The organism is Rhodopirellula bahusiensis (assembly GCF_002727185.1).
Lineage (GTDB): Bacteria > Planctomycetota > Planctomycetia > Pirellulales > Pirellulaceae > Rhodopirellula > Rhodopirellula bahusiensis.
Window position 1 is genome coordinate 230,687 of record NZ_NIZW01000009.1, and the last position, 57,671, is coordinate 288,357.

Consider the following 57,671-nt stretch of genomic DNA (forward strand, 5'->3'; position numbering starts at 1 on the left):
TTCTTACTCGCTAGTCGCGGTCGAATTCGTCGCCACCGCTGACATCAACGATTCGATGCAGCGGTTGCGTTCCAAGATCAATGACGCTGAAGCCGAACTGCCACGCGACGCGGAGAAGCCGACTGTCAACCAGATCTCCGTCGACGACCGACCGATGCTGACGCTGGTCCTGTACGGCGATGTCGATTCGGCCATTTTGAGCCGAACCGCGACGGACCTGGAAGACCGACTCGAAAAAGTCGCCGGCGTCAATGAAGTCAAGATCGGTGGCCTTCGCAAGGAAGCGATCCGAATTCAATTGCTGCCCGAACGCTTGATCGCTCTGGGGATCTCGCCAACGCGAGTCCGCGACCGCATCCAATCCGCCAATCGAGACATGCCCTGGGGCGAAATCGAAAGTGATCAACTTGGCGGTGCATTGCGAATGGTCGGACGCTTTCGCGACATCAATGAACTCCGCAAGCTACCCATCGACCGACTCGGTCAGTCGGGGCGTGTGATCCGGCTGTCTGAGATTGCCGACGTTCGTCGCGACCTGGAACGTGAGGAGACGCGAGCCTTCCTAAGCAACGAAGGCGAACCGTTCCGCCGCAGCATCGAAATCTCGCTGACGAAAGTCCCTGCTGCTGACGCGTTGATTGCCATCGAAAACGCCAAGGCAGCAATCGAAGAAGCCCAATCCGCAACTGATTGGCCGTTCGGCCTTGGCGTCCGGATCACGACCGATCAATCCGAACAGATTTGGGAATCGCTGCTGCGAGTGTTCAATAACGGTTGGCAAGCGATGCTGTGCGTCTTCTTCGTGCTACTGCTGATGCTGTCGTGGCGAGAAGCGCTGATCGCCGGACTGTCCATTCCGGTCGCGTTCATGGGCGCACTGACGCTCGTTTGGATGTTCGGCTACACGCTCAACGAGATGGTCTTAATCGGCATGGTGCTGGCACTTGGCCTGCTCGTCGACGTGTTCATCCTAATGATGGAAGGCATGCATGAAGGTGTCTATGTCGAGAAACTCTCGTTCTCGCGTTCAGCGATGTGGACGATTCGCCGGTTCGCACTGCCAGCCTTCGCGGGCCAGATGACAACCATTCTGGCGCTCGCTCCGCTAATCATGATCTCAGGCACGTCGGGAAAATTCATTCGCATTCTGCCAATCACCACGATTGCGTGTTTGATTTGCAGTTTCATCGTGGCGATTGCGATTGATGTTCCGCTGTCGCGATACCTACTCAAACGAAAAGCCAAACAAGACGACCAGCACAGCTTCGTCGATCGCCTGTCAATTCGGGTATCAAATTGGCTCGCCAGTTGGAGCAAACGCTACACGATCCGCAATCACTGGACGGCAGCCACCAGCACCGCATGCGGCATGGGACTGTTCCTTGTTGGTGGTATCGCTTTCTCGACGCTTCCCTCCACGATGTACTCCAAACGCGACGGACGCAATCTCGGTGTGACGGTCGAATTGCCCGCTGGCACAACGCTCGATAAATCGCAACGTGCCGCCGATCTCGTTGGCGAAATCCTCCGCGACAAACCGTACCTCGAAAATGTCGTCAAACTCGTCGGCAGCAAAAGCCCGATGGTGCAGGGTTCACTCGGTGAGGCACTCGCACCGACTACAGCCGACTACCTCGTCGGATTCTCTTGCCGGTTCTTGCCGCGCGAAGAGCGTGACTTACCTGCCTACGAGTACGTCGACGGATTGCGTGCCGAGATCACCCGAGCGGTCGACAAGAAATTCGCTGGTGCCAACGTCATCCTGCAGGCTGAAACGGGCGAACCATCGGCGGGCGATCCCATTCAAATTGAAATCGTCGGCGATTCGATGGAAACACTTCGCGAGCTTTCCAAACAGGTTCAAAACACGCTGCGAGAAACTCCTGGTGCAGTCGATGTTCGTGACAATCTCGGCAACGTACAAGTCGACATTCAGCTCGAGCCCAAACGTGAAGCTCTCGATTTTTACAACATTTCCCACGAAGAACTCGCCTCCCAAGTCCGATACGCGATGGGTGATCAAGAGATTGGCAAGTTCGTCGTCGGCAACAATGACGACGATTTGGAAATCCGGATGGGACTGGCATGGCCAAGTCGCGAAGGATCGCTCGGTGGACCAACTCGATTGAGCGAACTCGTTTCGGTTCGCGTGTTCCAACAAGACGGCGGCACCGTGCCAGCGATGGCGGTACTGGAACCCAACGTCGGCACGAGTCCGATTTCAATCACGCGACAAGACGGATCGCGAAGCATCATCGTTTCGGCAAAGAACCAAGACCGCTTGCCGTCTGAAATCATCGCTGATGTCACACCTAAGCTCGATTCACTCGCCGATTCTTGGCCGAGCGGTTTTCGATACAAGTTCGGCGGCGACGCGGAGGAATCGGCCGAAGCGTTCGGCAGTGCGGGCTACGCAATGATCGTCGCGTTGTTTTTGGTCTTCGCTCTTCTGGTGATGTTGTTTGGCTCGTTCGCTCAACCATTCATCATCTTATTGACCATCCCACTGGCCCTCACTGGAACCTTTGTCGGATTCTATCTGTTAAAGATGCCTTTCTCGTTCACGGCCGTGATCGGAGTCGTGTCGTTGATCGGGATCGTCGTCAACGACGCGATCGTGATGGTGGAAACGATGAACGATTACCTGCGCCGCGGTTACGATGTTGTCGACGCGGCGGCCCGAGGTGGAGCCGATCGATTGCGACCGATTCTCAGCACAAGCATCACGACAATCATCGGTCTCATCCCACTCGCGTTGTCCGACGCGATGTGGGAACCGCTGTGCTTCGCGATCATCTTCGGCCTGATCGCCAGCACGGTTCTATCACTCGCCATCATTCCCGCCATGTACGTGCTGTTAACGCGACCGCATCGGGACGTTATCGCGGAACTGTAGGCGTGCATGAAATCTCGACTTCGACCCTGCAAAGTTCGATCCATCTAAGGGCTGACCGGAAGTGAGACTGCTTCAACCTAAAACAGATACTATTCTTGGTTTGCTTCAAGGCAATAGAGGTATTTCGCGCCGCGAAGAAAGAGCTGATTGCCGGCGAGCGCTGGCGAGGCATCGAAGCGGTCGTCAAGGTGATTGGTGGCGAGTTCGGTGTACTCGGTGGAACGTTCGAGGACGAGTGTTTCTCCGTCGCGACCGGTGATGTAGACGCGGCCTGCGGCTCCCACGGGTGACGCGTAAATGTTGGACAACTGACCGATCCGCTCGGGGCCGAAAACCCTCTCGCCCGATTTGGCGTTGACGCAGGTGAGGATCGATTGGTTGGATTGGTTGTAGTAGAGCAGGCCATCGTACAGCAGCGGCGATGGGATGTAGGGCGTGCCGCGGTCTCGCTTCCAAAGGATCTTTTCGCTTCCGGTGATGTCTCCCGTTTCGGTCAACGGAATCGCCATCGCGGCGTATCCTTCGTAACCGCTCATGCAAATCACGTAGTCGCCCTCGATGACTGGACACGGAGTGACATTGCCGGTCAGCCCACTGCACTGCCAGATGATCTCGCCTGAATCGAGGTCATAACTGCGGACAGCGCCCGAGGCCGCGGTGATGACTTGGGTTTTCCCGCTATGCCGGATTACCCTGGGTGTTGCCCAGGCGTTGTCTTCATCTCGCTCGCGTTGCCACAGCGTGTCTCCGGTCTTGGCATCCAGCACTTCGATTGAGCTTTGTCCTGCGTGATCACGAACGATCACCAGCTTGCCGTCGTGCAGCACCGGAGAACAACCCTCGCCAAGGCTGGAACCGACCTTGGCTTCGCCGAGATCTCGCTCCCAACGTTTGTTGCCGTCGAGGTCGTAGCAATAAAGCCCGGCCGATCCGAACCAGGAATACAAGAGCTTGCCGTCCGTCGTAGGCGATGCCGATGCAAAATCGTTGTCGTTATGAGCGCCATCGTGGGGGATCTTCGTGATCGCCGTCCGCCGCCACAGTTCCTTTCCGCTTTCACGATCAAGGCACAGCACCACGAACGCGTGCTGCGTATTGGGTCGTTTGATGTTGAAGAAGTTGGTCTTGGGTTGGTCCTTTGGATCGGGAATCGAGGTGTCTTTTACACCCGTGTCAATCGCCGACAAAAGGAAGACCTTGTCGTTCCAAACGATCGGAGTCGAAGTGCCTTTACCATCGATATCGACTTTCCATTTGACATTCTTGTCTTCGCTCCACTGGACCGGTGGATCGGCCGTTCGAGATACACCCGTTGCTTCGGGACCTCGCCACTGGTGCCAGTTTCCATCGGGTGAATCACCGAAAGTGAGAGACTGCGAGAGTGATAGAAGTAACGATGTGATTGTGATGATATATGTTTTCATGGCAAGTTTGGGGTTGTAGCGAAACTCGTCAAGAGTTTCGGTCTGTTAAGGGGGCGGGTCGAAAGTCTTGACGACTTCCGCTACGAAAGGTCGATCATTCCCGTGCTGGTTCCGAATCGCTCGGTCTCGACACCAATATGCCGCAGCAGAGTCACAAACAAATTACAGAGCGGCGTATTCCGGTCTTGGTCATGTGCGACGTAGCGTCCGTGTTTGTAGCCGCCACCGGCAAGAATGATGGGAAGATTCGCCGGGTCGTGGGCGTTCGCGTTGCCCAGATTGCTGCCGAAAAGAACGGCAGTGTGATCCAAAAGTCGTTCCCAATGTTCCGATCGTTGCCCAAGTTGTGACAACAAGTTCGAGAACGTTGAGAGTATTCCGGACTCGATGATTTTCAGTTGGGCGATCTTCAAAGGATCCTGGCCATGATGAGATAAAGGGTGATGCTCCCCCTGAACACCGGAGATGTTGGGAACCGCGCCGTGATCCTGAATCATCAGGCTGACCACGCGCGTCGAATCGGTCTGGAGCATCAGCGGAATCAGATTCATCAGCTCTCGAATTTTGCGAATCAATTCCGACGGTTCCGTGACGTCCTTCGGTACTTTCGCATTTACCTTTGGCTTGGGTCGATCAAGCCACGCATCGGACGCGGCGAGTTCCCTTTCAGCCGTGCGTATGGAAGCGTAGTATTCATCCAACTGCTTCCGGTCACCTCCACTGACTCGTCGGTTGAGAGATTTTGTCTGATCACCAACGGCATCGAGGATGCTGCGACCTTCCGCAAGTCTTTGCTTCTGTCGCCGCTGTTCTTGCGGAGTTCCGGCAAGGAACAATTTCGCAAACAAGCGCGATGGCCGACAATCCGCCGGCAACATGACGCCGTTGCTGTTGTAGGACTGACTTTCTTGAGTGTTGCTTCCCAGCGTGATCGACGGAAACCGCGTCGCGTGACCGAGATGCATCGCCGCCGCCTGGTCCACAGAAATTGTGTTCTTGAAACCACTGAGTCCGGGATTGATCGCCGCAGTCAGAAAGGTCATTTCAGTGTCGTGCGGCTCCTTCCCATTTTGGTCCGGATGGGACAGCCCGGAAAATAGCGTAAAGTCAGTTCGGTGTTCCTCAAGTAGTTCGAGGTAATCAGTGCTCGCGTAGTTGGTTCCGGTTGTTTTCGGAAATAGTGATTGAGGCAACAAACCGAGCGAGTTGCAAATCAGCACCATGCGTTTGGGTTGCTCCCCGCGTTCAAACCCGAACGCCGGATTCATTGCATCCAGCAGAGGCAATGCTAGCGCGACGCCGGATGCTTGGAGCGCGGTGCGTCGTGAAATGGGCGTGTGCATGATTTCTCTCTCGTAGCGAAAGTCGTCAACGGCTGGTTGATTTAGTGAGCGGCAAGGCGCTAGCCGCCAGTGTCAGTGCGCATACCGGCGGCTAGCGCCTTGCCGCTCACCCTTGCCAGTTCGGATTGTTGTTTTGGGTCGTCTTCAGTAGCGAGGAGTTGGTGGAGGCCGAAAGTCTTGACGACTTCCGCTACCTGCATTGGAACATCCGGCTGCTAACAATCTCATGAATCAGTCCGCGCAGCGGGTAGTCGGCCTTCTCATGCCGGTCCAGAATTGCTTCCACCTCTTCCCTGTCAGCGAACTGGATTTCTGCCCCCGTGGCAAACGTGATCAACTGTGACACCAGATTTCGCGCTACTTGCTCCTTGGACTTCATGAGGTGCTGTTTGAATTCGCGAATGTCGCTGAACGTGAAACCGTCCTCGGTCTGTCCGGTGCAGTCAACTGGCTGGCCAAGGTTGTAATCTTTGTGCAGGAAACGCAGTCCGGCGTCGGCGGTTCGTTTGACGCCTTTGCTAACGCGGTATTGAGTGCGAAAATTACCGACCGGATCAAAACATTCCAACGCGAATCCGGGAGGATCAATCCGGCGGTGACAAACGGCACAAGCCTGGACCGTCTGATGTTTTGCAAGTGTTTCGCGAATGGTTGTTGCTCCTCGCGTATCAGGCTCGATGGAACCGACACCGGGCGGTGGTGGACCCGGCGGCAAGCCCAGTAGATTCGTCAGCACAAACCTGCCGCGCCGGACGGGCGTCGTTACGGTTCCGCCCGCCGTCACCTTGGCAATACTGGCGTGAGTGAGAATGCCGCCTCGAACGCTACGCGGTGGCAGCATGACTTTGCGCATTTCTTCGCCTTCGACGTTAGGAATGCCGTAGTGTTCGGCGAGTTTCCGGTTAAGGAACGTGAAGTCAGAATCGATGAGATTGGCGATGCTGAGGTCTTCGTCGATGAGGTGTCGAAAGACGAGGCGCGTTTCGGCCAGCATCGCTCGACGGAGCACATCGTCGTACTCTGGGTACATGTACTTGTCAGGCGTGGTGGCATCGATCAGCCCCAGATCCAACCATTGATCTAAGAATTCGTTGATGAACCGCTCGCTGCGTCCGTCGGACAACATGCGGCGAACCTGAGCATCCAATGTTTTTGAATCGGAGAGCTTTCCGTCATTGGCAAGCCCGTGCAGTTCCTGATCGGGAGGACTGCGCCAGAGGAAGTAGGACAACCGACTGGCGAGTGCGTGTTGTGTGAGGGTTGAAACTCCGTAGCGGAAATCGTCATGACTCTCGTCCGATTTAGAGTGTGGCTGCCGAAAGTCTTGACGACTTCCGCTACCGACGGTTTCGTTCATCAGGAACAACGTCTCAGGGGAGATCAGGATCGCTCGCAACGGAACTCGAGCACTGGCGATAAAGCCCCGTTGGGCTTTGAGACTCGACGCGGCGAGATTGGTGAGGTCTTCGATCTCCTTGTCAGTTACCGGACGCCTGAAGGCTCTCGGTGCGAGCGCTGCGACGGCATCGCGAATATGCTCGTAATGGGACTTTGTTGTGACGGGACGGTAGCGGAAGTCGTCAAGACTTTCGGTTCGAGCGTCATTGCCCTGCCGAAAGTCTTGACGACTTCCGCTACGATTTACGGCTTCCCACTGGACTCCCGGGAACAGATCTCGCGTTCGCTCGGGAGGCCAGGTGGACTCAAGCGGCCCTTCGACAAGCACCTTGCGAACCCGCACGCCTTCACCCTTGAATTCGCTCGCGGGTTGCGAGTTGTAAATGACTTTTCCGTCGGGTGCCGGTTCGAGTTCGTCACCGCTTACGTAAAAGAAGTCGTCGGGGCGCATGTATTTAATCGTCGAAACCGTGCGTAGTTTCGCATCGACGTCCCAGGCGGCAAAGAGTTCGCTGTCACCCTGAATGTCGTTTTGGCGTTTCAGGCTCATCGTCACCGAGGACCTCGACTGATACGCCGAACCGATGACGGTGATACGGTATCGACCGGTGACAGGAAACCGCAGGCCATTGTGGTCAGAGCGAAGGTTGTAGTTCTCGCCGCGGAACATGATGAGATCATCTTCGTCCAGGAAGACCGTGCCACCACCTCGGCGCACGGAACGCTGGAACCACATTTTCATGTATTGCGAATTCGCGTAGTCAAGTTCGCGCACCCTCGTCGGGTTGGCACCCTGTTGAATCGCCTCATCGAGGGCAACATCGGCAGCTTTGAGGATCCCTTTGACATGAACACTCGACATGTCCTGCTTGGCGGTAACCACATCGAACACGTCCGATTTTGTTTCCGGAGGAAGGTACCGCGCGATGTCGCCACCGATACCAAGTAGATCGTGCAGCGTGTGTTCGTATTCAAGCCGGCTGAGTCGCCGCGACGGGACTCGACCGTTGTTTTGTTGTTGTTGGCGGTTGACGTCAATGAGATTCGTATTGAGGAACGTCAGTGCGGCGGTTTGCGTTGGTGTGTCCGGGCGAGGTTCTGATTCCGGGGGCATCTCTCCGCTGGAAATGCGGTCCACGATATTGACCCACGCACGAAACGTACTGGCGTCTTCGAAATTCCGGTCGAGCTTCGTGAAGTCGAGGCGTGTTTCCGTATTCTCGTCGTGACAGGCGATGCAGGAGGATTCGATCAGTGGTTGCAGATCATCCGCATGGGATGGTTGAATGAAAATGAGTGCGAGTAGAACGGAGAGCACGTAGCGGAAGTCGTCAAGACTTTCGGCCCATCCAGAGTGTGCCTGCCGAAAGTCTTGGCGACTTCCGCTACGACGGGCTGCGGAACTCGTCAAGGCTTACTCACCGACTGAATGTAGGCGAGCAGATCGTAAATTTCAGCTTCCGAATACGTATCCAGCAGTCCCGTCGGCATCGTTGAGATATCCGCTGTCTTTCTTGCTTCAATCGAAGCCTTCGGCATCACTTCAATCTTCTCCGGCTTCAAAAGGTTCGGAATGAATTGAACTTCTTGATCATTTTCCTTGATCACCAGGCCTGTCCTCATTTGACCATCGTCGCCGAGGATCATCTGAGTTTGAAACTCTTTGTTGATCTCCGCCGAAGGCCGCACGATCTGAGTCAGCAACTTGGATCCCCGAAATTGCTTGGTAACCTCGGACAGACCGGGACCAAGCTTCTTTTCCCCCGGACCGATGTTATGGCAACGGCTACACGTCGCCTGTTCAAAAACGAGTTTTCCTCGTTCCAGGTTGCGCTGGCCCAGGTTGTCTGGAGCGTTACCAAAGCCGTGGTGTTGCCACTTTTTCACGAAGCGACGCTTCACCGGCAAATCGTGGTTGATGACGTGGTCGATGATCTTGACAAAGAACTGTCCATCGCCGCGTCGGTCCGGATGTGTCTGCCGGAATTCATGCCATAGGGAACCGGCAAGATCGCGTTCGTGTTTCTCAAATGCGGCCATGCGCTTGTCGACGTATTCCTGGTGAGGCGTCTTTTTGTACGCTTCGGGCAGCGGTGCCGCGTCGATCTTGGCGAACAATTCAGCGTGGCCCAGGCTCGTCGACGGTTTGACCTTGGGTGCATCCGCGAGTTTGCCCACATCGTGATTGCCGTCATAGTGCTTCGGCGCGAGCTTGATCCCGCCGCCTTCGGGAAGCACCTTCGGCAGGGAAATGCGGATCACGGCACCAACGCCGCGCTCCATGTGCCGGGCCGGCCCCGAAGTGCTCGTCCAAACATTACCGTCATCATCAAACTCGATTTCACGCGTGTAGGAAACTCGCGTGGGCAGACGGTATTCGACCAGCGTTTCCGTCTTTGGATCGAAGCGATTGATGGTGTCGTTACCGGTGCCGCAGACCCAGACGATGCCGTTCTTGTCGACATTCAACGCGTACGGAATCTGATTCTCGGCATCGGGCAACTCGTAGACGGTCCACTTCTCGTCGGTCGGATCGAACTTGCCAAAGACGCCTGAGCCGAACCCGGGCACCCAAACCATACCATCGGGAGCGACGTGCAAACGACGAGGGCCTCGGAAGGGCGGATTCCATTCTTTGATGTCGCCGTCCGGGGCGGTCGGATCAATGCGACCGATGCGGTTGCCATTCAGCTTGGAATACCAAATCTTTCCATCGATGGGTGAGTAGTCGATTCCATACGGCGTGATGCCTCGCGATTCGCCTCGACCTGCGCCCATGGCCTGTCCGGCGTTGAGCAGCTTGTATTCTTTGACTTCATGTGTTTCCGGATGAATCCAGAAGCATGAATTCGAACCGGCGTCGGTGTACCAGATCAGGCCTTCTGGATCTTCCGGGTTGATTCGCAACGTATGTGGATAACCGCCACGCCGTTTGGGCGCCTCCGCGCTGCTGTAGGTTTCGAACTCCCGAGTTGTAACGTCATACCGCACCATTTGGCCCGTCGCGCACATGGTGGTCCACATGCTGTCGTCGTTGGCAGTTTCGATCGAGTGCGGACCATACGTGCCGCGCGGGTATTGCTGAGCTCGCTGTTCTCCCGTTTTCGGATTGAGGACGAGCAATCGATGCTGACTGATGTTGACGGCGTAGACGTTGCCGTCTGGGCCGATTTCCAGGTCGTGAAAGGAACCTTTCAGCGGCTCATCCAGCTCCCACATGGTGATTGTGGCAGCAGCGGCCGCACCGGTTGACGGCGGCGGTGGTTGGAATTCAGGCCAATTTTTGACGGCATCGTCTTTGTAAGTCTCCATCAGACGCTGAACAATGCTGTCCTGCGTGTGCGGATAAAGACCACCAAAACCATCCATGCGGCGAATCATGGTTTCCCAGTCGACCGGCTTTTCGGGTGTGCGAAACCCCAGGGAACCAATCTGGTGACAATAGGAGCACATCATCTTGAAGTTCATGCGGTCCCGCGGGTCGTCGAACTTGAGCATGCTGAACGCACTGCTGGCCGGACGTTGCAGTTCGAGTTCTTCGCCTTCGGCTCCGCGCGTTTTGATCGTAAGATCGTCAGTTCCCGCCGCGATCTTGCTGTTCCACTGGTCGGCGAGCCCCATCAGCCGCGTTCGAATGTTGTGATCAACATTCCGCAGACCTGTGATCTCGAACGAACCATCCTTTTGCGAGAATACGGAGGTCCACTTGCGATGCGCATCGTCGATTGCGGACACCATGACGCCTTCGATCGCCTTTCCGGATGCATCGACGATCGTGCCGCGAATGGATTCTGCCTGCGACTGGCCGATCATGAACAGACTCACGGCAGTCATAGCGAACAATGATATCCAGCTTCTCATCAATCAGTTCTCCAGCAGGGCCAGCAATTCACGGACGTTGACGCATTCCAGTCGGTGGTCGCCGACCGCTACATATAACAGAACCACGAAAACGTCCGAATCGTGGACGAAATTCTCTCCAAAAACCATCACTCAGAGTCTGACGACGTATCGAGCACCGTGGCTTTCAGAATCAGCTCCCGAAAACGCTCATCAGAGACGTCATCAAGAAGCTTCAAAAATGCGATCAGGTTCGACTTGTCTTCTGCGCTCAGTTGCATGACGGAATACTCGTCGCTGATCTCATCCGCGTCTCCGGATTGCTTTCGATGCAACGCGTCGAGTTTCAACTTCATTGCCTTCTGCAGGTCAACTCCGCGACTGACAGAGTCTCGCAACGACGGCGTGAGCATCGCTTCCTCTGCTTTGGTGACGATGTGCGATCTACCGTCACGGAAATCGGGCAGCGTATGACAGGCGGCACAATTGCCGACACTGGCCGCTCCTTCGTACCTGAGAAACGTCTTGAAGCCTTCGTAGGCAGGCCGATCCATGCCGGGCGGTGCCTTCAGCAGGATTCGTCCTTCCTGATTCGCCAGACGACTGAAAATCCGTGCGGCGAAATCTTCCGGCGTTTCTTCGTCGTACGATTGATCTGGAATGCGGTTCACGTAGGAGAACGCATCGAAGACAGAACGCTTTGTTGTGGCGAGACGATGAATGCGAGTCTTCGTTTCGATACCATTCGTTTCAGGCGTAGCGAAAGTCGTCGAAACTTTCGAATCACCACCCTCGTCCGATCGAAACTCGTGACGAGTTTCGCTTTGAGTCGGAGGCGTAGCGGCCTTGGCAAAACCGGGGCAAGCCGGCAACAGAAAGCAAAAGAATTTGAGGATCGTTTTCATCTTATTAATTCAGTCGCTTAAATCGTGGCAACTGAACATATTCAAGAAATAGCTGGTATAGCATTATCACTCATTTGACTTTTTGAGATACTTGTCGAACCAGTTGAGTTCCATTTTCAGGATTGCATCCTGATGTTCGCCGTAGATACCGTAGTGAGTCATGCCCTCGATGACATGGTATTCAACGGGTGAGCTGTTCTCCTTTACGATCTGCGCCACAAGCCCACCTTGCTGGGTAATGTCCATCAACTCCTCGTTGCCAGCATCGATGATCATCAGTGGGGTCTTGAGCTTTTCCACCGCTCGGAAAACATCGTAGACGACGTTTTTCGAAGGGTTGTAGCGAATGTGCTTATAAGCGGCCATCGTTCCGCCTGGAGCTCCGGTCTTGAAGGGAACCGGTTCGACCTCGCCGCGAGCCTGTTGAGCCATCAGGGTGTACGCATGCTGGTAGTAAGGTAGACCGCGCTGCCCTCCCATGCCCGGCACTTGCGCGACGGCACATTTGACACGCGGGTCATTCGCGGCCATCCAGGTTGCCAGTCCACCGCCGTAGCTGGTGCCAAAAACTCCGATGCGTTCAAAGTCGACGTTCGGTTCACCGGCGATGAAGCCGATGGCGTTGCGGATATCGGTGATTTGGTCACCAAAGTCCATCTGCCAGCGGATCGCGCGTGCCTTGACGGCGACCTTGCCCTCGGCATCCGGTTCCGGCATTTCCTCCAGCATCATCAATCGGCTGTCGCTCTCGCCCCAACCGCGGTAGTCGAAGTTGAGGAAGGCGTAGCCGCGCCGGGCACTCTCGACGCCTAGCTTGATCGACCACGGCATCTTCTTTACTCCGCCCGTACCATGAACGAAGACGATGGCGGGTAGCTTGACATCTGCGGCAACATTCTTTGGCAGGTACACGTCGCCAGCCATGCGCGTTCCATCGCTCCAGATCACCACCTGCTTCCGCATCACGTCGTCAGGCAGCGGAGGGTAGGGCTTGGCCTTCCAGGCGGCTCGCGACACGTCTTCCTGCGCAAAGGTAGGAAGGTTGAAAGGCAGTGCCAGCAGACACAAGCCAACGGCAAGGATTTGATTTCGACTCATTATCATTATACTTCTCTGCTCGATTTTCGCGTTACTCAGTTCCCGCTCCCATGCGATCGATTTCATCCTCTCCGGGGAGGCCAAAGGAGATCAGGGAACCCTCTAATTGTTGTTTCAGAAAAAGCATGCTCCCGGTCCCGACATAGATTCGGCCCCGAGAGATCGACGGCCCGCTCCACACTGTGCCGACGTGCAAGTCCTTGACCGTCCTTCCGGTCATTGCATCGACGACGATCAAGCGCTCGCTGACCGTGCTCGTGAAGCAGGCGATGCCGCCAGCGTTCAAGGCGATGCCCGAAGCGATTGGGTCACCGCCGTCGTAACCGGGCACCCGAATGCGTGGCCGCTCGTGTCGCCAATGCTCGTCTGCAAGGTTGGCCGACAGACAAACAACGCGACCGGCTTCCGGCCAGTCCGGCGTGATCGTTGTGCTGGTGAGCCAGTCGATACCATTGGTGAAGACGCGTTTGCCGTCGGTGGCGCAACCTGTCTGGATACCGCCAATCGTACTGGGTAACGCGATCATCCGAGGATGGCGTTTCGGATCCAGCGGGTACTTCGGCTTGCCCGTGTAAACTGGCGTGTTCCCAAAAATGCGCCCGTCTGCCGAGTCAAGCAGGTAGAAGCCTCCGTTCTTGCAGCCGACGCCGAGCACTGTGGCGGGTGACCCATCGGGCGTGGGCAGCGTATAGATCTTGGGCGTGTCACCAACGGAACAGTCTTTGTAGACCCCAGCCGCCGGATCATACCCGGCCATTGCATGGTTGAAGACGTCATTCTTGTTCAACTGGGTGACCCATTTCTCGGCGCCGTTCTTGACGTCCACCGCGATCACGGCGGCAGAGTACTCGGTGTAGAGCCGAGCGTCGTCCTCCGTTGGTTCGCGCGGTGAATTGTGCACGTCTGTTCCGAAGAAGATCGTGCCCGTGGCGGCATCGAAGGACGGCGTGCACCAGACCGAACTCGTCGATGGTCCATAGTGGTAGGTACGCGTTCCCTTGACGTCCTCGATCGTGATCGGCTTGCTGAACAGACGTGGCTTCTCACCGACCTCGTACTTCCAAACCACCTCACCGTCGTCCGGGTTGAAAGCGACGACGAAACCACGCCCCTGGCAGCAGGGATAGTTCGGATCGATGGGCTGCGAATGCTCGTAACCGCCCCCGCCCACGATGACTTTTCCGTCCGCGAGGATAGCCGAAGCATTGAAAAGATTGGCGTCGTGATGACCGGGAAAACCTAGCGTTCGGGTGTCAACCTTCCACAACTCCCTGCCGGTCAGCCGGTCGAGTGCATAAAAAACGCCAGCATTATTGCCGATGTATACCGCTTTGTCCGTGACCAGTGGGGACGCCAGGAAACCGGCACCAGCATCGATCCGATTGAAGCCGCCCTTGGGCAACTCGACCGTCGCTCCCTCGCCAGGACGGAACACCCAGGCCACCTGGCCGTTTGGCTTGAGTTTGTAGAAGGCCGGAAACGATCCTGTGCCGAAGTAGACGTAGCCGTTAACCACCGCCGGTGTCCCGTGGATCACACCGATCTCCGCTGTCGAACCATCCGGCGGAAACCGCCATTTTTCGACTAGCTGCGGAGCCGTCTGCGGCGTCAGAGTTTTCTCGTCAGCGTTGTATCTCCAACCGCTCACCCCGTTGTTGTAGCTCTCCCAGTCGGCGTCGACCACGGGCGGAACGCTCTGCTCCGCAGCCTTTGCCGCCAGGCCTACGACGAGCAAGGAGATGACTGCGACAAGCACACTCGATCGATAGATCAGCCGTGATTGCAGATGGTCTGGTTCTTTCATTTCCAATGTCAATGGTGGGGTTTCGCGTGATTTGTGAACGTCATGTTGAGACGTACAGGCGATGTCTTCGTAGCGGAAGTCGTCAAGACTTTCGAAGATGGACGCGAACCATTGCGAGGCTACCGAAACTCTTGACGAGTTCCGCTACGGATTGGTGGCTTTTCGCTGTCTCCCTTGCTTCCGGCAACGTGGGTGAGGATTTTGACGAAAGACGCTCCCGGATTGGGCATGTCAGGATCGAGACGGCGTTTTTCTTTCCAGAGTTGGCCGACCTGGGAACGCTGTTCGGGTTTGAGACCGGCCATGACGCGGTCGACGTAAGACTGATGGTTGTTTCCGTCGTAGCCTTGGGGAAGAGGATTCTTGTCGATGCGAGCGAGGAGCTTCGCGGTATCGGATGTGCCGGCGGCGGGCCAATCACGTGTATTCTCTTGAGACTTCTTCGCAGCGGCCAGTTCTTCGGGGGCGGGCCACTCTGGCGCGTCCGCCATCACACTTCGGTGGATGGCAGCGGCTTGCTCTTTCAACCGGGCGGCGAGTTCGGGATGCTTTTCCGCAATATTTTCTTGCTGACCGAGATCCTTGGAGAGGTCATACAGCTCGACACGACCAAGTCCGCTCTTTTTGAGTTCCGGGATCCAGGACTCTTGGAAGTAATACAATTTCCGGTGTTGCGCCCTCAGTCGATTGGCTTCGGGATTGGCGAAGTTCCCGTTGAACATTCGGGAGCGAAGATCCATTCCGCCTAACTCTTTCTCAAGATCATCGCCAAGGACTTCTTTGACTTCCTGCATGAGTCGATCGGCGCTCTTGAAGTCGATTGGCGATTTCGCAGTACTGGTAGCGAAGAGTGTATGGTCACCCACTCTCATGACCATGTTTGCCTCAGCCATCCAAAACAGGGGTTGATGCCTATTGAATGAATCGGAGCCAGTGAGCAACGGTGCGAGGTCGGAGCCGTCGAGATGCACGCCCCCGGGTTTGTCGATGCCGATCAGACCACACAGAGTGGGGAGAAGATCAACGACTCCAGCCGGTTCCTTCTCGACTCGTCCGCCGGCGATCCCGTCTTTCCAGTAGAAGATGCCCGGGACGCGATGCCCGCCTTCGAAAAGCGCCCCCTTCTTTCCACGCAGCTCACCGTTTCGCTTTTGCAGGTAACTGCCGTTGTCGGAGGAGTAGATGATGATGGTGTTGTTCAGCTCACCTAGTTTTTCAAGCTTAGCGACGAGTCGCCCGATGGCCCGATCTGTATTGTCGATAGTGCCACTGTAGATTGCTTCCCGTTCGTTGAGCCCGCCATACTGTGAAACGATCTCGTCGGGTGCCGCGATCGGGTCGTGCGGTTCATTGAACCAGAGATTGAGGAAGAAGGGTTCGTCGGCGTCACGCTTTTGATCGAGCCAGGTAAGAGCCTCGTCGACGACGATCTGACAGGAATAGCCTTTGATGGTTCCAACTCGCTTTCCATTGCGCACGAAGTTGGTTGGGTCCTTGTGGCTGGGGCCAGGACCGTTGACGACACCGAACCAGTAGTCGAAGCCATGATCGGTGGGAGTGGGATTTTTGCGATTCTGGACAGGCATGCCGAGGTGCCACTTGCCAAAGTGGGCGGTGGCATAGCCGTTTTCTTGAAGCACTTCGGCGATCGTCGTTTCGCTCTCCAGGAGGTGCATCCGGTGAAAACGCTCGTCGAGGACCGAGTAGACTCCTGTGCGGCAGTGCTGACGGCCTGTTAGAAACGTGGCGCGCGACGGGGAGCAGGTAGGGGCGCCCGAGTGGAAATCGGTGAAACGCACCCCACCGGCGGCCAACTTGTCGAGAACGGGCGTCTTGACGGGACCGCCGTAGCAGCCGATGTCGCGGTAACCAAGATCGTCGGCGTAGAGGGTGACGACATTCGGACGCTGCTTGGGCGTAGCGGAAGTCGTCAAGACTTTCGGCCCCGTAGCCCGTTGATCGCCGAAAGTCTCGACGACTTTCGCTACGGGGGCGTAGATAATCAACGGTGTCCGGGTCGTCTGTTCCCAGAGCGCCGACTTCGCGATCTTCTTTTCGCCGACGTCGTAGCCGTGATCGCCCCAAAGGACAACAATCGTGTTGTCTCGATAACGACTGTTTTCCAATGCGTCGAGGACATGCCCGACGCAGGCATCCGCGAACGAATCCGCTGCGAGGCAACCCTGGACGGCTTCCTTCCATTTGCCGCTCTCGCGAATGTGTCTGATGTGACGTTCGCCCATCCGCCGGCCAATGGCGGGGATGTCGTCGAAATCGTCCGGCTCGTACGGTGGGAGTTTGATGTCTTCGATTGGATGAATGTCGAAGAATTTCTTCGGGGCATACCAGGGAAGATGTGGCAGGTAGATGCCACAACCGAGGAAGAAGGGTTTGTCATGATCTCGCTGTAGAAACTGAGCGGCACCTTCCGCAGTTTTCCAATCGGGATTGGCTTCGATCGCGTGATCGGTTGGTCCCCAGTCGATGAGACGCGCGAGAATCGGGTTGGATTCGAATTTCGGCCGCAAACCATGCTTGTAGCGTTCGTGTTTCGGCGGCGGGAGAGTGCCGGTGCTAGTGGAATAGACATGACCCCAGGCCGCAGCGTCGGAGAATTTGCCGTGAGCCTGATGGTAAAGTTTGCCGCCTCCCCAAGCGACGTAGCCGTGCCTGCGGAAATACTGCGGGAGCGACACCCAATCCTTGTACTGCGGCATGTCGCGAAACCAGTTCAGATTGCCATAGATGCCGGTCGTTGAAGGACGAAGCCCCATCATGATCGCGGTACGCGACGGGCTGCAAAGTGGAGCGGCGCAGTGGGCTTGCTCGAAGAGAACGCCTTTTCTCGCAAGCCGGTCGATGTTGGGAGTCTTCGCCTGAGAATGTCCGCCAAGACATCCAACCCAGTCGTTTATATCGTCGACGGCAATGAATAGGACGTTGGGCCGGTCGATCGAGTCGACGGCGTAGGCATGCCCATACGATGACGCGAGAGCGACGAAGAGTACAATCGCCGAGAGGCACGTAGCGGAACGCGTCAAGAGTTTCGGCATCCGACTTGGCCGAAAGCCCTGACGACGTGAATCGCAGCTCGACCGCAAGTCTTGACGACTTCCGCTACGACGGGTTGTGCGTGCAATACGGAATTTCATTTCTCTCCATCGGCCTTCGTGATCAGGTTGGATTGCTACTCATTCCGCTCGTCGGACTCGATCAGGCCGTCACGCAATCGAATCACTCGTTTCGCTCGTTCAGCGACTTCGTCCTCGTGCGTGATCATGACGATCGTCTTGCCGCTTTCATTCAGCTTCTGAAAAAGGTCAAGGACTTCGTCCGTGGTTTTGGAATCCAGGTTTCCGGTCGCTTCGTCCGCCAGAACAAAGTAGGGGTCGTTCACGAGACTTCTAGCGATCGCCACTCGTTGTTGCTGACCTCCGGACAATTCAGTTGGTTTGTGATACAAGCGGTCACCCAGACCAACCTGCTGAGCAAGTTCGCGGCATTTTTCGTTCGCGTCCTTGCCGATCAAACCCTGGTACTGCAGCGGCACCTTGATGTTTTCCATCACATTGAGTTGCAGCAGCAGATTGTACGATTGAAAGACGAACCCAATTCGACGACCACGGATTCGCGACAACTGATAGTCACTAATTGTCGAAACATCATCGCCGGCCAGGAGGTACTTGCCGCTCGTCGGTCGATCGAGGCAACCAAGCACATTGAGCAGCGTGCTTTTCCCCGATCCCGATGGTCCCATGATCGCGATGTATTCACCTTGCAGCACATCAAACGAAACACCTCGCAAGGCGTGAACAGTTTCTCCTTTGAGAAAATACGTTCGATAGATGTCCTCGACTCGAAACGCATAGTCGCTTGCCGGGAGGCGATCGGCCTGGTCGGTGTTTGGTTCAGCGATGCTTGTCATGAGCCTTCATGCCGCCACGTGACGCATTGCGCGATTAAGTTCTGAGGTAGCGGAACTCGTCAAGAGTTTCGGTTTCGCCTGACCGAAAGTCTTGACGACTTCCGCTACCTGTTGATCGTGCGATGCTGAAATGAAAATGTCGAGTGCCGTTTGTCAGTCCTAAGCTTTGGAGAAACCAGGCCATCATCAACGACACCCGACCAGTTAGACCCGACAGTGCCGGTGATCGTGGACAATCGATTTTTCAAATACAGCGAAATTTCATCATTCATGGCGCAGCGCCTCAATCGGATCTAGGTAGGCCGCTTTCCTAGCCGGATAGACGCCAAACAGGACGCCGACTCCTAGAGAAATGCCAAGCGACAGAACGACGGACCACATCGCAATCCGAGGCTCAAGTGAATTGACGATTGGCGGCAATGACTCGGGAGAAATCGTTGAGATGACACGTTTGACCAGCCGAAACACTGGGCCAACAGACAACCCGAACAAGACTCCCGCGATTCCTACACTGGCCGTTAGCACAACGGTCTCGATCAAGAATTGACCGATGATGTCGCTTCGTGTTGCACCGAGTGCGCGGCGAACACCAATTTCGCGAGTTCGTTCGGTGACGGTGGCATCCGCGTCCGATCCACGGCGATCGCATCAAATATCGGAAGAAGTATTCGATTGCCGGTTGTCTTGGTGAAGACCTGTTGCGAAAGATTGCGTGAACTCGTTTGAATCATGCCCTGCTATGGAGACGGCAATGCTTTCGCAAATTGATGTGTTTCATGACTGCTTTGATCAAATCGAAGGCCCACGCGTTCCAGGACGAACCACGCATCCGTTGAACTCCATTTTGTTCCTAGTGGTTGCTGCGACGATCGCCGATGCCGACGGTCCCGAAGAGATCGAGTGCTTTGGAAATGAACGACTCGATTGGCTCAGTCGCTTTGCAGATTTCCCTCACGGGACCCCCTCACGGGACCCCCTCGCACGACACCATCGGTCGAGTCCTGTCCCCACCCCAACCGAACCTGTCGATGAAAGGGCGAACTCCAGAGTCGCTTCTACGGCGTGTTGACGAATGGCATCGAAAGCTGGCCACTGATAACACGCAACAGATGCGTCAGTGGCAACCAAGCGGGATCGAGAGCTTCGAACTCAAAGAAGGCTCATTGGATAAACCCAACTACAGGTGCTGGACGATCCGAGAATTGCTCAGTAGCAAGGCACTGGTTGCAGAAGGTCGTCAACTGAAACACTGCGTGGCGACGTACGCTTCGTCCTGTGCCCGTGGCCGCTGTTCGATCTGGACAGTGGAGATCGAGTCGTATGATGGGATCGTGAAGTCACTCACCGTGGAAGTTCAAAATGGGTCGCGACTGATTACACAGGCAAGGGGCAAGGCAAATCGACTGCCGACCGACAAAGAAAAGCATGTTCTTTGCCGCTGGGCCTCGAAGGCAGGGTTGAAGCTGGCAAACTATGTTTGAATCTCGAGCCGTGCGTGAGTGGACTTGAAGAGATTCAATCGTCAAATTCTTCAGACGCTGAACGTCATGACCAACGCTGAATTGAGTCCAGTCGATGAACGATTTCGGGAACAGTGAGGCGGTGACCCGACTTCGTGCAAGTATCGGCGACGAGACCTTTTGATTTGAGTTTGCGTGCAAAACATCCAATAAGATAGGCGGGAACTGTTTGGTTTCGTCCTGTGAGCCGCTTGGGCGTTTGCGCCGGTTGTGCGTGGGAACTGTGGCTAACGCAATGCGGCTCACATCCCGATGTAGCTTGCGCACCGGCTTCGCAAATTGGTGCTACGGCACGGTGCGACTGAGTTGGTTGAATGGCGGGTGATTTGATGTTGGGTTGGGATCGATTTAGAATCGGCTTCGCCCGTCTCCCACACTGATCGAACTTGCATGCCGTCATCGCCGATTGCTTCCCGCTGGATGCACCGAATCCTCGTTTTCACGCTCGCTTCACTTTCCTTCATTGCGTCAGCGCAGGGGCAGGATGCAAGGGTCGATGTGCCCGCCAAAGAAGATCAAGCTCGCGTCGCGAAGTTGGTCCAGGACATCTACCGCGACGAATATCGGTCCGCAAAGACAACACTGCAACAGTCCGAAGTCGCTCAAAAAGTCTTGGCTGCCGGGATGGAAACGGTGGACGATTCCGCAGGCCGGTTCGTGATGCTGAAATTGGCGAAGGACATCGCGGTTCGTGCGGGTGACGCCGAAACGGCAATCAAGTCAGTCGAGGCGCTCGTGGAGTCATTTCACGTCGACGAATTCCAATTGCGCGCCGAAACCCTGATCGCCGTGACCGGTCGCCTCTCGTCAAATCATTACGGGGCGACCAAGCATCAGCTATTGGAGTTGGCTGATACCGCGATCGCAATGGACGACTACGATGCGGCGCGGCAACTCATCGCTGCCGCGAGTAGCGATGCCAAGCGAGGTCGCGACTGGGAAACCAGCACCCGAGCTGACAAGCTGGCGAAGCAGATTGTTGTGATGGAATCCCAGTTCAACGAGATCGCGGACGAACTGCGTCAGTTTCAAGACGATGTCACAAAACTCGGACCAGCGGAGTCTCTCGCCGTTGGAAAGTTCTACGGGTTCTTGAAGAACGAGTGGCAGATCGCTTTGGACTTGATAGCGGCCGGCAACGACGAAACGCTTGCCGTGGCTGCCGAAGCGGAAAGAATTCTTTTGAAAAGTCTCGCGAATAGGAAACCAGACAAGGATACGGCGGCAGCCTGTTTGAACGTTGCGGACTTGTGGTGGAAATCCGCTGAATCGTTGAGTGATGCCGAACAAAAAGCCGCGACCTTGCACGCGGGGTACTATTATCAAATCGCACTGCCTGGCATCCAGGGACTACAAAAGGCGAAAGCAGAATCACGCATTCGCGACGCACTCGCGGTTGGCGAGATCGTTCCTTCGCAACATACAAATGGCGAAGAACACGCCGCCGATTCGAACCCCGACACCAATTTCGATGTGATCCCCATGGAGCGTCGACGAGCGACTATCAAGTTGCCTGCGACGTTTGACGACTACGCAATCGGCAACAACGGACGCTACGTCATTTTCCGGCTCAGCTCGTTGAAGAAACTCGCATTCTTTGACATCGGAAAAAGAGAGATCACGCAGTACGTTCCTCTCGAAGACTCGGACGTCCGCATCGCTGGTGGAGGAAAATTCTTCTACGTCGCGCTTCGCCGCGAGAACGTCCTTCAACGATGGAACTACACCGAATTTAAGAAAGAGGGTTCGGCGAAACTACCGTTCGCTCAACCGGTTGACGTGATCGCGACGGGACATGAGGTCAGCGGTCCGGTGTTCGCGGGCGCAAAGGACAGTGACGGGTTGCTGCTGCACCCTCAAACAATGCAACCCATTCCCTACTTGGTCCGCGACGAAGTTTACCAACGCGAGGGGAAAATCCCCGGAGCAGGTCCCGACAACCGCGTCCGCGTGAGTGCCAACGGTCGGGCGTTCAGCTTCTGGGGAACCCGTGGATCGCCAGGAGGATTCAGGACGCTACTGTTGAGCGACCGAACTGCCTCCATGTTCTACGAACACAAAACGATGGGCTATATCCAACCCAATCCGGCCGGCGATTTGATGTACACGGGCTTAGGTATTTTCACGTCCCAAACCAAACCTTTTGCACACAACGACGAGCTTCGCAACAACAGCTTTTTCGTTCCGGCTATAAGCGGGGACTACTGCATCAACATCCCTCGAGATGACGCCAAAGCTGGGAAGAATGCCAAACAAAGTCATGTCCATCTGCACGTTGCTGGCGCCACAACGCCGTTGCTTACGTTCCAGGACATTCAGATTGGTCCGGGCAGTTACAGTGATTTCCATGGGCGAGAGAAGATGACGCTAGACCGCCAGTTGATCTTTGCACCACGAGCGAACCTGCTTGTCACTTTGCCCGACTCGAACAACCTGTTGGAGCTCCACGAAATCGACGTGGAAAAAGAGCTCAACGAATCCGAGGTTGACTATCTCTACGTCGCGTCACGACCACCGACAACAGTCCGAGTTGGCAGTCTCTATCGATATCAGATCGATGCCCACACTCGGACTGGCGACGTGTCGTTCGAATTGGTCTCGGCTCCAAAGGCGATGAGGGTTTCTTCCAAAGGAATGATCACATGGAAAACGCCCCGTCGCGTCACGGGTACCCAGGATGTTTTGGTGATGATCCGAAGCGAGTCCGGCCAAGAGTTCACACACGCTTTCAAAATCACAACGCAGTGAACGGGCGCGACACGAATCGCGTTAATAGTTGGGCGAAACACGTTGTCGCAACCGACTGCAACAACGGGGCCATCTCAAGGGCAACGAACGCAACCACGGTTGGCAGTATCGCGGCAGCTCGCTCGACGGTTAAACCAGCAGTTCGAACAGCATTCGTTGTTCGTTGACGACTTGGTACTCGAAGTTGCTGGCCGCCATTCGGTCAAGCAAACCTTGGTAGTCGTCACGGTGAGCCACTTGCAAACCAACGAGCGCCGGTCCTGTTTCGCGATTGTGCTTTCGGGTGTATTCGAAGTGCGTGATGTCGTCGGTAGGGCCGAGGACATTGTTCAAGAACTCTCGCAGCGCTCCGGCTCGCTGAGGGAACTTGATGATGAAGTAGTGCTGCAGGCCTTCGTACAACATCGCTCGGTCGCGAATTTCTTCGGTGCGAGTGATGTCGTTGTTGCTGCCACCGACGACACAAACAACAGTCTTGCCTCGCAGTTCACCAGCGAGTTGCTCGAGAGCCGCGATCGACAGAGCCCCCGCGGGTTCCACGACGAGGCCCTCGTCGTTGTAAAGCTGCAACATCACACTGCAGACCTTGCCCTCGGGAACGAGGACCATTTCATCAATCACGAGTTGAGCGATTTCGAAGTTCAAATCACCGACCCGCCGGACCGCGGCTCCATCGACGAAGCTGTCGATCTTGTCCAGTGTGACGACTTTGCCTTCGCGAAGACTATCGTGCATCGCCGGCGCTCCAGCTGGCTCGATCCCGATGATCTTTGTCTTGGGTGAAAGCTGTTTGAATATGCTCCCCAGCCCCGAGACCAAACCGCCGCCACCGACTGCAACCAGAACGATGTCGATCGGGTCGGGATGGTCTTCTAAAATCTCAGCACCGACCGTTCCTTGTCCTTCGATAATGGCGGGATCATCGAAGGGAGGGATGTAGGTCAAACCTTCTTCGGCGGCACGGTGAGCTTCGGCCGCAGCATCATCGAACGTGTCACCGATGAGGATGACTTCGACATGTTGTTGGCCAAACAGTTTGACCTTTTCGACCTTTTGCTTGGGCGTGACCGCGGGCATGAAGACTCGGCCTTGAATCTCCATCGCATGGCAAGCGTAGGCGAATCCTTGAGCGTGGTTGCCTGCGCTGGCACAGACCACTCCAGCGGCGCGTTGCGATTCGCTGAGTTGCGACATCCGGTTGTAAGCGCCGCGGATTTTGTAGCTTCGGACCTCTTGCAGGTCTTCACGCTTGAGCAGAATCTCGGCGTTATAAAGAGCTGAGAGCCGAGCGTTTCGCATCAGCGGTGTGTGGCGAACGACGCTCGCGATTCGCTGGCGAGCCGCCTCGATTTTGTCGGCGGCAATCAAAGGAGACATGGTGCTAATCAGGTTGGTGTCAGACGTCGGTCACGCGACGCCGAGGAACTTGCCGGCGAGGTTTCGCAGCAGCAGGTGTTGCGGGCGGTGGTTGTTGAGCGTGGGCGGGATCGATTCGGAATTCATTCGTCGCAGGTTGGGCCGGAGCCGCATGGGTGTTGTCGACCGCTGAGCCCGCAGCCGCATCGAGGTCACCCAGGTACTCTTCACGCACCTTCGGATGTCGTTTGACTTCCTCCGGCGTTCCATCGATCAGCACTTGCCCTTGGTAGATCACATAGCAACGGTCGACGGTGGTCAGAATTTCCCGGGCCGCATGGTCCGTGATCAACACGCTAATCCCGGAATCGCGAAGCTGTTGAATCACGCCTTGAATGGATTGCACAGTGACGGGGTCGATCCCCGCAAACGGCTCATCGAGCATCACGATGCGTGGGTTCGACACCAGGCAACGTGCGATCTCTAGCCGGCGGCGTTCACCACCGGACAAGCCTGCTGCTCGGCTCTTTCGAATGTGCGTGATGTTGAACTCTTCCAACAACTCATTCGTCCGCAGCTTGCGTTGCTTGCGATCAACGCCCAGCAACTCAAACAGCGCCGAGATATTTTGTTCGACCGTCAACTTTTTGAAGACGCTGGGCTCTTGCGGCAGGTACCCCATTTGCCCGTCACGAGCACGCCGGAACATCGGCCAATCAGTGACGTCCTGTCCGCCCAAGTAAACTCGGCCTTGGTCAGGTTGGACCAGTCCGCAGATCATACGAAAGCTGGTCGATTTACCGGCGCCGTTTGGCCCGAGCAGACCAACGATCTCTGCCTCACCCACGTGCAAGTTCACTCCATCGACGACGCGACGACGACCGTAGGTCTTCTGCAAACCAACCGCTTCCAAAACGGGCTCGGTGGACTGCGGCATTGCGTCGTGCCCCGAAGGAGATTCGGTGGGAAAGGACGTTGGTGTAAATTCGTCACTCATGATTCGATTCCTTTCAGTGAATCACTTGATTCGTTGCATCCGGTCCAAGTTGGGCCAAAACGGCAACGGCGACTTCCAGGGGTGCGGCCAAAACACCAGCAACGCTTTGCCAACCAACAGATCTCGCGGGACATACGAAACGTCCGCGAATTTGTAGGCATCTTTGTCGGGGCTTGAGTAGTTGCCCAGCCGAGTTTTATTGCCGGCCCAACACCGTGCGTCCAAACTTGCGGGACTGTTGTCACCCATCGGAAAGAATTGGTCTTCTTCCATGCGAAACGAAACCGTGCGACGTTCTTGCCAGCCCGGGAAATCCGCCCAGATTGTGGGTTCACCCATTAGAAGCTGTATGTCGCGAACAATCTCTTCAGTTCGCGTGCCGGCACCGACAAAGCGACGCAGGGCACCCATGTCATAATCGAGCATATCAAGTTCCCTACTATCGATCGCAATGTAGTACTTGTCACGGCGGATCACGAACTGATTCAGAGTCGCGGATCCCCCGTTCACACCGATGGCGACTGGCGCCGAGTCCAAAGGATTGCCAGGTCCAGCGTACCGTGGCTGATTTTCATCGGCGGGGACAATGGACTCGAAATCGAAAGTGGTTGGCGACTGGAAAGCAACCACTTCGTCGTCGATCCAAAGCGTGAGTTCGTTGTCCGCGTTGCTAAATCGAAAATCGTGCTGCTCGCCGGCCCGCACAGAGGTCACCGCGACTGGGTGCACGTTGCCTTCTCCATCAAACGCATGAACCTCTCCGTCATCGAGTGTCAGTTTGGCTTCACCGGTTTTCAAATCGATTTCACAAAGGTGCCGCACGCCGGCTTCGACGATTTCAAAGCTGAGCTGTTTCGCATCGGCCGACGTCTCGATGTTTTGGGAGACGATCAAGTCACCAACCCAGTGAACACCGCCGGACCCATGGTAATTTTCGCCAAAGCTGACTGTATCTCGGAACTGAGACAGGTCGCCACCGGATTTATAATCCAGTCGAAAAACTCCATCGGAACGAGTCTTGCCCAACATGCGTTGCAAACGAGACACATTGACCGGCGTTGGTTTCTGGTCGTAAACACGATCGGAACGCACGTGCAAATATGCATCGTAGGAGTAGAAATCTGTCACGAGTCGACCGCTTCGCGGGTCCACGTCCGCCAATGACTCACCGGCGATGGCTGCATTCCACTGCTGCTGGTTTGGAAAGTGGTGATAGTAGCGGAGCCACTTGGTTTGCCCCTCAGCGGCCTGAACCGTTGCCGTCACACCATCTTTAGACTGATCGACCGCCCAAGAATCAGTTGGAACCGAATCATCGCCAGGATTCCAGGGTTGCAATCGCGAGGGATATCCCGCATCGATTAACGATTGAGCCTGGTGGCTGCTGTCATATACGAGATGGCTCATCGCCATCAGCTTCTCAGGTGGCTTGCGTTGAATTGCACCGATTCCCGACACGTCGGAATCTGAGTTCTGCTTCGCGTAGACGTCTCCGTAACGAATGGATACGGTTTCTTCGGGCAATCCGACGAGGCGTTTGATGTAGTTTTGCTTCGGGTTGACCGGAACCTTGAAGACGATCACATCCCAGCGTTTGGGATCTTTCAGTGTGTAGGCGAATTTGCTGACTAAAATCCGGTCGCCACTGAACGTTTGATGGTTCGGATCGTTCGCCAAGTCCAACGAGTTCACGTGCCGGCAATTCGGACAAATTCCGCCGACCACCGCCAACTCGAGTGCCGGCGTGCGATTCTCGGAACTCGCGCCGATCGGGAATTGCTGGCCACATTGGTCGCAAAAAATATCCTTGTGAGCCCCCATCAACGCGGGCGCCATCGATCCGGTCGGGATCACGAAGGCTTCCGCGATGAAGGCACGAAACAACAGAGCCAGAATGAAGGCCACCGCAAAAGCTTCCACGGTTTCGCGGCCAGCCTGCAATCGGAAGACAGCCGCCCTTTGTTGCGGAATCGTCAAAGCATCGAAAGCCGCCTGGGCTTCCGACACGGAACCGTCGTTGGTGGACTTCGATTCGGTCGGTGGTTTCATGGTGCTGGAAAAACGGGGTATTTTGCGAAGGACGCAGTCTAGCGAAAGATCGTCTCGACCGGACCATCGGTTTTTTTCGTCCAAACCGGTGCAATCCCGCCAATGCAGTGGTGGGGATGTCGGCTGGTTCTGGGCGCGGAAACTGACCGAACACTCCTGAATAGAGGAGATTGCAAGACTCTTTCACGGAAGAAAGGGAGCCTCTGTTCATTCCAGGGATGATTTCTGCCGTGAAACCCGCGATCCAAGCCGCTCGGTCCCCGGCCCACCGCTGGATCCTCCCGTTGATTCTCGGCGTTGCGATGATGGCGGTGCTTTCCGCTCAAACGCCCGGCATCCCGAATGTGGATTGGTCACCGGCCGATTCCCCCGAGATCGCTTCCCCGAGCGACGCGAATTCGACCGCGGAAATGACGCTCACGTCGACCGAGCAGCCTTCGCTCGAGCTTGATCCGTCGCAACCAGCCGAATCACTGCTGGTGGAAACGTTGGTCGAACCCAACTCAACCGGCTCGGTGGCCAGCTACACACGACAACAAGTGATGCAGTGGGCGTACGATTATTCGCCCGAAGCCAACATGATCGACCAAGAATCGCGAGCCGTCGCTTGTGGTGTCGATTGCGATGATGACGATGCTGTCTGCCAACTTCGGCTGATCCGATCCGTGTTGGCCGAGATCGCGTTGGGTCGCCGTTCTGATGACGCGGCAAGTGCGGGCAAGGCCTACGACCGACTGGTGGCCGCCCAACTTGGCAAACAAATCGCTCAGCAAGGCATCGTGGTGCAAAACCGCTTGATCGATTTGGCAAACGAAGCCGATCGATTGGGAGTCCCCGATGGAAATGTCCTGCAATTGCAACAAGCCAAACTGGTTTGGCAAGACATGGAGGTCCAACAGTCATTCGCGACGCAAAAGCTGAGACAAGAATTGGCCCGTCGCACAGGCCGACCGGAATCCGAGGTCGCCCTGGCAGTAACGATCGACGAATTGCAGTCCGCAGAATCGGTTGGATCGGTCGATGCGAGCATCAGCGTCGGAACCGCGTTGGCGAATCGCAACGACTTGAAAGCCGTCAAGAAATTGTGCGCCGGCATGCGAACTTGCAATCTGTCCTCGGCCAGACAACTGATTGGGGCACTCAGTCCAGGAGCGGGTTTGGCGATTGCGTCCGCCACCGGGAAGAAGCTGTTTTCATGCTTGTCGCCCGATTCGAACACGAGTGATCTGAACTGCCGCCGTCAACAATGTTCGCTGCTGCGAGAATCGTTGTCGGAAGTGATTCGCAACGAAACTTTGCAAGCTGTCCTGGACGTTCGCCTTTCGAACGCGCGTCTCGGATTGATCGACCGCCAACTGCAGTGGGCGGAAGAGCGACTGGCTGAAACCCAAGCCGCGATCGAATTGGACCAACAACCTGTTGGCTCTGACGAACTGATTCGACTGGAAATCGAAAAGCTTCGGGGCGACCAACTGGCCCGGCGATTGGATGTTTCGCTGGCGATCACGGAGTGGAAACGTGTGCAAGGAATCGTGTTACGATAACCCTTCACGAACGTTCCACGACTCGCCCGCGCCATTCACGACGCGAGGCAATATGCTAGGCCACCGCGATGAATTCGATCTGTTTCTCGAAGGGAACTGCAGCACAACTGGTATGCGCGGCAGCGTTTCTCGCGTTTTTCGGTGTCGGCTCTGAGGCCGCCGAAGGGGATCCAATCGCAGTTCGAGTTTGGCCTGGTGGAATGGTAACGGTTCAGTCGCATTGGGGACTGAGTGTCGCCGTCCAAAACGACGCCTCGACACCCGAGGGCTCAGCACCCGAAGGTGATTTGCCGAGCAATGAATCCGAGGCAGGCAAAATCCCCAAGTCCAGTGCGACGATTTCGATGGGTGAGTCAGGCTCATACATTCTCAGCCGCCCCGCCAACCAAGCCGACGCGACCTGGAAACCAGTCACCGGAGGCAACGACAGCACTGATGACGAACCCCAGACGCCGAACGACATCCGCGTGAGTTCGCTCGGCGGAAAGGCGGTCCACATTCAACTGGATGGCGTCGATTTGGTTATTGCGGGATCGGATTGCACGCCTCAAACGTTGGAAACGATTCCAAGCATCGACGCAGTCATTGGTTCCAATCTGCAGCGATTTGCCAGCGAAGATGACAAAATGTTGCCAGCTCACGTTCGGAACTGGATCTCCGACTCTTCTTCACCGGTCGAGTCAGTCGAAACGCACGACCAGGATCACAACACGGTCGCGGTTTCGATGACTACGCAGGATTTGAAGTCAGAGTCGACGGCTGTTTGGTGGAACATTTCGACTCAACCTTGGCAAATGCCCGAGGCAATGGACCGAATGTTCATCGCGATGGAATCATCTTGTTCGGAGTCGCAGAAGGTCTTCGCCGCTCTGACAACCGAGCAAATGAACTTCGAACCCGCAAACGGGACTCACACACCACGCTGGAACGTGGAACACATGATGGGTCGGCAACTACTGTTCTTTTCGCAGATGTACCACGAATCGGATGATTCGATTCCGGTGATGGATCTGAATCCCGCACAAATGCCACCGGATTACAAATTCGCGAACGCGGATTGGACGGGTGCCGAAGAGGCAAGACAGATGAAACGGGTTAGCGACTTCTCACGACGGTTCGCATATCTATTGGATGGGTATTCAGTCAACGACAAAGTCCCCGGCAGTCGTTGGCCAACGCTCAAGGCACTGCTGAACCAGATGGAACGGCACTACAGCGAGCACACCGCCAACACGCAAAAGAAGTTTCTTCTGCCGGGCTGGCCCTCCAAAGAGTGACTCCGCCACCGCTGGGTACAGGCCCAGCTAAACAGAGGGACACCATTCTTATAGTAGAGCATGCGTCGCTTTGTCATTTTTACAATCGTGACTGGCTTCCTAATCGTTGCGACCGGAACAACCCGGCAACTTGCCCCGCCGTTAAGGTTCGGCCAACCGATCTTTTTTGACACCTTCGTTTTCTGTCGTAGTGTTCGGTAGTGAGAAAGTGAATGGCCCAAATGCGGCGGTTCACTGCCACGTCGAGCATTCGGAGGTGTGTTGCCTTGGGATGTTCGACTGGGTCAGCCGAAGTTCCCTGACAAAGGCAAACCGTTCGAGAGGACGGCACGCAAAACCACGGGTCCGTGAGTCGGTCGATCGCATTGTTTGCGTTCGGCTTGGCTTCAGGAAAGCCGAGTTGCCGTGGAAAGAACCCGTTGTTGTTTCGTTTGAAACACCCGCGAGTTTGAACCGAGGCTTGTCAGTTTGATTTCCATTGACGAAGGCTGTTGTCACCTGGGTCGGTTCACAATGAATCGACTGACACCTTGTCGCCGGGTTAACGAGACATAATCGTGGCCCCCGTTTTTGTCTGGAGTTAGACATGAAGAAATTTGCTGAAAACGTTGTTGCTTTCCTGAAAGAAGAAGACGGACCAACTGCTGTTGAGTACGCCGTCTTGTTGGCTCTGATCATCGTCGTTTGTATCGGTGCTGTTACCACAATCGGTAACAACGCCAACGACAAGTTCGGCGAAGCTGGCGCTGCAATCGCTGCCAACTAAGTGCTGATCCGGCGGGTGTTACCCGTCAATTTGGCGACATACCGAATGGCGGCGAGACCACTCTCGCCGCCTTTCGGCATCGCCCAAGGGGGAGCCCTGTTGCGACGACCTTGCGGATCGAAATGAGACGTTCCGACATTGCAAACTCAATGGCAGTCCTTGCTACCACTCATTCCACACCTTTCAAGCTTGCCCCCGGGCATCGAGCGAATGAACTATCCACTAATTCCCGCTGACGCTGCCGCCCATGTATGGCAATTGGCCTGCTGTGGCGTGACATTGCTGTTCGCCATGTTGAGCTGGATGATCGGTCCTCGCTGATCCATCTGAATCGACCGGGACACGACGAGACGTTCACCGCCAACACACACACCTTCCAATTTGAAACCACCAACGGACGATTCGCTTCACGGACGACTCGCCCGAAGAAACACGGGGAAATCACCATGGACACTCTCCTTCACGGCATCACCGAAAACTGGACCATCTGGTTCGTGACGGTTGTCCTCATCGTTGCTGCTGTCATCGACGGCATGATTTTGAAAGTCCCAAACTGGTTGACTTTCCCGTTCATCATTTGCGGTTGGACCCACTGGTTCATCCAGGGCGGCTTTCCTGAACTGGGATACAGCCTGCTGGGTACCTTCGTCGGCATGATGCTCTTGTTGCCACTTCGCAATGTAGGCGGAATGGGAGCAGGCGACGTGAAACTGCTGGCAGGCATCGGTGCCTGGTGCGGGACCATGATCACGTTGAAAGCTTTTGCCGCGACCGCCATTGTCGGCGGAATCATGGCTGCGTTCATGATTTTGAAGAGCGGAGCGTGGATGAAACACTACGCTCAGTTCCTGAAGATCATGGAAGAATGGCGAACGATCCGCAAACCGGAGCAACTCGCCGCGATCGCTCGAGAGCGAAAGCCAACGATGTACCTCTTGCCATATGGAATTCCAATGGCGATCGGAACGATCATCTACTTCGCCGCAACGGGCCAATTGGTCTGATTCAATTTGAAAGTCGAGGGCCGCATGGAACCCCCATGCGGCCTGTCGTCATTTGTGCCCCAAATTCAGGGGCTTTTCCCTCCAAGCGTTGGAAATCACAAGCAAAACGGTCGCGTGTCAATCTGTGACGATTGGGCAAGCGGACTCGGTTGCCCCAAGTGTGTTTAGCTCTTGAAGACTCACGCCCGATACCGTGAGTGACGCTTCCATTGCGGGCGGTCGGCCATCGATCGAATTCAACGCGAGCAGTCTGTCAACTCTGGTTACCCACTCGATTGCCATGCGAAACAAATCAGTCTTCCTCATCCTGGCCTGCGTTTGCGGCACGATCGCCGCGATCGGCGTTAGCCAGTGGATGCAAGCTCAGTCGACGGGTCAGAGTTCAGTCGCGACGGTCGAAATCTTCGTGACCGCGAAAACCATTGACATTGCCGAAGAAATCACCGCCGACAAAATCCGTCTCGAACAATGGCCTGCCGATCGCGTTCCCACGGGAGCCAGCGGGAAACTCGAAGACGTCGAAGGCAAGTTTGCGCGTCAACGTTTCTACGAAGGCGAACCCGTGATGCCGGTCAAATTGATGGCCGATGCCAACGGTTCTTCACAAACCATTCCAGTCGGCTTCAGCGTCGTATCGATGCGTGCTGACCCGGAAAGCAGCGTTGCAACTTTGGTACGCCCCGGCGACCGAGTCGATGTGATGGCGTACTTCGTCAAAAGCGAATTGATCCCCGAGACAACCGCGAAAACAGTTTTGACGGGCGTGCGAGTCTTCGCCGTTGACGGTCGAACCGAACGCGAAGTTGATCCAGAGCTCGAAGCCAAACCGGCTCGTTCGATCTCGCTCCTGATTCATAAGAAGGACACACCCGCTTGGACCTATGCCAGCGAACTTGGAAAGATTCGCCTGACGCTGGGCAACCCGAGCGACATCAACGAAACAAAAGACGGTGAAACGGACGGCGGTGCCGGCCAAGAGTTCTTGCGTTGGTTGTCGGACTATCAAATCGCACAAGCTCAACGCGAAGAAGATAACAATCGCGTCGAAACTCCTGTCGTGAAGCCATCCATCCAAGCACCCAAAAAAGAGAAGAAGCGGGGCTTCAAGATGTTGAAGATGTCCGGCGGTGTGTTGACGGAATACTGGATCGAAGAAGGGTCCAGCGTGCCGAAGGTGTTGGCTGAATCGGGTCGTGAAGACCTCGAAGAAACAAATACCGACCTTCGGACTCGGCCGGGTGCAGATTATCCCCTCCCCAGCGAGAACGAACTGGATGATCCCAGTGCACCAACCGATTACAGCTATCTGAATGGATCGCAAAGTCCATTCTACAACAGCGGACCACCTAAAGCAGATGGTTCGCGACCCGACGAGTTTGGTCCGACCAGCCGCTGAAGGCTCGGACTGAACTGAACCTGATTCACCACTGATGCCACGGCTAAATCGCTACCCAGCGAATTGCCGCCCCGCCGCTCACGCGACGGATTGATCGCCGAGAGTTCATGGATGAATTCTCGCGGAGATGAATGAATAACTCGACCCGCCCCGGCAAGGATGCCTCAGATGCGAGTGTGCACTTTTCTTATCCGTCGCGACCGTTTGGTCAGATGCTTGGTTGCCGCCGTTCTCGCGTTGGCGACGATCCCATGCACCCAACCGGTGATGGCGCAGTCTGCTACGACGCTTGCTTCTGCCGCGGGTGATCACCAGATCAACCAAACCGTTGAGCGGATGGATTTGATCGTCAAGAGCAGCCGCATTCTTTCGCTCGGCGAACGCATCCCCCGCTTCCAAGTTCACAACGAAGAAGTCTTGGGTGCAACTCCGGTTTCCGAAAACCAAATCCAGGTCTTCGGCAAGACTCCCGGTACCACACAGATCAACCTCTGGGACACCGAGGACAAGCTGTACACGATCGACGTCACCGTCGTCGCGGATGCTCGCGAAGTCGAAGGCATCCTCAACTCACAGTTGCCACTCGCATCGCTTCGCGTCACGCCGATTGGTGAATCGGCAATCATCTCGGGTTATGTGACCAGCGTCGACGATGTGGACAAAGCGGTTGCGATCACGGAACAGTTCTACACGACTGTGATCAACAACATTCAAGTGGTCGGCATTCAGCAAGTCCTGTTGCATACCAAGATCATGGAAGTCAGCCGTACAAAGCTTCGCCAATTGGGCGTCGACCTCGCCGTCTTGGACGACAGCTTCACGTTGCTCAATGGACCTTCCGGTCTTCTCAACGTGGACGCACTGGGTACGTTCCCTGATGACGGAGCGATTCTCGGTCCCATCGGCCCGATCACCAACAGCAACAGCAACGTTCGCTTGAACATGAGCAACAATTTTGAAGCAGTAATCAGCGCTTTGGAAGAACAACGCTTGGTCAAACTGTTGGCGGAGCCGACGGTTGTTGCCACCCACGGTCGTCCGGCCCGATTCACTGTCGGTGGTCGCATTCCGACGATCATCCCGGGTCAAAACGGGCAAGTTCAAATTTCGTACGAAGACTATGGTACGAGCATCGACTTCCTTCCCTTCGTCGTCGGCCCCGGCCGGATTCGTTTGGAAGTTCGACCAGAAGTCAGCGAGCCCGACCCGTCGCGTGCCGTCACCATCGACGGTACGAACGTCACCGCGTTCACGACTCGATATGTCGAAACAGCCGTCGAAATGCAAGCGGGGCAAACGTTCGCTCTGGCCGGTTTGCTGCAAAGTCGGACCGAATCAACCATCAGCCGAACGCCCTTCTTCGGAAGTCTTCCCTACGTCGGATCACTGTTCCGTCAAACGCAAGAGCTTCGTAACGAAATCGAGCTGTTGATCATGGTAACGCCTGAATTGGTGGAAGCGATGGATCCACACGAAGTCCCTCGCGGCGGCCCAGGCATGAACACACATTCGCCTGACGACAAAGAGCTCTACGCTTTGGGACACATCGAAGTGCCCAACTTGAAGGCCAACGATTGCTACAACGAGAACCTGCAACCTGGCATCGACGGTGGCTATCAAGGTGCACCGATCGAATCCGGTCCGATGTTGCATCAACCGCCGATCTACCAGGCACCCATGAACGGCGTTCCCGGCCAAGCCTACCCGCAAGGCGAGATCGTTGATCCAACCATGTCGACTCCGCAAGCCTCGCGGAACGCACCGCAACGGTCGATGCCGAACGCATCCGGCTACTACCCGCCTCGGACGGCACAAAACACCACGCCTCCCGCCAACAATCGTTTTGGTGCCGGCGAATTGCTTCCTCCGAATGCAATCATTCCTGGTCCTGAACCAACAAAGGTTGCGGATGGTGTGATCGTCAGCCAACCGGAATACCGATGATCGTTTGAGTGAACTCGAAACGCCCCACCATGTCGCCCAATGAAACACGGGCTGTCCCCAAGAAACTTTTCTCTGTCTATCGAAGTTGTCTGATATGAGTAACGTCCTACGATTGGCCTTGGTCGATCCAAACGACTCGTCCCGCGAAACTCTCAAAGCAATGCTTCTGGGGATGGACACCGTTTGGCTAGAAGCGGACTGCTCACGCTACGAGTTCTTCCCTGACATCGTTGATCAAACGACTCCGGACGTCGGCGTCATTTCATTGGACACGGATTCAACCACCGCGATCAAACTGATCGAGCGGATCACTCGTGAGACACCTGACACGGCACTGCTCGCGACCAGTGCAGTCAGCGACGGACAATTGATTCTGCAGGCGATTCGCGCTGGGGCTCGCGAATTTCTGACGTTGCCATTGGTGGAAGACGAACTGTCATCCGCTCTCGGCCGAATCAGCCAGACCAAATTTGGTGGTGGAGACACTCGCAACCGTTCTTGCGAAGTGATTGCGATCGCGGGAGCAACCGGTGGCGTTGGAACGACCAGCACCGCGGTCAACTTGGGTTGTGTGCTGGCGGAAGAAAGCCGAAACAGCGTCGCTTTGCTGGACCTCGATTTGGCACTTGGCGACGCCGATGTCTTCTTGGATGCGATTCCCGACTACACACTCGCCGACGTGGTTCAAAACATTGGTCGGTTGGACATCCAACTGCTCAAGAAGTCTTTGACGAAGCACTCCAGCGGTTTGTACTTGTTGCCGCGACCGGTCGAGTTGCACGACCTCGAATCGATTGACGCCGAGAGCCTCCGCAAGGTGGTCGGTTTGTTGAAAGCTTCGTTCACGCACCTGATTGTCGATCTGTCCAAGACCTACAACGCTTTGGACATGATCGCCATCGAATCCGCATCGAAGGTGTTGTTGGTCACTCAGTTGGACTTGCCATGCCTTCGCAACGTGGTTCGATTGATGATGAGCTTCGACGAGACGGAAGGCTTGGCCGACCGCGTGGAAATCATCGTCAACCGAGCTGGTTTGGACGCCGGACAAATCAGCCTGAAGAAAGCAAAGGAAACTCTCGGACGAGAGATCTTTGCTTTGCTTCCCAACGACTACCGAACGATGGTCGAAGTCCGCAACAACGGTGTGCCGTTGATCACGCAAGCCCCGAAGGCAGCCTTGACCCAGGCTTTCCGGGACGTTGCGTATCGATTGACCCACCGGGAAGCCGGAGTGGCAACGGAAGAAGGAGCCGGAGGCGAAGACCACGCCGGCAACGAAAGCCGCTGGAAACGATTCTGGCCCGGCACAGCCAAGGCTTAACGAGCCTCGGAAAAGCGTAACGGGTTGTCGCCCCGCGGTTGGGCTGGTATTTCACGGGGAAAACAATCGCCCCGCGAATTTGAGCTTCTCCGTTGAGCGAACCCATCTCTTCGTCCGACAATCCCGCGTCGGACGTCGCATCCAAGCAACCGTCGCCAAATCAACCGACTCCGATTACCGCCTCGGCGAGGTGGCTACTCGCGGCGTCGACTGCTTTCGCAGTGGTGCTGTGGCTATCTGGGCCACCGCTCGCGATCGGTCCGTTGGTGTTCATCGCCCTCGTTCCGCTGCTGGCGATTTCGGAGGTTGATTCGAGTTCACCTTGGAAGCGAACACTCTACGTTGCGTCGCTTGCTTATTGGTTGATCAGTCTTCAGGGACTGCGATACGCCCACCCGCTGATGTTCCTGCCTTGGATCGCTTTGTCAGCCTACCTGGCGATCTACCCGCTTCTGTTTGTCGCGCTGCTACGCCGTTGGCATTCGTCGACTGGGCGGGCGTATCCGTCACCGCTACAAAGCAAGATTCCAATCTGCCTTGTTGCCGCGGTGACCTGGGTCGGGCTGGAATGGATCCGCAACTATTTCTTCACCGGAATATCGGTGCTGATGCTGGGTCACTCGCTCGCGGATATGCCGATGCTGATTCAGATTGCGGATCTGGGTGGAACCTATGCGGTCAGCTTTGTAATCGTGTGCGTCAACGTCGCAATGCATGAAGCGCTGAACCGCTGGGTCGTCCGAAGAAATCCCGTCACGTTCGAATCACCCGGAACATCTCTCGCGATCGCTGGCGGATTGTTGGTTGCCACACTGGCCTACGGTGCGATGACGATGAATGTCGCCACCGAGCCAACCGGCAAAACCATCGCCTTGCTTGGCGGTAACGAGCTGACGGTCTACGAACAGGACGTTGCAAGGGAGCAAGAGATCTTCGCCGCCTACGCTCAGTTGGCGATCGACGCGGCAGCGAAGTCGGAGTCCGAACTCACCGCCGTCGTTTGGCCGGAATCAATGTTCTCGGGAGGCATGCCTTGGATGTCCACGGGTCCTGACTTGGTCGTCCCTGACTTCATGCAAACCCCGTCGTTGCCCGCGTTGCAGCCCGAACAACTTCGTTTCGCCGTGGAAAGCAACCAAGTTGAGTTTCTGAACCGAGCCCAAAGCATTCAATACGCGATGGCCGCCAGCTCGACCCTGGCGAGCGAAGATCCTCCGTCGATCATCGGCGGTTGCGGTCTTGTTCAGTATGCGGACCGTCCAAGCCAATACAGCGGCGTCGTATGGGTGGATTCATCGAGCAAGATGTCAGGGACGTACTCCAAGAACCATTTGGTCTTGTTTGGAGAAACGATCCCACTGGTGCACAGCTTGCCATGGATTCGCGACATGGTGCCGCCGGGGTTGGGCCTAAATCGAGGCACGCAGCCCGAACGATTTGACCTGGACGGAATCTCGCTGCTGCCGAACTTATGCATTGAGACCGCGGTCGAGCGGATTCCGGTCAATCACATGCACCAGCTGAATTCGCGAGCCACGCCCAAACTGCCCGACGCGATCGTGACACTGACCAACGACGTTTGGTTTCACGACTCAGCCGTGGTCGATCACCATCTGAGGTGCGCCCAATTGGTAGCCGTCGGATGTCGGCGTCCGGTTCTGTCCGCAGCCAACGGTGGACCGACCGCTTGGATCGATTCGTCAGGCCGGATCATGGAGCGTTTACCCAAAGGACAAAGCGGCGTGATCTACGCTCAACCCGAACGAGACCAACGAGTCAGCTTGTACGTTCGCATCGGAGCTTGGCCGGCCGGATTGATGGGCGTGGCGACAATCTGTGGCTTGCTGTGGATGGTGTTCGAGCGTCTGACTCGTCGGCGAAACCAATACGAAATCGCCGACGGGATCGAAACAAATTGACCACTTCCGCGTTGCCACGAAAAGCTTAATAGGCTTTCGCGAAAACGGCTCGTTGTGAAGCTGGTTTGCCCGTCAAGAAGCAGGTGCCTTCGGCTTCGTTGTTCGTTTGAGGGACACAGCGAATCGTGACCTTCAGCTCTTTCAACAACGGCTGCAGCGAATCCTCATCACAGTAGTGGCACCAAGCGAATCCGCCCGTGATGGCGGTGTCACCTTTGTCGGCAAAGAAGTCACGGAACTCGGCTTCTGATTTGAGTTCGACCGTGTTGTCTTCCCGCAACTTCAACGCCGCATCGAAGAGTTCTTGCTGCAACGTTGCCAGCTTGTCGCTGATCGTTGCAACGAGTTCGGCTCGTTCGATGCCAACGCTTTTGGGTTGATTCCGGATGCCGCAGAACACGGTTCCCGCTGCGATATCTTTTGGACCGACTTCCAAGCGAATCGGCACGCCGCGTTTGACGTGGTACCACTTCTTCTCGCCACCACGAATATCGCGGTCATCGATCGTGACACGAATCGGGGCGTTGGCATACGTTTGTGCCGCCAATTCATCGCGAAGTGACTGAACGTATTCCATCACCTCGGCGCGAGAATCATCTTTGTAGATCGGCTGAATCACGACGTGCATCGGTGCCAAACGAGGCGGCAGGACCAATCCATCATCGTCACTGTGTGTCATGATCAAAGCACCCAGCAATCGAGTGCTGACGCCCCATGACGTCGTCCAAGCGTATTCGATGTCACCGGATTCGCTTTGGAATTTGATCTCTTGGGCCTTCGAGAAATTCTGCCCAAGGAAGTGGCTTGTCCCGGCCTGCAATGCCTTGCGATCTTGCATCATGGCTTCGATCGACAGCGTCTCAACCGCACCGGGGAAACGCTCCAGCGGAGTTTTGCTGCCGACGATGACAGGCATCGCCATCCAATTCTCGGCAAAGTCGCGATAGACCTCGACCATCTTCTCGGTTTCTTCGATCGCTTCTTCCGCGGTCGCGTGAACGGTGTGGCCTTCTTGCCACAAGAACTCCGCCGTCCGCAAAAACATTCGCGTCCGCATTTCCCAGCGGACCACGTTGGCCCATTGGTTGATCAGGATCGGCAAATCGCGATAGCTCTGTACCCATTTGGCATAAGTTGCACCGATGATCGTTTCGCTGGTCGGACGAACGATCAGGGGTTCTTCGAGTTTGCCTGCAGGACGCAAACCACCGTCGGGATCCGGTTCGAGGCGATGGTGCGTAACGACCGCGCACTCTTTCGCGAATCCTTCGACGTGTTCAGCTTCCTTTTCAAGGAAGCTCATCGGAATGAACAATGGGAAGTAAGCGTTCTGGTGTCCCGTGGCTTTGAACATGTCGTCCAAAGCACGCTGGACGTTTTCCCAAAGCTGGTAGCCCCAGGGTTTGATCACCATGCAACCGCGAACTGGCGAATTCTCAGCTAGGTCGGCTGCCCGAATGACTTGTTGGTACCACTCGGGATAATTCTCTTCGCGAGTTGGGCTGATGGCTGTCCTGGGGCCTTTGCTCATGCGTTCACCCCGCACTTCTCGTTCAGTTGTTCTTGGAATCGCGAGAACAAGTAATGGCTATCGTGAGGGCCCGCAGCGGCCTCGGGGTGATATTGAACCGCAAAGGCACCGGTGTCTTTGTGACGCACACCCGCGATCGTATCATCGTTGAGGTTGCGATGAGTGACTTCCAAGCAGTCCGGCAAACCTTGGTCGTCGACCGCGAAACCGTGGTTCTGGCTGGTGATCTCAACCTTGCCCGTTTCCAAATCGATAACGGGTTGGTTGGCACCGCGGTGACCGAACTTCAGTTTGAAGGTTTTGGCACCACAAGCGACGGACAACAACTGATGACCGAGGCAAATTCCAAACACAGGAACTTGACCGAGCAATTCACCGATCGTCTTGTGAGCGTAGGTCAACGGTTCGGGGTCGCCAGGACCGTTGGAAAGGAAGACGCCGTCGGGATCCATCTTCAAAATGTCGTCGGCGGGTGTGTTGCCCGGCACGATCGTGACTCGATTGCCGCGTGAACGCAGGTGGCGTGGAATGTTCCACTTCATGCCGAAGTCCATGCAGACAACATGCGGCCGGCTTTCATCGCCCAGCGACGCTTCCTTGGCCGCTTCGCGAATTTCGCGAATGGTCCAATCGTCGAGTTCGTTGGTCCACTTTTCCAATTGAGTTGGCATGACTTCTTTGACCAAGTCACGACCGACCAAACCTTGCGACGCCTTTGCCTTGGCAACCAATGATGCGTCGTCCAAATCAGTCGTCGACAAGACGCCTCGCATGGCACCTTCGCTGCGAATCCGACGCACCAAGGCTCGCGTGTCGATGCCCGCCAGACCAACGACTCCCTGCGATTTAAGGTAGTCGCTCAGCGATCCTTCCGAGCGATAGTTGCTGTGCAGACGGCTTTCGTTGCGGATGATGAATCCGGCCAGCGATGTGCCGCGGTTTTCGAGGTCGATCGAGTTGATCCCGTAGTTGCCCATTTCGGGATAAGTCATTGTCACCAACTGACCGCAGTAGCTGGGATCAGTCAGGATTTCTTGGTACCCGGTCATCGAGGTGTTGAAGACGACTTCTCCAGTCGTTTCGCCTTCTGCCCCGAGGCTGGTTCCGGTGTAGACGGTGCCGTCTTCGAGAGCGAGTTTGGCAGCTTTGGCAGGTGAGCTCATCAATGCACAGTGGGAGTCGCGGAAAAAATTGGAGACCTTCGGCTTGGAATCCTGTTATCGCTGTCGAATCGTTTTCCTTCCAGTCCCCCGGGCGTGCGTTCGCGCCGATTCCCTCGGATTTCGCGGGGTTTTTCCGCCTGTAGGAGAGATCTCGCTGTTCCAACTGAGCGTCGGCAGATCGCCCGATCGATCACGAGCAGATTGACGGCCATCCGGCGACTGAAAACGCTTCGCGAGAGCCTGGGAAAGGCGGGCGATTTATTGTGGGGATTGGACCAACGCAATGATTCGATCCACCGCCAGTCGCAACGACTTCGCAGCCATCGAAAAATTGGTGTGGCCGCTGACTTCGGGCTGAATCGCCTCGTAGAGTTCCGTGGCACCACGAAGGCGCCGGAGCTTCTTCTTGGCCATTTTCATGTACGCCTTGGTGTCGGTTTCTTCCGTCACCGGACCGACCGCCAAGATGAAATCGTACAGATCTCTAACGACCTCTCGCAGATCCTCGTCCTCTTCCGCTTCATCGGCGTGCTTGAGGAACGTCCGGATCATCCAGACGTGAGTCAGCTCGGCGTCGATCGCTCGACAGACCGAGAGTGGATCACTGGGCGGATTCATGTCGCTCATCATTCCAGGTCAGAAACTAGGACGCTTGCGTGTCGTCGGATTCGACTGGTGTCGCCGCGTGCGGTTCCGCAGGCTGACTCGAATCCGTCGCTGGTTTGGCAGGAGCATGCCCGTGCGGCGTGTTCATTGCCACGATCACAACACCAACGACGGTCAACGCCATTCCGACCCAAAGCAGAGGACTGATCTGCACATGCCCGCCCAACTTGAGGATTGACACCAGAGCCGTGACCGACACAGCACCGCCGAACACGATCGGCATCACCAGCAACGCGTTACCTTTGCTGGTCATCATCGCCGTGGTCAAACAAAGAGCTCCAAAGGCTCCCAAGCACCCCGCAAGAAACCCCCATTTGACGGTCGCAAAGTGCTCTCCAGAGAAGTTAAACGAGTCGCCTTTGACACCCATCATTGCCAGCCCGCCAATGATCGCGATGACCAAGTAAGCGATGCCAATGAATACGTAGGGCTTGAACGGTGACCACAGCGGTGCGCCGTTGACCCGAGGAGCCTGAGCGTTGCCGATGGTTGGGCCATAGCAGCCCCAAAACAACGCCGTGCCGATTGCGAAGAGAATTGGAATCAACATTTTGTTCATAGAACCGTCAGTAGGAGGGATGGCGGTGGGAGCGTGGGCCAAACAGCGACTCGGATTTCGATCGCTGACTTGATGCCGGAACGACAATCAAACGTTGAACAAGAAGTGACAGATGTCACCGTCCTGCATCACATACGATTTGCCTTCCACACGGAGTTTACCGGCTTGGCGAATGTCTTTCTCGGTCGTGTATTCTTCCAACTCAGGCAACTGGTAGATCTCGGCTCGGATGAACCCGCGTTCGAAATCACTGTGAATCACGCCGGCAGCTTGTGGAGCCGTGGATCCAATTCGAACCGGCCAAGCGCGGACTTCTGTTTCACCAGCCGTGAAAAAGCTCTGCAACCCAAGGGTGCGGTACGCTTCGCGGGCAATGATGTTGAGCGATGGTTCTTCCAAGCCCACGTCCGCCAACATCTCATCGCGATCTTCTTCGTCCAGTTCCGCGATCTCGGCTTCCAGCTTGGCACAAACACAGGCCACCGAAGCACCGGTCTTGGCCGCGTGCTCGCGAACCTTGGCGACCAATTCGTGTTCGCCGTTCAGATCGTTTTCGTCGACATTGGCGATGTACAGAATTGGTTTGGCGGTCATCAAGCCATAGCTGCTGATCGCGTTTTGTTCCGCTTCTGGCAACTCCAAAGTCCGCAATGGTTGCTCGCTTTCCAAGTGAGCGTTGCATTTCTCGATCGCAGCCACTCGAAGCTTGGCTTCTTTGTCACCACTGCGAGCTGTTCGCTGTGCCTTGCCCAACGCGTTCTCGAGCGTTTGCATATCAGCCAACACGAGTTCCGTTTCGATCGTGTCGATATCCGCGATCGGATTGACTTGACCACTGACGTGAATCACATCGGGATCCTCGAAGCAACGCACGACTTGCATGATCGCGTCGACTTGTCGGATGTGACTGAGGAACTTGTTGCCCAAGCCTTCGCCCTCGGCGGCACCTTTGACGATGCCGGCGATATCAACCAGCTTCAGTGCCGAAGGAATGACCTTTTGAGGCTTGATGAAATCAGTGATCCGATGCAGACGCGCATCGGGAACACTGACGATCCCTTCGTTGGGCTCGATCGTGCAGAACGGGTAGTTGGCACTTTGAGCCGCGACGCTGGACGTCAGAGCGTTGAAAAGGGTGCTTTTGCCGACATTGGGCAAGCCGACGATTCCGGCTTCCATCGAGTTGCCTGAAAGAATGGGGAAAGAAAGGTGGGAGACGGGCCGCCATGACTCAGCGGTTTTCGCAACGGCCACTGTTATGGCGATTCCAAGCCGATTCGTCGAGACGACGCGGAAGGATGCAAAGACTCTCGACGACTGCGGATCACTTTGCCAATCACTTTCGTCGCCCGCCATGGCGAGCTGACCGGTACGCTGACCGGTACACCGCGGACAAAACTGGATGCCCCATTCCTTTTACAATTAGCAAATCAGCTTCCTCTGTCGCGGATGCCGCCTGCGATGGCACCGCATTGCCTGAACCCCGATCCTGGGTGAATCCTTCATCTCAACCTGGACGGAGGCCGCGAACCGATGCAGCGTTCCTGGAAGATGCGGTGTTCCTAGAAGGTGTTCCCGGAAGCTGTGCTCGCGACAATCGCCGAACGTCCCTATGCTGGTCGATCGATTGTTTCCGACACTTTTCCTCCGTCCGTACGCGTCTTTCCGCATGCCATCCCTGGATCTCTACGACTACGAACTGCCTCGCGAACTGATCGCACAGGAGCCTTTGCCAAACCGAGTCGACGCTCGGCTGATGGTGATCGATCGGGCATCGGGTGAGATCGAACATCACCATGTTCGGGACCTTCCAGAATTGCTTCGAGCGGAAGATGTGATGGTGATGAACAATTCGCGAGTCGTTCCGGCTCGATTGTTTGGCAGACGCACCAAAACGGGAGGTCGCTGGCAGGGGCTGTTCTTGCGGTCCGATCGAGCGACCGGCGTCTGGGAGCTACTGACCAAGACTCGTGGCACGCTGCAAACCGGAGAAACAATCACGCTGGATGACCGCGACGCGAGAGCGGGTGGCGAGCTGATGGTGATCGGACGCGACGACGAAGGCCACTTGCTCGTTCAACCGGTTCCGAACGATTTCTTCGAAGGACCTTCGCAGGCGATCGAACCAGGCAAATGGCTGGATCGCTACGGCCGCATTCCCATCCCGCCGTACATTCGCGACGGACACATGGTCGATGCGGACGTGACAAATTACCAAACCGTTTTCGCCAGCAGCAAACCCGAAGATGCAGGAAGCGTCGCGGCTCCAACCGCCGGACTGCACTTCACAAAACAACTGATGGGTGAGATCGCGAAGGGGCAAACTGCAATGGCCGAAGTCACGTTGCATGTCGGCATCGGCACTTTCCGGCCGATCGAAGTCGATGACATCGACCAGCACCGAATGCACGAAGAGTGGGGCCGAATCGAAGACGACGCGGTGGAAATAATCAACGATCGTCGGAGCGGTGGTGGTCGCTGCGTTGCCGTGGGCACAACCAGCGTTCGCGTGCTGGAAAGCTGCGTGGCTCAGCGAGACGAAACGAATGGCCGCGGTGTCGCGGAAACCTGGACTGGCGCGACGGATATCTTCATCAAGCCGCCTTATCGGTTTGGCGTGGTCGATGCATTGATGACGAACTTTCACCTGCCCAAAAGTTCGCTGTTGGTTTTGGTCAGCGCGTTCGCCGGTCACGACTTGATTCGCCGTGCATACAAAGAAGCGATCGCGAACGAATACCGCTTCTTCAGCTACGGCGACGCGATGCTGATCGTGTGACCGAAGGTGGCAGAGCGACGCGGGCATACGCGTGAGGAAACGGTTACATTCGTATCCTCCCTTCGTCTGTCTTGCCCCGGAGCCACCATCGATGCCTTCCTTCCAGATCTCTCGGACAATCGTCATCCACTTCTTGTTGCTTGCTGCCATCGTGAGCGCGATGGTGCTCGGCAATTGGAGTGGCAACGTTTCCGCAGCAGATCGACCGAACGTCATTCTGCTGATGGGCGACGATCACGGATGGGACGAGACCGGATACAACGGCCATCCACACTTGCAGACACCGATCCTGGACCAAATGGCGGCGACCGGACTGCGACTGGATCGCTTTTATGCCGCCCATCCGACGTGCTCGCCAACAAGAGGCAGCGTCATCACCGGACGGCATCCAAACCGCTACGGAACGTTCACGCCAAACTATTCGATTCGTCCCGAAGAGATCGGTGTTGCCAGCTTGTTGAAACAAGCGAGCTACCACACCGCCCACTTCGGCAAGTGGCACCTCGGACCGGTCAAAGCCTCCTCACCGACGAACCCAGGAGCGTTCGGCTTCGACGAGTGGTTGTCACACGACAACTTCTTCGAGCTCAACCCTTGGCTGTCGCACAACGGTGGCGCACCTCAGCAGTTCCAGGGCGAGAGCTCCGAATTGCTGGTTGATCGAGCGATTGAATACCTTCAAACGGTCCCAAGTGACGAACCATTCTTTCTCGTGATCTGGTATGGATCACCGCATGAGCCCTACAGCGGCTTGCCAAAAGACTTGGCACTGTACGACGAACTGCCCAGCCAATATTCCGACCAAATGACACGCCTGACCTCCAACAAAACCGGGTTGCCAGTCCGGCGACCACTCGGCGATGTTCTCCGCGAACGCTATGCAGAAATCACTGCAATGGATCGTTCAATTGGAACCCTACGTCAGTGGTTGGCCGCGAATCAACTTCGTGACAATACCATGTTGTGGTACTGCGGCGACAACGGCACATCCGGTGATGGAATCGTCACTTCGCCACTGCGTGGCCAAAAATCGGACCTGTATGACGGCGGAATCCGCGTACCAGGATTGATCGAATGGCCGGCCAAAATCCGCCAGCCGACCACTTCGCAGGTTCCATCAGTCACAACCGACATCCTGCCAACGCTCTGTGAACTCGCGGGCGTCGCGGTGCCGCAACGACCACTCGATGGCATCAGTCTGGTTCCACTGCTGGATGGCAAGATGAAACAACGCAATCAACCGATTTGTTTCTGGAGCTTCGACCACCGCCGAGAATCCCAGCGGGATCCTTACCTGCCCGAGGAAGCCCAGCGAGGCACCACGCCGCTGGTGAAATTGATGCGGGGCAATGCAACGCGAAACTTTGTCAATTTCCATCACCCGAAGATTGAGCCGCAAGACTTCGGCGGCAACCGCGTGATCCTGGACGATCGCTTCAAACTAGTTGTCTCCGCGGATGGCTCCAAACAACTCTTTGAGATGCGTACAGATCCGACTGAGACCGAGAACGTGCTCGCCGACCAGCCTGAGATCGCCCAAAGCCTGACCGATCAACTGCAGACCTGGCAACAATCGGTGCTAGAAAGCCTCACCGGCCAGGACTACTGAGCCAGTTGGCTGAATCGATTTGATCAGACGCGGTGCAGCCACATGAATTCGTACGGGCCCAACGTCAACGGATGCGATGTGGTGATCGTTTGCCCCGAGTAGAGATCTTCGAAGAAGCGACCCATGCCAGCCGTCCGCAGTCGGTTGCTGTCGATCTCTTGCGAGTGCTCACAAAAGTTCGCGACGACGATGACACGGTTGCCTTCGTGTTGACGAACGTAGCCGAGCAGGTGAGGCGACTCGAGCACCAACAGCTCCATGTCCAAACCACCAAACGCTGGCGTCATTTTTCGAATCGCGATCAGCTTGCGAATCGATCGATAAATGCGACCGCGAATGGAACCGTCATCACCAAGTTCGTCGAGGAACTTCCACTGCATTTTGGGACGGTGAACCCAACGGGTGTCGCCGGCTTTCGCGGGATCTTTGACGAAATCGTAGTCGTTCAGTGCTCCCCACTCTTCTCCCAAGTACACCAACGGAATCCCGCCGACACTGAGCATCATCGCGTTGAGCAACAGAATGCGGCGAATCGCCAGTTCTTTCAAATCGTCGCTTTCAGCCTCGATGGCTTGCTCCAAACCCGCCAATGATGCGAGCGTCCCGCTGATCCGCATGTCGCCGTTGTCGGGGTTGTGCTGGAATGGCACACCTCGCGCGAAAGAGCCTTCGAACTGACCGGTGTAAAACGCATTGAGGAATTGGCGATGCCCAAAAGCTTCGATTCCAACCGCCGCAGCGTCCGCGTCATCGAAAGTCCAACCGATGTCGTCGTGACAACGCAGGTAGTTCACCCACGTCGTTCGCTCCGGCAATTTATGGCGTCGGGCCAAAGATCTTCGCAGCAACTTGGTGTCTCGCGTGGCCAGCGACTCCCACATCAACGCCATCAGCGTCGGGTTGTACGACGTTTGGCATTCTTTGTGACTGATGTAACGCACCACATCATCGGGATGCACAATCGCTTCGCTCTTGAACACCAAACCGGGTGCTGCGATTCGAACGCACGAGTTGAATGCTCGAATCAACGTGTGGGCTTCGGGAAGGTTTTCGCAGTTCGTTCCCATTTGTTTCCAAATGAAAGCGACCGCATCCAGACGCAACAGATCGACACCCGTGTTGGCAATGAACAACATCTCCGACAACATCGCTCGGAAGACTTCCGGGTTTCGATAATTCAAATCCCACTGGAAGCTATTGAACGTCGTCCAGACCCATTGCTGCATCCCATCGTGCCACGTGAAGTTCCCACGGCGAACGGTCGGGAAGATTTCACGAAGCGTCCGCTCGTACTGATCCGGCACTTCGCGATCAGGAAAGATGAAGTAGTACTTTTGGTATTCCTCATTTCCCGACTGAGCTTGTTGGGCCCAGTAGTGATCGTCGGCGGTGTGATTGAATACAAAGTCGAGCACCAAAAGAATTCCAGCCTCGCGCAGATCGTCCGCCAACAACCGCAGATCGTCGATCGTTCCGACTCGAGGATCCACGCTGCGGTAGTTGCTGATCGCATAGCCGCCGTCGTTGTTGCCTGGTCGCACCGCGAATAGCGGCATCAGGTGAAGGTAGCTCAGCCCGAGATCTTGAAAATACGGGATCTGCTTTCGCAACTCGCCGAGATTTTCGCTGAACAAATCAACGTAGAGGGCTCCGCCGACCAGCTTCTCAGATTGATACCACTCCGGATTGTTGATGCGATTTTCGTCGTCCTGCTTCAACGGCTCGGGGCGCATCCGCCAGCCGCGAATGATCGTGTGCAGGATTTGTTCGAGGTGGTAAAAGAAATCCCATTGGTCGCCGTACAGGTGCACCAGGTAACCAAACAGGTCGTCCCAGTGCTGGACGATTCGCATCTGAATTTCGTCGGCTTCTTGCTGGGAAACGTTTTCGACTTCCCAAAACGATTCCAATTTCGGCAGCAAACGATTCAACGCACTCTGCGCCCGCGAATCCTTCACGCCGTTGCGAACCGCGTGCATCAGCGCGTTGGTGAGCATTGCGTTCATGTTCTTTGCTGGAGCGGGGGCTGGATCAGGAGGCAGTGGCGGTTTCAGAAGATTGACGTTGGTTGCGGTCGTCATTCATGTCGCCTGCGGATTGTTCGTCATGTTGTTCATTCGTTTCCTCACCCGCCGTTTCGCTCGTCCGGTGCTTCCCGGGCTCGTGCTCGATCCGATCGTTCGGAATTCGGATGTGGTTGAGGAAATCGTAATACTCGATTCCTTCCATGATCCCACGAGCGTGGTGCCCTTCAGCGAAGTAAATCCGTGGCAATCGACGCAGCTTGTCGAGTTCGGGACTGTAGTTCCCGACGACGACGCCTAATGTGCCACCCTTCAGCATGCCTTCGTCATTGCCGCAGTCTCCCGCGACCAGCAAACGCTCGGGTTCAAACCCCCAGCGATAAGCGAGGTGTCGCAACGACAGTTCGCTGCCGCCGCGGAGCGGGATGATGTCTAAAAACGATCCCAGCGACAACACGACTTTCACACGAAGTCCGGCCGAACGAAGCATTTTGCGAATTTGTGCAACGGACGGCGATGCTTCCGGGTCGATCCGGTAGCTGATCTTAAATTCGGATTGATCCTTGTCCTTTTGCAAAAACAAACCGGGCACTTCATCAAGCACGTCGTGAACCAGCTTCGGTTGCCAGTGGTGCTTGATCTGTTTACGCCATGAAAGGTCAGGCGTGAGGTCCTGGCCGTAGTACAACTCAGTACCAACAGCCGCCGACAATACATCAGGCCGCGGCAAATTGAGTTTCGTGATCAGCGACATGGCTTCATCGAGCGAACGCCCGGTATCGATGCCAAATCCAACATCTCGTCCGGCCGTGTTCAGCAGATCAACAAAGTCCGCCAGAGCGTCCTCGTCGCCGGTCAAAGTGTTGTCGAGATCCGTCATGATTATTCGATCGAACTCGGGCAATCGACGCGTCGTTCGGCCCATCGATTGAGCAAGCGCCGGAGTCGCCGACTCCTCGATGATTTCGGTCACGTCTCGCAGGTAGCGATCGACGTGGTTGCCCCAACTGTAGTGCGTTCGCGAGCCTTCGATTCCGTTTTCGGACCAAGTCTTCCATTGCTCGGGCTCCGTCAAACCACGCATCAACGCGTGGTCAATTTCTTCCGCCGACAATGGATCGACCAGCAACCCGTTTTGGCAATTCGCGATGATGTCGCGCGGACCGCCGTCGTTCGTGGCAACGATCGGAACACCGCTGGCCGCGGCCTCCAACAACGTCAGCCCAAAGGGTTCCGTCAACGCCGGATTGACGAAAATCCCTTTTCGACGGGCGGTCAAACGATAAAGCTCCGGCACATCACTCGGACGATGCGACTTCGGATACGCGACATGCCCGTACAAGTCATACACATCGATCAAATGCAAAACGTTCGTCAGGACTCGGCGTTGCCCGGACGGCATCTCACGCAAATCGTCGCGTGATCCCAGCACGAGCACCAAGTTCGCCATTTCGCGAAACTTGGGATTCTCGCCGAACACGCGAACCAGCATCTCAATGTTCTTCCGTTCGTCCGGCCGCGCCATCGCGACGACCATTGGCTTTTCGGAGTCCTTCAAAAAGGGCGTCAGCTGGTCATGAATTCGCGGCAGCGGTTCTGATTCATCGACCGGATAGAACTGCTGCAGGTCGACGCCCGGAGGGATGACCTCCATGCGATCGGGTTGATAGTGATCGTAGATTGAGTACTGCTCTTCGACTTCTTGCCCGGTGCTCGTGATGACCATCGAAGCGGTCTCGAGCGCGAATTCTTCGGCCTCTTCGCGAACCGTGAACTTGAACTTTTTATCCAAATCGCGAGGTGCTTTCGGAGCCTTGGATTCTTGCGATGCCGCCACCATCCGCTGCCGTTTCACTCGTCCGAGCGAGTGCCCGGTGAAGACATACGGCACATGTAGAAGGCGAGCCAATTGAGCGCCCGCGTAGCCCGCATCGGCGTAGTGACCGTGGATCAGATCCGGCAATCCGACCCGCCGGTAATGCCCCAACATTTGATCGATGAAGGTCTCCAGATAAGGCCACAAGCCTTCCTTCCGGAGATACCGTTTTGGCCCAAAGGGCACACGAACGATTTTCGCTTTTGGATTGATGATCTCTTCGACTTGGGCGTAGTCCGGTCCGACTCGCTCGTCAAAGATCTGCCGCGTGACCAGTTCGACGGATTCCACTTCCTCTCGACGCGAAAGTTCTTCCGCTAATTCGAGGACGTATTTGATCTGTCCTCCCGTGTCCGCGTCTCGTCCCAGTTCGCAATCTCGAGCACGAATCAATCCGTGCAAGCTAAGCAAAGTGACGCGAAGTGTCCCGCTGGCGGGCATGCTCATAGTATTCCTGTCGATAGAAGGTCCGAGTCCAGCGTTTGCGTTCAATCGTCCGGAACGCGATGCGGATCGTCGGTGAAATCAATCCGATAAAACTCGTTGTCGTCGCTGGTGGCTCCCGGCAAACCGCAGACTCGCGACGCAAACAGCGCCGCTGACTTCAGCGTGGGTTCCACTGGCAGCTTTCTCAAATGCCCGGCGATCGCCACTGATGCAAACGCATCTCCAGCACCGACCGGATCGATCAGAGGATCTGGCTCCGGAGCAACCACGATGATCGGTTTCGAATCACCGCTGTCGTTTGCCTGTGCGGAATCGCTCAAATAACACTCCGCACCGTCGGCGCCGAGCGTTACAAGAAGACATTTGAGATTGTCGCTCTTTGCAAGCAATTCGTGTGCCGCCGCTCGGCGATCGTCCACACTGGCCAATTCACGACTGGCCAAATCGCTCATTTCGTCTTCGTTCAGCTTCACCAGCCCCGCTCCGGGCATCAAATCGTCCAGCCATGCCACGTCATAATGAGGCTTGCGAACATTGATGTCGAAGAACACATCCAATTTCGTTGAATCGTCGCCGGCAAAGTAGTCACGCAGCTCGTGAATCGTTTTGCGATTGTGAGGACTTCGGTAGGCGAGCGTCCCGTGGTAGAGCAGCGACGGGAAGCCTTGTTCGCTGGCGTTGCGAATTCGATTTTTGATCGACTCCAAGACAGATTGATTCGGCACCGGAATCTGGTCGTATGCCACACCGCTAACAATTTCGTATTGCGGTTCACCGTCTTCCAGCGTCACCGCAACGGTACCGGTGGGCACTCCCGGTAGGACCGCGACGGCATCAGTGGACAATCCCCACTCACGCATTCGGCGAAGGATCTCTTTGCCGAGATCGTCGTCACCGACGGCACTGACGAACAAAGGTTGCAGTCCAAAGCCCGCCAAATTCCAAGCCACATTCAGCGGCGCGCCACCCAACACTTGACGGTCGGGGAAACAATCCCACAGCACTTCGCCCACAATGACCGCGACGCCTGCCTGAGGAACTTGACTGCGGGCAATCGACGAATCGGTCATCGTGCGTTGTAATCCTTGAGAAGCGAACTGATTGAAATTTCAAACATCATCCTCACGCGACAACGCTGATCTTACACGATGAATTCCACGATCGCATCCAACCCGACGCCCTCGCGAATTGTTTCGATCACGGCATTGCCGCCCAAAGTCTTGGCAACGGATTTGGACGGCACGTTCTTGCCGCTCGAAGGGGACGATGCCGCCGTAGCCTCGATGGAACAAATTCGAGAGCAACTCAACGCAATCGATGTGCCGCTCGTCTTTGTCACCGGTCGCCACTTCGATTCCGTACGTGATGCGATCGGCGAATTTGACCTGCCAAAGCCTCAATGGATTTTGTGCGATGTCGGTGTCAGCATCTACAAAGCGGATGGCGAAGGCGGATACGTTCGCGAATCAGCCTACGAGCAAATTCTCGACGAAGTCCTCGGCGAAATTGATATCGAGAAACATCGACAAGCAATCGGCGAGCTCGAAGACTTCACCTTGCAGGAGTCATTCAAACAAGGAAGGCACAAGTGGAGCTACTACGTTCCGGCCGATGAATTGGAAGCTTGCCACGAGGCGGTCGAGGCCTACCTCAAACTGCACGAACTGCCGTGCAGCATCGTCAGCAGCATCGACCCATTCAACAACGACGGGTTGGTCGATGTCTTGCCGCACGGAGCCTCCAAGGCTTTCGCGTTGCATTGGTGGTGCGAACAACACGATCTTCAGCCGGAACAAATCGTGTTCTGTGGCGACTCGGGCAATGACACCGCGGCGTTGATCGCCGGTTACCGCTCGGTGGTCGTTGGCAACGCGGATCGCAAAATCGCTCGCAAGGTTGCCGACGCACATCACACCGCAGGTTGGGCCGATCGATTGCGTCTGGCGAAGGGCACCAGCACTTCCGGAGTTCTCGAGGGAGCCCGTTGGTTTGGACTGCTTGAATCACCGGCCGAACTGGATACAACGCAAACAGATTCGATCGGGCTCGAGGAATCGATACCATGGGGAGCACGCCTGATAGCCTCCAACCGCGCCGAGTTCACCCTTTGGGCTCCGAAACAAAAACAGGTGGTGCTGGAGATTCTTCCTGATCGACTCATTCGCATGCAGCGTCAAGACCGAGGCTTTCACCACTGCATCGTGGACGGCGTGGTCGATGGCACCCGGTATCAATATCGATTCGTTCGAGATGAAGCTACCGGTTCATTTGTTGATGTGGATGCGGAACTTAATGTCGACATGTTGCTGCATGCTCTTCCTGATCCGGCCTCACGCTATCAACCCGAAAGCGTGCACGGTCCATCTGCGATCGTCGACACACAGTTTTCATTTCAATCGACCGCAACGACGGCTGCGAAAGAACTGGACGACCTGATCATCTACGAGATGCACATGGGAACGTTCACCGAACAGGGGACCTACCTGTCCGCGATCGAGCGACTCGATGAATTGGTCGACCTTGGAATCACCGCGATTGAATTGATGCCGATCGCTGCGTGTGCCGGACGCTGGAATTGGGGCTACGACGGAACGCACTGGTACGCACCGATGACGGCGTTCGGAACGCCCGATGAATTTCGCCAGTTCATCGATGCGGCTCACACCCGTGGATTGTTGGTGATGGTTGACGTGGTCTACAACCACTTCGGTCCCGAGGGCAACTACTGGTCTGAGTTCGGACCTTACACATCGAGAAAGCACACGACCGTCTGGGGCGCGGCGCCGAACTTTGACGATCCCAAACGAGGTGACATCGTTCGCCGTTTTGTAATCGACAACGCAATCATGTGGCTCAACGAGTACAACCTGGATGGCTTGCGAGTCGACGCGATCCACTGCATGAAAGACGACTCAGCCGAACACATCACGACGCAAATGGGGGAAGAAATCCGCAAGTGGTCCGACGAGGCCGGCCGCCGCGTGTGGCTGATCGCGGAAACCAATGTCTACGACGCCGCGATGGTCAAACCACTCAGCGAGGGTGGCACGGGATTCGATGCTCAATGGAGCGATGACTTCGTGCACAGTATGTTCGCGACGGTTCGACCTGATGAACAACTGACGCAAAGAATTTATTCGCCCGGCAGCGACCTGGAGCAAACACTTCGTCGCGGTTTCGTTTTCGCGGGCGACGTTCGTGGCGACCGAGGTCGCGAATCGGAACCGACGCTGGACACCGACGGAATGCTGCGCCGCATCGACACGCGATCGTCGATCATCTGTATCCAGAACCACGACTTCATCGGCAACCATCCTACCGGCATGCGGTTGCACCAACTGACTTCGCCGGAGACTCAAGCCGCGGCGGTAACGCTGGCGATGCTGCTGCCCTCCATTCCGATGTTGTTCATGGGAGAAGAATTCGCGTCGCCCAACCCATTCCAGTTCTTCGTCGACTTTGGTGACCCACGATTGCAACGAGCCGTCGTCCGAGGACGCAAACGCGAGTACCCGCAACACGACTGGAGCAACGGCGTGCTTCCGACGGACGAGGAAGCGATGCGATCATCCGTGATCGGCAGTGTTGAATCAGGCAGTGAAACGATGCGGAACTGGTACAAGACCCTGATTTCGATCCGCAAACAATTCGTCAACACCGGCCTACTCTCGCCGGACAACTTCAGCGTTGACGTCAATTGCGAGGCCAACCTGTACTCGCTCAGCTATCGATCTGGACGCGAGGCCTTGCAGGTCATGGTCCGCCTGTCACCACTCAGCGAATCAGAACCCCAAGACGAAGCACCGCCCGTTGATCCGTTGCCGGCCACGCCGGAGGGTGCATCCTCCGACGCGTGGCGATTGCTTGCTGATTCAATGGAAGCGTTTGGAGAACCGTTGACCGATGGGTTGCTGCCCAACCACGCTCGCATTTGCTACTTCGAAAACGACGAAGCGGACGTCTGAGCTTCGCTGGCTCGCGTGAACACCCCAATCCCCCATCACCAACGATCATTTTGACACTGTTTTGTGACAAACCGTCGTTTGATTGAACTTGAGGCAAAAAACTGATTTTCCTAAAGTCGCGGCTTCAGGACCAAAATCACCCGGATAAAGGAATGTCCGAAGATGACGACTCAATCCAATCTGGCGTTGCACGCAACGTCCCCACAAAAGCTCATTCGTCGACTTCTCCTACTCACCGCAGCTTTCGTGGCGATCCTGAGCGGCGTTTCGGCACCGCGTGTCGATGCGGCTGAAAACTCAGTTGTCGCCGTGGTCAACGCTGACCCGATTTCGCGTGACACATTGGCCTCCGCCAGCGTCGATCGCTACGGAACCGACGTGCTGGACAACTTGATCAATCGTCACTTGATCATGCAGGAGTGCAAACGCCGTGGCCTGGGTGTCACGACCGAAGAAGTTCGTACCGAAATCCTCCGCGTTGCCAAGAAGTTTGGACTGAACGTTGAGAGCTACCTGCAACTTCTCCAAGAAGAACGCGACATCACGCCTGACCAATACAGCCGTGAAATCATTTGGCCCATGTTGGCGTTGCGAAAACTGGTCGCCGACGAAGTCGTTGTTTCTCAAGAAGAATTCAACCGTGCATTCGTTTCGCAATACGGCGAAGCCATCAAATGCCGCATGGTGATGGTTCAAGACAAATCACAAGCGGTCCAACTGCACGCCCAAGCCGCCGCGGAACCAAGCAGCTTTGCTCGTCTCGCGAAAGAGTTCAGCGAAGACCCAACCAGTGCGAGCGTCGGCGGGTTGATCCCACCGATTCGTCGTTACATGGGTGACGAAGTCATCGAAGAAGCTGCTTTCGCACTGAAAGAAGATCAAGTGTCGGATGTGTTGCCAGTGGGTGACCAATGGATGTTCCTGCAAGCCGTTCGTCGGATGCCCGCCAGCCAGCCGTCGCCACAAGCATTGCCGGCGATCAAAGAACAAATCAACGATCGAATCCGTGACGAAAAGATGAAAACGGCTGCGAGCCAACTGTTCGCTCAGCTTCAAAAGCAAGCCCAAGTCGTCAAGGTCTTGGGTGACTCGCAAGCCTCGGCGAAGTACCCGGGCGTTGCTGCAATCATCAACGGACAACAAGTTTCAATCGCAAACGTCGCTGCCGAATGTATCAAGCGTCACGGCGAAAGCGTCTTGGAGGGCGAGATCAACCGCAAGCTCCTGGCACAGGCCCTTTCGAAGTCAGGCAAAAAGATTACCGACGATGACTTGAAAGCTGAAATCGAACGTGCCGCCATCAGCTTTGGCTACATGACCGTGAACGGATCCGCTGACGTGCAAGCTTGGTTCGACGCCGTCTTGGAAGGCGGCCCGGGAACTCGCGAGGTCTACATCGAAGACGTCGTGTGGCCCAGCGTGGCCCTCAAGAAATTGGTGGAAGACGAAACGACTCTGACCCAACAAGACCTGCAACAAGGTTTCGAGTCACACTACGGTCCTCGTGCCGAAGTCTTGGCTTGCGTCCTGTCCGACCAACGCAGTGCCCAAAAGGTTTGGGAAATGGCTCGTGACAACCCGACCGATCAATTCTTTGGCCAACTGGCCAACCAATACAGCATCGAACCGGTTTCCTCCAGCAACTTCGGCAAGGTCCCACCGATCCGCCAACACGGTGGCCAGCCTTCGGTTGAGAAGGAAGTCTTTCAAATGAAACCCGGTGACCTCAGTGGCATCATCGCGACGGGTGACAAGTACATCATCCTGCGTTGCCAAGGATTCACCGAACCGGTTGTTTCCGACTTCAATGCCGTTCAAGAAGAACTGCAAAGCGTGTTGATCGAAAAGAAGATGAACGTGGCTATGGGCCTGAAGTACGACGAACTCAAGCAAACCGCAGAGATCGACAACTTCTTCGTGGCATCGAAAGAGATCCCACGTGTCGCCGGCGAAAATCGCGGCTCACGCTGATCGTTCAAACCGCGCCGCTCTTGCGACTGAAAACATCGGCCACGCTCGGATGCTCGTCATCCCAGCGTGGCTTTTTCATGCGCCACTCGAAGTTCATCACTTATCCGCCAACCAATCGACAACGGTTGGAATCCAGTGCTCTAACCCATCGGTCAATTCAGGGTGCGGACCAAAGCAAAACACACGGCCGTCGCCATAGTCACACCGAACGGCGGCCGAGGTTCCTTCCATCACGCCCTCGGGAGCCCCCTTCTTCGCTATCCCAGAAGAATAGATCGCGAGGCTCTCGTAGTCAGGCACTTCCGGGTCATCCCATTCACGCCGGCCCAACAATGGCCCTTGTGCGTAATAGATTTCAGCCTCGGCTTCCTCCAGACCAAAGAAGGAAACCGCTTCTTCGGATAGCTCGAGCTCGACTTTTCCATTCCCCCGAGCCCAGTGCTTGCGATCAACCACTTTCGCGTCAATCAAGTTGAGCGACCAAGAGTAATCGTTCGTGGCCAAGTAGGCCCCCGCGCAGACGCCGAGATATCCGCCTCCTTGCTGAACAAAGTCACGCACGGCGGCGCGGCCCTCTTCGCCAAGAGCACGGCCTTGCTTGCCA

37 protein-coding genes, 1 pseudogene and 1 riboswitch (2 of these 39 running past the window's edge) are annotated in these 57,671 nt (G+C 56.0%); of the genes and pseudogenes, 16 read left to right on the forward strand and 22 right to left on the reverse strand.

What is annotated here, in order from left to right; all coding sequences use genetic code 11:
• Window positions 1-2,896, forward strand: the 3' portion of a protein-coding gene (locus CEE69_RS13725; protein WP_099261194.1) for an efflux RND transporter permease subunit. It extends 296 nt beyond the left edge of the window; 2,896 of the gene's 3,192 nt are visible here — the last part of the coding sequence; the start codon falls outside the window, past its left edge; its stop codon occupies window positions 2,894-2,896.
• A gap of 89 nt (window positions 2,897-2,985) precedes the next feature.
• On the opposite strand, the gene CEE69_RS13730 is transcribed toward CEE69_RS13725, so the two are convergent.
• The 10 genes from CEE69_RS13730 to CEE69_RS13775 all read right to left on the reverse strand — a co-directional run bounded on the left by CEE69_RS13730 (window position 2,986) and on the right by CEE69_RS13775 (window position 19,227).
• Window positions 2,986-4,320: a PQQ-binding-like beta-propeller repeat protein gene (locus CEE69_RS13730; RefSeq protein WP_099261195.1), complete on the reverse strand. Its 1,335-nt coding sequence runs from the start codon at window positions 4,318-4,320 to the stop codon at window positions 2,986-2,988.
• 80 nt (window positions 4,321-4,400) lie between these two features.
• Window positions 4,401-5,663 (reverse strand): DUF1552 domain-containing protein, encoded by a 1,263-nt coding sequence (locus CEE69_RS13735; protein WP_099261196.1) that lies wholly within the window; start codon window positions 5,661-5,663, stop codon window positions 4,401-4,403.
• Window positions 5,664-5,853: 190 nt separating this feature from the next.
• A complete protein-coding gene (locus CEE69_RS13740; protein WP_099261197.1) occupies window positions 5,854-8,472 on the reverse strand; it encodes a DUF1592 domain-containing protein in 2,619 nt (872 codons plus the stop codon).
• Window positions 8,469-10,922, reverse strand: a complete 2,454-nt coding sequence (locus CEE69_RS13745) for a virginiamycin B lyase family protein (protein WP_099261198.1) — start codon at window positions 10,920-10,922, stop codon at window positions 8,469-8,471. Before CEE69_RS13745 ends, CEE69_RS13740 begins: the two co-directional genes overlap by 4 nt.
• Before the next feature lie 128 nt (window positions 10,923-11,050).
• Window positions 11,051-11,806 (reverse strand): hypothetical protein, encoded by a 756-nt coding sequence (locus CEE69_RS13750; RefSeq protein WP_099261199.1) that lies wholly within the window; start codon window positions 11,804-11,806, stop codon window positions 11,051-11,053.
• Between the two features lie 66 nt (window positions 11,807-11,872).
• Complete coding sequence (locus tag CEE69_RS13755; RefSeq protein WP_099261200.1) at window positions 11,873-12,970, reverse strand: alpha/beta hydrolase; 1,098 nt, start codon at window positions 12,968-12,970, stop codon at window positions 11,873-11,875.
• On the reverse strand, window positions 12,936-14,708 hold the full coding sequence (locus tag CEE69_RS13760) for an outer membrane protein assembly factor BamB family protein (protein ID WP_099261201.1): 1,773 nt from the start codon (window positions 14,706-14,708) through the stop codon (window positions 12,936-12,938). Before CEE69_RS13760 ends, CEE69_RS13755 begins: the two co-directional genes overlap by 35 nt.
• A 119-nt stretch (window positions 14,709-14,827) precedes the next feature.
• A complete protein-coding gene (locus CEE69_RS13765) occupies window positions 14,828-17,749 on the reverse strand; it encodes a sulfatase-like hydrolase/transferase (RefSeq protein ID WP_158231028.1) in 2,922 nt (973 codons plus the stop codon).
• Between the two features lie 146 nt (window positions 17,750-17,895).
• Window positions 17,896-18,633 (reverse strand): ABC transporter ATP-binding protein, encoded by a 738-nt coding sequence (locus tag CEE69_RS13770; protein ID WP_099261203.1) that lies wholly within the window; start codon window positions 18,631-18,633, stop codon window positions 17,896-17,898.
• A 264-nt stretch (window positions 18,634-18,897) separates the two neighbouring features.
• Window positions 18,898-19,227 (reverse strand): ABC transporter permease, encoded by a 330-nt coding sequence (locus tag CEE69_RS13775; RefSeq protein WP_099261204.1) that lies wholly within the window; start codon window positions 19,225-19,227, stop codon window positions 18,898-18,900.
• A gap of 145 nt (window positions 19,228-19,372) precedes the next feature.
• Here CEE69_RS13775 and CEE69_RS13785 point away from each other — a divergent pair.
• The 3 genes and pseudogenes from CEE69_RS13785 to CEE69_RS13795 all read left to right on the forward strand — a co-directional run.
• Window positions 19,373-19,644, forward strand: a pseudogene (locus tag CEE69_RS13785) (transposase family protein); the annotation flags it as partial.
• 17 nt (window positions 19,645-19,661) lie between these two features.
• Window positions 19,662-20,114 (forward strand): PcfJ domain-containing protein, encoded by a 453-nt coding sequence (locus CEE69_RS13790; protein WP_099261265.1) that lies wholly within the window; start codon window positions 19,662-19,664, stop codon window positions 20,112-20,114.
• Window positions 20,115-20,543: 429 nt separating this feature from the next.
• The gene (locus tag CEE69_RS13795) at window positions 20,544-22,901 is read left to right on the forward strand and encodes a hypothetical protein (RefSeq protein ID WP_099261206.1); all 2,358 of its coding nucleotides are present in this window, start codon (window positions 20,544-20,546) and stop codon (window positions 22,899-22,901) included.
• A 129-nt stretch (window positions 22,902-23,030) separates the two neighbouring features.
• Here CEE69_RS13795 and ilvA read toward each other — a convergent pair whose 3' ends face one another.
• The 3 genes from ilvA to lepB are packed head-to-tail and all read right to left on the reverse strand — an operon-like array spanning window position 23,031 to window position 27,303.
• Window positions 23,031-24,278, reverse strand: coding sequence for a threonine ammonia-lyase (gene ilvA, locus CEE69_RS13800; RefSeq protein ID WP_099261207.1), 1,248 nt, complete (start codon window positions 24,276-24,278; stop codon window positions 23,031-23,033).
• Window positions 24,279-24,297: 19 nt separating this feature from the next.
• Window positions 24,298-25,254, reverse strand: a complete 957-nt coding sequence (gene lptB / locus CEE69_RS13805) for an LPS export ABC transporter ATP-binding protein (RefSeq protein WP_099261208.1) — start codon at window positions 25,252-25,254, stop codon at window positions 24,298-24,300.
• Window positions 25,255-25,275: 21 nt separating this feature from the next.
• Complete coding sequence (gene lepB / locus CEE69_RS13810; protein ID WP_233215203.1) at window positions 25,276-27,303, reverse strand: signal peptidase I; 2,028 nt, start codon at window positions 27,301-27,303, stop codon at window positions 25,276-25,278.
• Between the two features lie 230 nt (window positions 27,304-27,533).
• Between lepB and CEE69_RS13815 the strand changes: the two genes are divergently transcribed.
• The 8 genes from CEE69_RS13815 (at window position 27,534) to lnt (ending at window position 38,477) form a co-directional block, all read left to right on the forward strand.
• On the forward strand, window positions 27,534-28,847 hold the full coding sequence (locus CEE69_RS13815; RefSeq protein ID WP_233215204.1) for a hypothetical protein: 1,314 nt from the start codon (window positions 27,534-27,536) through the stop codon (window positions 28,845-28,847).
• Between the two features lie 68 nt (window positions 28,848-28,915).
• A complete protein-coding gene (locus CEE69_RS13820; protein WP_099261211.1) occupies window positions 28,916-30,124 on the forward strand; it encodes a DinB family protein in 1,209 nt (402 codons plus the stop codon).
• Between the two features lie 296 nt (window positions 30,125-30,420).
• A riboswitch (cyclic di-GMP riboswitch) is annotated at window positions 30,421-30,532 on the forward strand.
• 178 nt (window positions 30,533-30,710) lie between these two features.
• Entirely contained in the window at window positions 30,711-30,890 is a 180-nt protein-coding gene (locus tag CEE69_RS13825) for a Flp family type IVb pilin (RefSeq protein WP_099261212.1), read from the forward strand.
• 446 nt (window positions 30,891-31,336) lie between these two features.
• Window positions 31,337-31,894 carry an A24 family peptidase gene (locus CEE69_RS13835; RefSeq protein WP_099261214.1) on the forward strand — a complete coding sequence of 186 codons (558 nt, stop codon included), beginning with the start codon at window positions 31,337-31,339 and terminating at the stop codon, window positions 31,892-31,894.
• Between the two features lie 193 nt (window positions 31,895-32,087).
• Window positions 32,088-33,290: a Flp pilus assembly protein CpaB gene (cpaB, locus tag CEE69_RS13840; RefSeq protein WP_099261215.1), complete on the forward strand. Its 1,203-nt coding sequence runs from the start codon at window positions 32,088-32,090 to the stop codon at window positions 33,288-33,290.
• A 168-nt stretch (window positions 33,291-33,458) separates the two neighbouring features.
• Window positions 33,459-35,234: a type II and III secretion system protein family protein gene (locus CEE69_RS13845; protein ID WP_233215206.1), complete on the forward strand. Its 1,776-nt coding sequence runs from the start codon at window positions 33,459-33,461 to the stop codon at window positions 35,232-35,234.
• 94 nt (window positions 35,235-35,328) lie between these two features.
• Window positions 35,329-36,558, forward strand: coding sequence for an AAA family ATPase (locus CEE69_RS13850; protein ID WP_099261217.1), 1,230 nt, complete (start codon window positions 35,329-35,331; stop codon window positions 36,556-36,558).
• A 92-nt stretch (window positions 36,559-36,650) separates the two neighbouring features.
• Window positions 36,651-38,477: an apolipoprotein N-acyltransferase gene (lnt, locus tag CEE69_RS13855; protein ID WP_099261218.1), complete on the forward strand. Its 1,827-nt coding sequence runs from the start codon at window positions 36,651-36,653 to the stop codon at window positions 38,475-38,477.
• A 25-nt stretch (window positions 38,478-38,502) separates the two neighbouring features.
• Here lnt and proS read toward each other — a convergent pair whose 3' ends face one another.
• The 5 genes from proS to ychF form a co-directional block, all read right to left on the reverse strand.
• Window positions 38,503-40,008 carry a proline--tRNA ligase gene (gene proS, locus CEE69_RS13860; protein ID WP_099261219.1) on the reverse strand — a complete coding sequence of 502 codons (1,506 nt, stop codon included), beginning with the start codon at window positions 40,006-40,008 and terminating at the stop codon, window positions 38,503-38,505.
• Window positions 40,005-41,171 carry a glutamine-hydrolyzing carbamoyl-phosphate synthase small subunit gene (gene carA / locus CEE69_RS13865; RefSeq protein WP_099261220.1) on the reverse strand — a complete coding sequence of 389 codons (1,167 nt, stop codon included), beginning with the start codon at window positions 41,169-41,171 and terminating at the stop codon, window positions 40,005-40,007. Before carA ends, proS begins: the two co-directional genes overlap by 4 nt.
• Before the next feature lie 258 nt (window positions 41,172-41,429).
• Window positions 41,430-41,789 carry an amidohydrolase gene (locus tag CEE69_RS13870; RefSeq protein ID WP_099261266.1) on the reverse strand — a complete coding sequence of 120 codons (360 nt, stop codon included), beginning with the start codon at window positions 41,787-41,789 and terminating at the stop codon, window positions 41,430-41,432.
• 25 nt (window positions 41,790-41,814) lie between these two features.
• Window positions 41,815-42,396, reverse strand: coding sequence for a hypothetical protein (locus CEE69_RS13875; RefSeq protein WP_099261221.1), 582 nt, complete (start codon window positions 42,394-42,396; stop codon window positions 41,815-41,817).
• Between the two features lie 87 nt (window positions 42,397-42,483).
• Window positions 42,484-43,575: a redox-regulated ATPase YchF gene (gene ychF, locus CEE69_RS13880; RefSeq protein WP_099261267.1), complete on the reverse strand. Its 1,092-nt coding sequence runs from the start codon at window positions 43,573-43,575 to the stop codon at window positions 42,484-42,486.
• A 433-nt stretch (window positions 43,576-44,008) separates the two neighbouring features.
• Between ychF and queA the strand changes: the two genes are divergently transcribed.
• Both queA and CEE69_RS13890 read left to right on the forward strand, forming a co-directional pair.
• Window positions 44,009-45,175: a tRNA preQ1(34) S-adenosylmethionine ribosyltransferase-isomerase QueA gene (gene queA / locus CEE69_RS13885; RefSeq protein WP_099261222.1), complete on the forward strand. Its 1,167-nt coding sequence runs from the start codon at window positions 44,009-44,011 to the stop codon at window positions 45,173-45,175.
• A gap of 91 nt (window positions 45,176-45,266) precedes the next feature.
• Window positions 45,267-46,784 (forward strand): sulfatase family protein, encoded by a 1,518-nt coding sequence (locus CEE69_RS13890; protein WP_099261223.1) that lies wholly within the window; start codon window positions 45,267-45,269, stop codon window positions 46,782-46,784.
• Window positions 46,785-46,807: 23 nt separating this feature from the next.
• Here CEE69_RS13890 and CEE69_RS13895 read toward each other — a convergent pair whose 3' ends face one another.
• From CEE69_RS13895 to CEE69_RS13905, 3 genes are read right to left on the reverse strand one after another with little or no spacing between them, the layout of a single operon-like run.
• Window positions 46,808-48,865: an alpha-amylase family glycosyl hydrolase gene (locus tag CEE69_RS13895; RefSeq protein WP_233215208.1), complete on the reverse strand. Its 2,058-nt coding sequence runs from the start codon at window positions 48,863-48,865 to the stop codon at window positions 46,808-46,810.
• Window positions 48,816-51,131: an HAD family hydrolase gene (locus CEE69_RS13900; protein ID WP_099261224.1), complete on the reverse strand. Its 2,316-nt coding sequence runs from the start codon at window positions 51,129-51,131 to the stop codon at window positions 48,816-48,818. The genes CEE69_RS13895 and CEE69_RS13900 overlap by 50 nt, the downstream gene beginning before the upstream one ends.
• Before the next feature lie 41 nt (window positions 51,132-51,172).
• Window positions 51,173-52,201, reverse strand: coding sequence for a carbohydrate kinase family protein (locus tag CEE69_RS13905; RefSeq protein WP_099261225.1), 1,029 nt, complete (start codon window positions 52,199-52,201; stop codon window positions 51,173-51,175).
• 78 nt (window positions 52,202-52,279) lie between these two features.
• Between CEE69_RS13905 and CEE69_RS13910 the strand changes: the two genes are divergently transcribed.
• Both CEE69_RS13910 and CEE69_RS13915 read left to right on the forward strand, forming a co-directional pair.
• Window positions 52,280-55,096, forward strand: a complete 2,817-nt coding sequence (locus CEE69_RS13910; protein ID WP_099261226.1) for an HAD-IIB family hydrolase — start codon at window positions 52,280-52,282, stop codon at window positions 55,094-55,096.
• A 162-nt stretch (window positions 55,097-55,258) separates the two neighbouring features.
• Window positions 55,259-57,067 carry a peptidylprolyl isomerase gene (locus CEE69_RS13915; RefSeq protein WP_099261227.1) on the forward strand — a complete coding sequence of 603 codons (1,809 nt, stop codon included), beginning with the start codon at window positions 55,259-55,261 and terminating at the stop codon, window positions 57,065-57,067.
• A 96-nt stretch (window positions 57,068-57,163) separates the two neighbouring features.
• On the opposite strand, the gene CEE69_RS13920 is transcribed toward CEE69_RS13915, so the two are convergent.
• Window positions 57,164-57,671: the 3' portion of a BPL-N domain-containing protein gene (locus CEE69_RS13920; protein ID WP_099261228.1), read on the reverse strand. The gene runs 287 nt beyond the window's last position; the window shows 508 of its 795 coding nt (coding positions 288-795); the start codon falls outside the window, past its right edge; its stop codon occupies window positions 57,164-57,166.

Coding starts and splice junctions, on each gene's coding strand:
- CEE69_RS13730 (WP_099261195.1), bottom strand. CDS start 4,320: ATGAAAACATATATCATCACAATCACATCGTTACTTCTATCACTCTCG.
- CEE69_RS13735 (WP_099261196.1), bottom strand. CDS start 5,663: ATGCACACGCCCATTTCACGACGCACCGCGCTCCAAGCATCCGGCGTC.
- CEE69_RS13745 (WP_099261198.1), bottom strand. CDS start 10,922: ATGAGAAGCTGGATATCATTGTTCGCTATGACTGCCGTGAGTCTGTTC.
- CEE69_RS13750 (WP_099261199.1), bottom strand. CDS start 11,806: ATGAAAACGATCCTCAAATTCTTTTGCTTTCTGTTGCCGGCTTGCCCC.
- CEE69_RS13755 (WP_099261200.1), bottom strand. CDS start 12,970: ATGAAATCGATCGCATGGGAGCGGGAACTGAGTAACGCGAAAATCGAG.
- CEE69_RS13760 (WP_099261201.1), bottom strand. CDS start 14,708: ATGAAAGAACCAGACCATCTGCAATCACGGCTGATCTATCGATCGAGT.
- CEE69_RS13770 (WP_099261203.1), bottom strand. CDS start 18,633: ATGACAAGCATCGCTGAACCAAACACCGACCAGGCCGATCGCCTCCCG.
- CEE69_RS13790 (WP_099261265.1), top strand. CDS start 19,662: ATGAAAGGGCGAACTCCAGAGTCGCTTCTACGGCGTGTTGACGAATGG.
- CEE69_RS13795 (WP_099261206.1), top strand. CDS start 20,544: ATGCCGTCATCGCCGATTGCTTCCCGCTGGATGCACCGAATCCTCGTT.
- ilvA (WP_099261207.1), bottom strand. CDS start 24,278: ATGTCTCCTTTGATTGCCGCCGACAAAATCGAGGCGGCTCGCCAGCGA.
- lptB (WP_099261208.1), bottom strand. CDS start 25,254: ATGAGTGACGAATTTACACCAACGTCCTTTCCCACCGAATCTCCTTCG.
- lepB (WP_233215203.1), bottom strand. CDS start 27,303: ATGAAACCACCGACCGAATCGAAGTCCACCAACGACGGTTCCGTGTCG.
- CEE69_RS13820 (WP_099261211.1), top strand. CDS start 28,916: ATGAATTCGATCTGTTTCTCGAAGGGAACTGCAGCACAACTGGTATGC.
- CEE69_RS13825 (WP_099261212.1), top strand. CDS start 30,711: ATGAAGAAATTTGCTGAAAACGTTGTTGCTTTCCTGAAAGAAGAAGAC.
- CEE69_RS13835 (WP_099261214.1), top strand. CDS start 31,337: ATGGACACTCTCCTTCACGGCATCACCGAAAACTGGACCATCTGGTTC.
- CEE69_RS13845 (WP_233215206.1), top strand. CDS start 33,459: ATGCGAGTGTGCACTTTTCTTATCCGTCGCGACCGTTTGGTCAGATGC.
- CEE69_RS13850 (WP_099261217.1), top strand. CDS start 35,329: ATGAGTAACGTCCTACGATTGGCCTTGGTCGATCCAAACGACTCGTCC.
- proS (WP_099261219.1), bottom strand. CDS start 40,008: ATGAGCAAAGGCCCCAGGACAGCCATCAGCCCAACTCGCGAAGAGAAT.
- carA (WP_099261220.1), bottom strand. CDS start 41,171: ATGAGCTCACCTGCCAAAGCTGCCAAACTCGCTCTCGAAGACGGCACC.
- CEE69_RS13870 (WP_099261266.1), bottom strand. CDS start 41,789: ATGAATCCGCCCAGTGATCCACTCTCGGTCTGTCGAGCGATCGACGCC.
- CEE69_RS13875 (WP_099261221.1), bottom strand. CDS start 42,396: ATGAACAAAATGTTGATTCCAATTCTCTTCGCAATCGGCACGGCGTTG.
- ychF (WP_099261267.1), bottom strand. CDS start 43,575: ATGGAAGCCGGAATCGTCGGCTTGCCCAATGTCGGCAAAAGCACCCTT.
- queA (WP_099261222.1), top strand. CDS start 44,009: ATGCTGGTCGATCGATTGTTTCCGACACTTTTCCTCCGTCCGTACGCG.
- CEE69_RS13890 (WP_099261223.1), top strand. CDS start 45,267: ATGCCTTCCTTCCAGATCTCTCGGACAATCGTCATCCACTTCTTGTTG.
- CEE69_RS13895 (WP_233215208.1), bottom strand. CDS start 48,865: ATGACGACCGCAACCAACGTCAATCTTCTGAAACCGCCACTGCCTCCT.
- CEE69_RS13900 (WP_099261224.1), bottom strand. CDS start 51,131: ATGAGCATGCCCGCCAGCGGGACACTTCGCGTCACTTTGCTTAGCTTG.
- CEE69_RS13905 (WP_099261225.1), bottom strand. CDS start 52,201: ATGACCGATTCGTCGATTGCCCGCAGTCAAGTTCCTCAGGCAGGCGTC.
- CEE69_RS13910 (WP_099261226.1), top strand. CDS start 52,280: ATGAATTCCACGATCGCATCCAACCCGACGCCCTCGCGAATTGTTTCG.
- CEE69_RS13915 (WP_099261227.1), top strand. CDS start 55,259: ATGACGACTCAATCCAATCTGGCGTTGCACGCAACGTCCCCACAAAAG.